Origin of the sequence: Niallia oryzisoli, from assembly GCF_036670025.1 — a bacterium.
Lineage (GTDB): Bacteria > Bacillota > Bacilli > Bacillales > Cytobacillaceae > Bacillus_BD > Bacillus_BD oryzisoli.
In genome coordinates, this window is sequence record NZ_CP137640.1 from 5241371 (window position 1) to 5299041 (window position 57671).

General features: G+C 36.0%; 52 protein-coding genes and 2 pseudogenes (2 of these 54 running past the window's edge). 12 read left to right on the forward strand and 42 right to left on the reverse strand.

Translation table 11 applies throughout. The features are described 5' to 3' along the window. Both R4Z09_RS26105 and R4Z09_RS26110 read right to left on the reverse strand, forming a co-directional pair. On the reverse strand, positions 1–444 hold the beginning of the coding sequence (locus tag R4Z09_RS26105; protein ID WP_338449607.1) for an S-layer homology domain-containing protein. Its footprint begins 909 nt before the window's first position; 444 of the gene's 1353 nt are visible here — the first part of the coding sequence; it begins with the start codon at positions 442–444; its stop codon lies beyond the left edge, outside the window. A 57-nt stretch (positions 445–501) separates the two neighbouring features. After that, entirely contained in the window at positions 502–687 is a 186-nt protein-coding gene (locus R4Z09_RS26110; protein ID WP_338449608.1) for a hypothetical protein, read from the reverse strand. 111 nt (positions 688–798) lie between these two features. On the opposite strand from R4Z09_RS26110, the gene R4Z09_RS26115 reads away from it, so the two are divergent. Then, positions 799–1020: a hypothetical protein gene (locus R4Z09_RS26115; protein WP_338449609.1), complete on the forward strand. Its 222-nt coding sequence runs from the start codon at positions 799–801 to the stop codon at positions 1018–1020. A 314-nt stretch (positions 1021–1334) separates the two neighbouring features. Here R4Z09_RS26115 and R4Z09_RS26120 read toward each other — a convergent pair whose 3' ends face one another. Further along, entirely contained in the window at positions 1335–2357 is a 1023-nt protein-coding gene (locus tag R4Z09_RS26120) for a helix-turn-helix domain-containing protein (RefSeq protein WP_338449610.1), read from the reverse strand. Between the two features lie 576 nt (positions 2358–2933). Between R4Z09_RS26120 and R4Z09_RS26125 the strand changes: the two genes are divergently transcribed. From R4Z09_RS26125 to R4Z09_RS26145, 5 genes are all read left to right on the forward strand, one after another. Continuing rightward, the gene (locus tag R4Z09_RS26125) at positions 2934–3203 is read left to right on the forward strand and encodes a helix-turn-helix transcriptional regulator (protein WP_338449611.1); all 270 of its coding nucleotides are present in this window, start codon (positions 2934–2936) and stop codon (positions 3201–3203) included. 198 nt (positions 3204–3401) lie between these two features. Further along, positions 3402–3977, forward strand: coding sequence for a competence protein ComK (locus R4Z09_RS26130; RefSeq protein WP_338449612.1), 576 nt, complete (start codon positions 3402–3404; stop codon positions 3975–3977). Positions 3978–4308: 331 nt separating this feature from the next. Continuing rightward, positions 4309–4494 (forward strand): hypothetical protein, encoded by a 186-nt coding sequence (locus R4Z09_RS26135; protein ID WP_338449613.1) that lies wholly within the window; start codon positions 4309–4311, stop codon positions 4492–4494. A gap of 154 nt (positions 4495–4648) precedes the next feature. Next, complete coding sequence (locus R4Z09_RS26140; RefSeq protein ID WP_338449614.1) at positions 4649–5308, forward strand: DUF4352 domain-containing protein; 660 nt, start codon at positions 4649–4651, stop codon at positions 5306–5308. 133 nt (positions 5309–5441) lie between these two features. Then, positions 5442–5633 carry a hypothetical protein gene (locus tag R4Z09_RS26145; protein WP_338449615.1) on the forward strand — a complete coding sequence of 64 codons (192 nt, stop codon included), beginning with the start codon at positions 5442–5444 and terminating at the stop codon, positions 5631–5633. A 177-nt stretch (positions 5634–5810) separates the two neighbouring features. Here R4Z09_RS26145 and R4Z09_RS26150 read toward each other — a convergent pair whose 3' ends face one another. Further along, on the reverse strand, positions 5811–6059 hold the full coding sequence (locus tag R4Z09_RS26150) for a hypothetical protein (protein ID WP_338449616.1): 249 nt from the start codon (positions 6057–6059) through the stop codon (positions 5811–5813). 149 nt (positions 6060–6208) lie between these two features. Continuing rightward, positions 6209–6754, reverse strand: a complete 546-nt coding sequence (locus R4Z09_RS26155; protein WP_338449617.1) for a transposase — start codon at positions 6752–6754, stop codon at positions 6209–6211. A 296-nt stretch (positions 6755–7050) separates the two neighbouring features. On the opposite strand from R4Z09_RS26155, the gene R4Z09_RS26160 reads away from it, so the two are divergent. Then, positions 7051–8052 carry an LLM class flavin-dependent oxidoreductase gene (locus R4Z09_RS26160; RefSeq protein ID WP_338449618.1) on the forward strand — a complete coding sequence of 334 codons (1002 nt, stop codon included), beginning with the start codon at positions 7051–7053 and terminating at the stop codon, positions 8050–8052. A 313-nt stretch (positions 8053–8365) separates the two neighbouring features. Here R4Z09_RS26160 and tnpB read toward each other — a convergent pair whose 3' ends face one another. From tnpB to R4Z09_RS26210, 11 genes and pseudogenes are all read right to left on the reverse strand, one after another. Then, the gene (gene tnpB / locus R4Z09_RS26165; RefSeq protein WP_338449619.1) at positions 8366–9541 is read right to left on the reverse strand and encodes an IS200/IS605 family element RNA-guided endonuclease TnpB; all 1176 of its coding nucleotides are present in this window, start codon (positions 9539–9541) and stop codon (positions 8366–8368) included. A gap of 196 nt (positions 9542–9737) precedes the next feature. Next, on the reverse strand, positions 9738–10292 hold the full coding sequence (locus R4Z09_RS26170; RefSeq protein ID WP_338449620.1) for a transposase: 555 nt from the start codon (positions 10290–10292) through the stop codon (positions 9738–9740). Further along, a complete protein-coding gene (locus tag R4Z09_RS26175; RefSeq protein ID WP_338449621.1) occupies positions 10285–10557 on the reverse strand; it encodes a hypothetical protein in 273 nt (90 codons plus the stop codon). Before R4Z09_RS26175 ends, R4Z09_RS26170 begins: the two co-directional genes overlap by 8 nt. Before the next feature lie 108 nt (positions 10558–10665). Next, positions 10666–11278 (reverse strand): annotated as a pseudogene (locus R4Z09_RS26180) (ATP-binding protein). Then, on the reverse strand, positions 11173–11760 hold the full coding sequence (locus R4Z09_RS26185; RefSeq protein WP_338449623.1) for a magnesium chelatase domain-containing protein: 588 nt from the start codon (positions 11758–11760) through the stop codon (positions 11173–11175). Before R4Z09_RS26185 ends, R4Z09_RS26180 begins: the two are co-directional and overlap by 106 nt. Positions 11761–12470: 710 nt before the next feature. Continuing rightward, positions 12471–13541 carry a hypothetical protein gene (locus tag R4Z09_RS26190; RefSeq protein ID WP_338449624.1) on the reverse strand — a complete coding sequence of 357 codons (1071 nt, stop codon included), beginning with the start codon at positions 13539–13541 and terminating at the stop codon, positions 12471–12473. Then, on the reverse strand, positions 13538–13849 hold the full coding sequence (locus R4Z09_RS26195; protein ID WP_338449625.1) for a hypothetical protein: 312 nt from the start codon (positions 13847–13849) through the stop codon (positions 13538–13540). Before R4Z09_RS26195 ends, R4Z09_RS26190 begins: the two co-directional genes overlap by 4 nt. A 564-nt stretch (positions 13850–14413) precedes the next feature. Then, positions 14414–14614, reverse strand: a complete 201-nt coding sequence (locus R4Z09_RS31200; protein WP_422392220.1) for a hypothetical protein — start codon at positions 14612–14614, stop codon at positions 14414–14416. A 25-nt stretch (positions 14615–14639) separates the two neighbouring features. Then, positions 14640–14795, reverse strand: coding sequence for a hypothetical protein (locus tag R4Z09_RS26200; RefSeq protein WP_338449626.1), 156 nt, complete (start codon positions 14793–14795; stop codon positions 14640–14642). A gap of 62 nt (positions 14796–14857) precedes the next feature. Further along, positions 14858–15226 carry a transposase gene (locus R4Z09_RS26205; RefSeq protein WP_338449627.1) on the reverse strand — a complete coding sequence of 123 codons (369 nt, stop codon included), beginning with the start codon at positions 15224–15226 and terminating at the stop codon, positions 14858–14860. Between the two features lie 116 nt (positions 15227–15342). Further along, complete coding sequence (locus R4Z09_RS26210; protein WP_338449628.1) at positions 15343–15519, reverse strand: hypothetical protein; 177 nt, start codon at positions 15517–15519, stop codon at positions 15343–15345. 517 nt (positions 15520–16036) lie between these two features. Between R4Z09_RS26210 and R4Z09_RS26215 the strand changes: the two genes are divergently transcribed. After that, the gene (locus R4Z09_RS26215; protein WP_338449629.1) at positions 16037–16795 is read left to right on the forward strand and encodes a hypothetical protein; all 759 of its coding nucleotides are present in this window, start codon (positions 16037–16039) and stop codon (positions 16793–16795) included. A gap of 84 nt (positions 16796–16879) precedes the next feature. Here the strand turns inward: R4Z09_RS26215 and R4Z09_RS26220 are convergent, their stop codons facing one another. From R4Z09_RS26220 to R4Z09_RS26310, 19 genes are all read right to left on the reverse strand, one after another. Further along, positions 16880–17890, reverse strand: a complete 1011-nt coding sequence (locus R4Z09_RS26220; protein WP_338449630.1) for a Gfo/Idh/MocA family oxidoreductase — start codon at positions 17888–17890, stop codon at positions 16880–16882. 38 nt (positions 17891–17928) lie between these two features. After that, positions 17929–19056, reverse strand: a complete 1128-nt coding sequence (locus tag R4Z09_RS26225; RefSeq protein ID WP_338449631.1) for a DegT/DnrJ/EryC1/StrS family aminotransferase — start codon at positions 19054–19056, stop codon at positions 17929–17931. Between the two features lie 25 nt (positions 19057–19081). Then, complete coding sequence (locus R4Z09_RS26230; RefSeq protein ID WP_338449632.1) at positions 19082–19642, reverse strand: acyltransferase; 561 nt, start codon at positions 19640–19642, stop codon at positions 19082–19084. 46 nt (positions 19643–19688) lie between these two features. Then, on the reverse strand, positions 19689–21017 hold the full coding sequence (locus R4Z09_RS26235; RefSeq protein ID WP_338449633.1) for a nucleotide sugar dehydrogenase: 1329 nt from the start codon (positions 21015–21017) through the stop codon (positions 19689–19691). 403 nt (positions 21018–21420) lie between these two features. Continuing rightward, positions 21421–22479, reverse strand: a complete 1059-nt coding sequence (locus R4Z09_RS26240; RefSeq protein ID WP_338449634.1) for a hypothetical protein — start codon at positions 22477–22479, stop codon at positions 21421–21423. Positions 22480–22592: 113 nt separating this feature from the next. Continuing rightward, positions 22593–23948 (reverse strand): polysaccharide deacetylase family protein, encoded by a 1356-nt coding sequence (locus tag R4Z09_RS26245; protein WP_338449635.1) that lies wholly within the window; start codon positions 23946–23948, stop codon positions 22593–22595. Next, positions 23945–24898, reverse strand: a complete 954-nt coding sequence (locus R4Z09_RS26250) for a GNAT family N-acetyltransferase (protein ID WP_338449636.1) — start codon at positions 24896–24898, stop codon at positions 23945–23947. Before R4Z09_RS26250 ends, R4Z09_RS26245 begins: the two co-directional genes overlap by 4 nt. Further along, positions 24895–25467: a hypothetical protein gene (locus R4Z09_RS26255; protein WP_338449637.1), complete on the reverse strand. Its 573-nt coding sequence runs from the start codon at positions 25465–25467 to the stop codon at positions 24895–24897. Before R4Z09_RS26255 ends, R4Z09_RS26250 begins: the two co-directional genes overlap by 4 nt. Before the next feature lie 23 nt (positions 25468–25490). Further along, positions 25491–26765 carry an oligosaccharide flippase family protein gene (locus tag R4Z09_RS26260; RefSeq protein WP_338449638.1) on the reverse strand — a complete coding sequence of 425 codons (1275 nt, stop codon included), beginning with the start codon at positions 26763–26765 and terminating at the stop codon, positions 25491–25493. Positions 26766–27764: 999 nt separating this feature from the next. Next, a complete protein-coding gene (locus R4Z09_RS26265; RefSeq protein WP_338449639.1) occupies positions 27765–29156 on the reverse strand; it encodes an O-antigen polymerase in 1392 nt (463 codons plus the stop codon). A gap of 72 nt (positions 29157–29228) precedes the next feature. Continuing rightward, complete coding sequence (locus R4Z09_RS26270) at positions 29229–30335, reverse strand: glycosyltransferase family 4 protein (protein ID WP_338449640.1); 1107 nt, start codon at positions 30333–30335, stop codon at positions 29229–29231. A 42-nt stretch (positions 30336–30377) separates the two neighbouring features. Next, on the reverse strand, positions 30378–31103 hold the full coding sequence (locus tag R4Z09_RS26275; RefSeq protein ID WP_338449641.1) for a GNAT family N-acetyltransferase: 726 nt from the start codon (positions 31101–31103) through the stop codon (positions 30378–30380). A 14-nt stretch (positions 31104–31117) separates the two neighbouring features. Next, entirely contained in the window at positions 31118–31747 is a 630-nt protein-coding gene (locus tag R4Z09_RS26280) for a sugar transferase (protein ID WP_338449642.1), read from the reverse strand. 13 nt (positions 31748–31760) lie between these two features. Next, complete coding sequence (locus R4Z09_RS26285; RefSeq protein ID WP_338449643.1) at positions 31761–32993, reverse strand: DegT/DnrJ/EryC1/StrS family aminotransferase; 1233 nt, start codon at positions 32991–32993, stop codon at positions 31761–31763. A 261-nt stretch (positions 32994–33254) separates the two neighbouring features. Further along, a complete protein-coding gene (locus tag R4Z09_RS26290; RefSeq protein WP_338449644.1) occupies positions 33255–35078 on the reverse strand; it encodes a nucleoside-diphosphate sugar epimerase/dehydratase in 1824 nt (607 codons plus the stop codon). Positions 35079–35123: 45 nt separating this feature from the next. Continuing rightward, positions 35124–36017: a UTP--glucose-1-phosphate uridylyltransferase GalU gene (gene galU / locus R4Z09_RS26295; protein WP_338449645.1), complete on the reverse strand. Its 894-nt coding sequence runs from the start codon at positions 36015–36017 to the stop codon at positions 35124–35126. A gap of 459 nt (positions 36018–36476) precedes the next feature. After that, on the reverse strand, positions 36477–37244 hold the full coding sequence (locus tag R4Z09_RS26300) for a tyrosine-protein phosphatase (RefSeq protein ID WP_338449646.1): 768 nt from the start codon (positions 37242–37244) through the stop codon (positions 36477–36479). Between the two features lie 30 nt (positions 37245–37274). Then, positions 37275–37982, reverse strand: a complete 708-nt coding sequence (locus R4Z09_RS26305; protein WP_338449647.1) for a CpsD/CapB family tyrosine-protein kinase — start codon at positions 37980–37982, stop codon at positions 37275–37277. Beyond that, a complete protein-coding gene (locus R4Z09_RS26310) occupies positions 37972–38724 on the reverse strand; it encodes a YveK family protein (protein WP_338449648.1) in 753 nt (250 codons plus the stop codon). Before R4Z09_RS26310 ends, R4Z09_RS26305 begins: the two co-directional genes overlap by 11 nt. Positions 38725–39025: 301 nt before the next feature. Between R4Z09_RS26310 and R4Z09_RS26315 the strand changes: the two genes are divergently transcribed. Further along, positions 39026–39808, forward strand: coding sequence for an SGNH/GDSL hydrolase family protein (locus R4Z09_RS26315; protein WP_338449649.1), 783 nt, complete (start codon positions 39026–39028; stop codon positions 39806–39808). A 191-nt stretch (positions 39809–39999) separates the two neighbouring features. Here the strand turns inward: R4Z09_RS26315 and R4Z09_RS26320 are convergent. From R4Z09_RS26320 to R4Z09_RS26335, 4 genes and pseudogenes are all read right to left on the reverse strand, one after another. Further along, positions 40000–40535, reverse strand: a pseudogene (locus R4Z09_RS26320) (IS3 family transposase); the annotation flags it as partial. A 287-nt stretch (positions 40536–40822) separates the two neighbouring features. Further along, positions 40823–43315 carry an S-layer homology domain-containing protein gene (locus R4Z09_RS26325; RefSeq protein WP_338449651.1) on the reverse strand — a complete coding sequence of 831 codons (2493 nt, stop codon included), beginning with the start codon at positions 43313–43315 and terminating at the stop codon, positions 40823–40825. Between the two features lie 806 nt (positions 43316–44121). Then, positions 44122–46623 carry an S-layer homology domain-containing protein gene (locus R4Z09_RS26330; RefSeq protein ID WP_338449652.1) on the reverse strand — a complete coding sequence of 834 codons (2502 nt, stop codon included), beginning with the start codon at positions 46621–46623 and terminating at the stop codon, positions 44122–44124. Between the two features lie 347 nt (positions 46624–46970). After that, positions 46971–49562 carry an S-layer homology domain-containing protein gene (locus R4Z09_RS26335; RefSeq protein ID WP_338449653.1) on the reverse strand — a complete coding sequence of 864 codons (2592 nt, stop codon included), beginning with the start codon at positions 49560–49562 and terminating at the stop codon, positions 46971–46973. Between the two features lie 782 nt (positions 49563–50344). Here R4Z09_RS26335 and secA2 point away from each other — a divergent pair. Further along, positions 50345–52711 carry an accessory Sec system translocase SecA2 gene (gene secA2 / locus R4Z09_RS26340; protein ID WP_338449654.1) on the forward strand — a complete coding sequence of 789 codons (2367 nt, stop codon included), beginning with the start codon at positions 50345–50347 and terminating at the stop codon, positions 52709–52711. 2 nt (positions 52712–52713) lie between these two features. Then, positions 52714–53616, forward strand: coding sequence for an accessory Sec system S-layer assembly protein (locus tag R4Z09_RS26345; protein ID WP_338449655.1), 903 nt, complete (start codon positions 52714–52716; stop codon positions 53614–53616). 205 nt (positions 53617–53821) lie between these two features. On the opposite strand, the gene R4Z09_RS26350 is transcribed toward R4Z09_RS26345, so the two are convergent. Both R4Z09_RS26350 and R4Z09_RS26355 read right to left on the reverse strand, forming a co-directional pair. Continuing rightward, positions 53822–54253: a YkvA family protein gene (locus R4Z09_RS26350; protein ID WP_338449656.1), complete on the reverse strand. Its 432-nt coding sequence runs from the start codon at positions 54251–54253 to the stop codon at positions 53822–53824. A gap of 319 nt (positions 54254–54572) precedes the next feature. Continuing rightward, complete coding sequence (locus R4Z09_RS26355) at positions 54573–55877, reverse strand: UDP-glucose/GDP-mannose dehydrogenase family protein (RefSeq protein ID WP_338449657.1); 1305 nt, start codon at positions 55875–55877, stop codon at positions 54573–54575. Positions 55878–56332: 455 nt separating this feature from the next. Here R4Z09_RS26355 and R4Z09_RS26360 point away from each other — a divergent pair, with 455 nt between their 5' ends. Further along, positions 56333–57313: a LytR family transcriptional regulator gene (locus tag R4Z09_RS26360; RefSeq protein WP_338449658.1), complete on the forward strand. Its 981-nt coding sequence runs from the start codon at positions 56333–56335 to the stop codon at positions 57311–57313. Positions 57314–57407: 94 nt separating this feature from the next. On the opposite strand, the gene R4Z09_RS26365 is transcribed toward R4Z09_RS26360, so the two are convergent. Further along, on the reverse strand, positions 57408–57671 hold the end of the coding sequence (locus R4Z09_RS26365) for an SEC-C metal-binding domain-containing protein (RefSeq protein ID WP_338449659.1). Its footprint extends 1926 nt past the window's final position; the window shows 264 of its 2190 coding nt (coding positions 1927–2190); the start codon falls outside the window, past its right edge — the gene reads right to left on this strand; it ends in the stop codon at positions 57408–57410.

A 57671-nucleotide genomic window follows, 5' to 3' on the forward strand; every position in this document is an offset into this window, starting at 1 on the left:
TGTAAAAATGTTATCAGGATTGGCGTTCTTTAAGGTAAACGCTTTGTCCAAAAAAATGGCCATCTGTGCACGGGTAACAGGTTGATAAGGGCGATAGGTGTTATCCGGGAAACCAGAAATAATGCCCCTTTCAACTGCTTTTGCAATATAGCCAGAGCCAGTGACATTGGCGGTCACATCGCTGAAGCGAGTATCCTGCGGGTCGCCGTTTAACCCAAGAGCGCGTCCAATCATAATCGCTGCCTCTGCCCGTGTAACTGAGGCCTCTGGTTTGAAGCTTCCATCAGAATATCCTGTAATGATCTGTTTTGAGGTAAGAAACTCAATCTCGTCATAGAATGTGTATGCCTTTGAAACATCATAAAACCCTGCCGCAAGTCCTGCCGATGGTGCTAATAGAAACATTACTACTACAAACGCTGCCAAACGAATCAATTTCAGCAAAATATCCTCCTCCTGGAATTCAATTAGTGCACCCTTTTATACTATGCTCAAAACCAATTATACAATTAATTGTCTTAAACTATCATTCAATCCTTTGGAAATATCAACCAAATCCTCGTCTTTCCCTTTCAAATACTGACCGTATACTAATGTTGAACGATATTTATAGGAATTTTCGGCGGTGACTGTGACGTAATCCAGCATCCAACGTGATACAATTCTGCTGCCTTTTCCATTCTTCAAAGAGGCAACGTTCCTTGGTTGGTAGTATATTAGTAACAATGGCAAATGTTAAGAATATACTGTATCCATATGCAAGAAATTGGTTTATAAAACGAAAGGAAGGTCTTAACTATGCCATTAAAAAATAAAGGAGTTGTCTGTATTAATCATCCTAATTCTCTTATGCTAAGAAATGATGGATTTAATGCTATTACAAAATTGGAAAAGGAAGATACTGGCGGGATCCAATTTCTTCCCGAATCTGGAATCCCAGCTGTGGTTTATTTTTGTGAAAAATGTGGTTATCTTGAAATTTATGCTGCAGCTAAAACACCGTTTTGGGATGCAAAATAAGGAGTATAGTAATCATGGGGACAATTCCACTATGAAACATCTGAACCGTCCCGTCCGAGACTGCTGAAAAAGTCATCATTTTTAGTTTAAAAATTTAATTAATAAAAAGAGATTTTTTTTGAAATCCAATGTTTCTATCGAAGAACTTCAATAAAATGGCAGTAAACTGATTGCTGGTACCCTTTTTAGAGGTCTAGTACAGAAATAAAGAAGGTCCCGGCCATATAGCAGCCGGGATTTTTAAGTTTCCTGTTACTGCTTTTTTCATCATATTGCCCATCTCAAAAATAACTAAAACAACCACCCCCACCCAACTACAAAATCACCCGCTCATACCATTGCTGCTCACACTCCCTAACCTTCACCCCCCACAAACTCCGATAAAGCACACTATAAAAATACCCCTCAAACGAAGTACGCACTTTCCCTGCCCTATACAAAAAAACAACCTGCTTAAAGTCCTCAAGGACTACATCCATCACATCATCCAAATGTGCCTCCAACTTCACCTTCCTATAGGCCAACTCAATCCTACCCCAAAGCTTATAAATATCCCCTGCATTAAAAAATGGCCAAGCCGCTTTAACAAATTCCCTATTTACATACTCTGGCAAAAAGCTTGGATCGAACTGATGCCATTCATCGGATTTCAACTGAACACCTGATTGACACACTATACTTGGATTAGCCCCTAATGTCTGATCTTCTCTAAGCTTTTCCCTTGCACTATGCTGCTGCTCTTCCCCCTGCTTTAAATCAAACGTTTGTTTAGATCCCCTACAAAGCTCCCGTTCCACCGTTTCTCCACAACCTGCAGCTGAACCACAAACCTCCTCAACATCCATATTACCAACTAACTCTTCAACCTCCGTCTCCCTTACGACAATACGGTTTTGTTTTTTAATCACACGGAGTGAACACTGTTTATTCTCAGCTTTATTAGGAGTGACAGGACGAGTGACAACTTGGAGTGACACCTGGTCCAATAATGAATCAATTGTCTCAAAAGACTGAATCACAAACAGATTCACACCCTGCTTCCCATTCATCCTTGCTGTCGGGATTTTCTTAATAAAACCAAGCTCCTCTAACGTATTCACCGCACGAATAACAGTCCTCCGGCTCAACCCAACAGCTTCTGCCATCGTGTCATACTTAGCAAACGACACCCCAACCACCTTCACCGAATAGGTCCAAAGAAAATGCAAGACCTTTACCGCTCCATCCGATAGAGAGGACTTGAATTTATATAAAAACCCGCGAACTGCCTTGTCCATTTCTTCGACCGTAACAAAAGATTGATAGTGTTTGATTGTTTCATAATTCAGCTTCTCCATGTGTCCATTCCTCCTGGAATTCATGCTGCTCTCTTTTGAAAAAGGAAGCCCCCCTGGGAGTACACTTTCCCCTTTCAAACTCCAATGTATAAAATTCGAGTCGGCTTGTACACTTTACAAAAAACGCAAATTCACCTTCAAAATGATCAAATTCAGGGTGAATTCATATAAATTTCAGGGTGAATTCATATCAATTCACCCCGAATCTGCACTTTTTATTAGAAATCACAAAAGACGTTCAAAATTAATGACACTGCTGTCCGTGGGGATTTAGGGCTCGATTGTCCCGACTCTGTCTAACCCAAGAGCCACGTCCTTACCATTTGCCCTTTCCCTCCAGTCGTGCTCTATCAAAAAAGCCGCAGAGGTACTTCCATCTCCACTGAGCTTTTTTATAGATTGAAAGTCCACAAAGACTCAGTGACCAGACCTACGCCTCGCCATCAAACACACCCAAAAAAGGAAGCATGAGAACCCGCATCTCGTTTTTTGCCTTAGACCAACATTTGACGTTCAAGAACGGTGGTGAGTTTCTGGGTCTTAGTATGTAATTATCTTTAAAAGGAGATATTTCTTTTGGAGATTGATTATCCGTCGATTAGAATGGGACTTGTTTTTGAGGATGTAAGAAGAAGGAATCACATGAATCAGGAAGAGCTGGCTCATAGAAGTGGCCTTAATCGTACAACCATTAGTGATATAGAAAGAGACGTAAACCGGCCTACCCTCGATTCTTTTATCAAATTAGCTTTTGCTTATCAAATGAAACCATCTGAGCTGTTCCAGGAAATAGAGAAAAAAACAAATTTACTAGATTATCAGAACAAAATAGAAGAAGAATACTAGATGCTACATACGGTGATCAAAAGAATAACTCATTTCTATTTCATTTGGTCACCCTTTTCTTTTTATAATTGTGAAAACGTTAACATTAAGTGACCCATCACCAATCAATAGGAGGTGAACAACAACATATATCTCATGTCTCCCCCGTTCGATAGATCTATTACAATCCTTACATAAAATAAAAACTGGAGGAACATCATGATCGAGAGCTACCTCATTAATCTTCACACATCTGCACTTATTTCTCACTTTTCTAATGGATACGAATATACATTAGTCATTGAGGGGATGGAGTCTTTTATTGTCCGCCAATCCCCTGATGACATTGTGAAGGCCACTTTCCTTCATCTTGGATCTAATCTGGAGGGAGCGATCGAATCCGCTCGATTAATTTTGAAAGGGAAATATAAAGTTCCAATTGGATTATCAACTCAACATAATATATTCCTCATCCGCTGCCGTTCCAGTAGTTACTCCGGAATTGTTTGGATGATCAGTTCTCATATTCACGACATAGAACCAGATCCTTATAACCTATCCAAAACTATCATTCATACGTTTGACCATTATTCTCTAACCGTTGACATGAAAGTAGATGTTCTTCAAACCAGACGAAACCAAGCTCTTTTCTTACATTCAGTCCTGTTAGAACGTTCGAAAATGACCAAAACTATGACCTTCTTATATGATAGAACCAAAGGAATCCAATTAGTAAAAGAACCCGGCCAAGTGAACTATACGACAAAATCAAAAGAAGAAAAAGTGAAGGAATAAGGGGGAATTTTTAGTGGTATTATCACGAATCCATCACACAGTCATCGTTTTCGTTATGGTAACAGCTTGCATCTTATAATGGCACTATCTACTATTGATACAAATTAGTGAAGTTTCATATATGGAAAATAGATTTTAAAGTTCCAGATAGTTAGCAGGTAGTCGAAAATTAATGCTATTCTCTGAAAATACTACCAGGAACATTTGTGAAACAGGATTTTTCAGGGAGTGCTTGCGTACCTTTCTCGGGGGCACGAACCGTCCCGGCGTTTACTTGTGAAACAAGATTTCTCGGGGAGTGACACTATTCCCAAGAGAAGGTGGGCCTGCGGTGGTAGGAGGTTTAGCTGCGATACTAGCCGTTTCTAGAGGAGCATTCGCTCCAATTGTATTAGCTTTTATCGCTTTTGCCCTTTGGTTGGGACCAACTACACTAAAGGATAAAGTTCAAAAAGCAAATTCTAAAAAAAGAGGCATCATTATTGACGTGAAAAATCGCACTGTGACTTCTCAATAAGAAAACAAAAAAGATATTCCTCTTATTTTGGGGAGTATCTTTTTTATTTTATAGGCAAAAAGAATTAGATGGTAAATAAAAACAACGCATTTTTAGTAATTTTATAGTGAGATAGTAATAGAAAAAATATTTTTGTAATAGGGAGGAAATAATCATGGCAGGTCAATTAGTATCGTGTAAAGCATGTGGAAAAGAAATCGCAAAAGGCGTTAAGAAATGTCCACATTGTGGAAAGGATCAACGAAATTGGTTTATGCGTCATAAAATCTTATCATTTATTGGATTTTTTATATTGATTGGCATTATTAGCAGTATTGGCGGAGGCGGAGAGGATACCGCAACAGACACGAATGATAAAAATACAACAGAACAAGCGAAAAAGAAAGAAGCGCCAGCTGAAAAAGTTTACGCTTTAAATGAAGTTGTACCAACTGATAAAGCGGAAGTAACTGTTACGAAAGTAGAAGAACGAAGTGTCATTGGTGATCCGGATTTTCTTGGTAAAGAAGCATCACAGGGAGCTGTACTAGTTGCGGTTCAATATACGCTTAAAAATGTATCAGATGAGCCAATGGGAATGTTTAGTCAACCATCTATAAATCTGCTTGATGAAAAAGGAACAGAATATGATTCAGATGTGGACGCTAGTGGAGCTTATGCAGCTGAAACAGGAATTGATAATTCTAAAATTTTGTCTGATTTAAACCCTGGAATCACCGTAACAGGAACGGATGTATATGAAATTTCACAAGAATCCTTTGCTTCAGGTAAATGGTTTATTCAAATCAATGATCAAAAAGTTCAAATTAAATAAGGATAAATGAAAGGAGCGGAGGAATTCCGCTCCTTTTGTTTTTTTATAAAAACAAAGGAAGGATATACCATAGAAAATTTTATTTATGAAGGGGTGTTTTTTAAACCGATACGTGCTTTACGAAAAGAAGAGGTTGGTTAGTCATTTTTATCTTAAACCTAGAATAAAAGATATTGGCTTAACGCCTTTAAATTGGAATCATGCTCGTTTTTATGCTGTTGCAAAAATACATGGAGCTGGTGACATGGATATATATGAATATAACGAAACGAACGTGATTCCATCAGAAGAATGTTTATATGCTTTTATCGAAAATATCAAATAAACAAGTGGGGATTTACCCCACTTGTCCGGTTCTCAACCACTCTTTTAATGTTTCCAGTATACTTTTCTTCTCTTCTTGGTAATAAGGATTTTGTTTGTTAAGAAAGTTAAATAATCGCCAAACAAAATTTTTTGATGTTCATTCATTTCTCTTGGAATTGTTTTGTTGCTTAGATCATTAGTTAAATTCGCCTGCATTATATCTTTTCAATAAATTTTCTCGAACAAATTGTCTACTATCAGGAGATAAGGAAGACCTTTGATGATGAATTAAATCTCCAAATGGCATACCACTTACAAATTTTACTTCACCCTCAAACTCTTTCCCTAAAATAGCATCATATCCTGCCACTTTCACAAAAATAGTATTGTGTTGAGTTGTTTTGAAATCAATTACATTTAAAACGTGATTTTGTTTTTCATACATCCCTTATCCCTTCCTTATTTTGGTGTATAGTTACATCAAAAGCTGTTATGAATGAAATGTCAAGCAACTCAATGGCCCTAGTGCCAGGCACTCCCCGAATAATCTCGTTTCACAATTATGTTTTACAGTTTGTTATTCTCTTTCGTTGATTATGCCCTCTGACAATACTTCCTCCTCTTCTCAACCTCCGTCCCTTCATAATAATCAAGAATACTATTCAGATTGACAAACACTGGCGGAACAGAATCCGGATTTTTGTACAAATGATAGCTGCTCCATGGGTAATGTTCGGGCTGCTTGACCATTATTGCTTCGACTGGGTTCAGGTGAATATAGCGGCTGACTTCGAGCATTCCTTCTTTGTCCTCGATGATTTTGTCGTAGTACCGTTTCTCAAAGACATGGCCGGTTAAACAGAAACAGTATTTTGTATTATAGTAGTCGGAATAACGTTTATTGATTAAGCCCATCACTTTTGAAATTGGGACTTCCTTTGAACGTAATAGAAGATGGTAGTGGTTGGTCATGAAGCAATAGGAGGCTAATTCGAAGGGGATCTTTTCATGTATCAGCTGTAAAATGTAGAGGAATGCTTTAAAGTCCTCTGAAGTAAGAAAAAGTGGGTCCCTTCTATTTCCGCGGCAAACGATATGGTAATATCGATTGAATACCCAGGTTCTTTTCTTACGTGCCATTTACCATTCCCTCGCGATCACTTGTTGTTTTTGTTGGCTTATCCTTCTTAATGTCACGGCCTCCCAAATGGAAGTGTCCGTTATCATCTTTTCTCCGGCCAAATCTGAAATGGTTCGTGCTAACAATTTTTGGATGGTGCCTGGCCCCCTATGTTTTGTGATACGTTATTGTGAAACAAGAATTTTCGAGGGTCCCCTGTGACCATACCTTGTTATTTTAAACTATCTTAATTACTGATAAACTATTCATATGCTGTTATATTAATTTACTATCATAGAAAGAAGTTGAAAAAGTAATGAACAAAACTCTACAAGATATTGCGTATTCAATCCTAGACTTGGTCCCAATTACTGAAGGAAGTGATGCAAACGCTTCTTTTAAACATTCGGCAGATTTAGCTCAACATGCAGAGAATTGGGGCTATAAAAGATATTGGTTAGCTGAGCATCACAATAAGCCAGGAATTGCAAGCTCTGCGACTTCCATTTTAATTGGCCATATCGCTGCGAATACATCAAAAATCCGAGTGGGTTCAGGGGGAATTATGCTGCCTAATCATGCACCACTCGTAGTGGCCGAGCAATTTGGAACATTAGAAACGCTATTTCCTGGTCGAATCGACTTAGGTCTTGGCCGTGCTCCTGGAACGGATCAGCTTACGGCATATGCTCTACGTCGCAACGTTACAAGTGATGGACATGATTTTCCAGATCAAGTAGCAGAACTTAGAGCTTATTTTAGCCCTGAGAATATGAAAGTAAATGCCATCCCTGGCAGAGGTCTTCAAATACCAATTTGGCTTCTTGGCTCAAGTGGTTATAGCGCTCAATTGGCTGCACAACTGGGTCTTCCCTTTGCCTTTGCGAATCATTTTTCACCAGAAAATACATTGCCCGCTCTTGCCTTATATCGCAATAACTTTAAACCATCGTCAATCTTGCAAGAGCCGTATATCATGATTGGTACCAATATTATTGCTGCAGATACGGATGAAGAAGCAGAAAAACGATCAACTTCCTTGCTGCAACATCATCTTGGACTTATTCGTAATCAGCAAGTCCCTCTTCAACCTCCAGTTGATGATATGGATGCCCTATGTAGCAGTTATGAAAAATCGATTTTACAGCAAAAATTAGCAGGCTCAATCATAGGCAGCCGAGAGACAGTCAAAACAAAACTCGAAAAATTTGTGGAAGAAACACAAACAGATGAAATTATTATAAACAGCCAAATTTTTGAACATCAAACTCGCTTACAATCCTACGAAATCGTAGCGGATATCATTCGAAACGCTTAAATGAACAAAAAAATGGGAGTGTAAACTAAACTGTGTAAGTAGGAAAGCGTACCGTTCCTACTTCCCAGTTTAGTTTTTTTATTGAAAATATAAATATATGGATTGGGGAAGTTTATTATGGCAAAGAATTAGCTCCTAGAATTATAGAACAATCCCAACCAGAGTCTGTACAAGATATACAAAATGTACTTAAGGATATTTTTGCTCCTATTTAGCATTTACATCTATGATTGAACTACTCACCGCTTAACGACCTACGGTCTGTTTGAAGCGGGAGATTCCTAAGAACACCAACCTATCGGTTAGTTATTGATTAGGCTATCCCCGTCGCACCGACGGTTAGAAGTCTTATAGCTTCATTTATAAGATTTAAGCTTGCGTTAATATCTCGATCGTGTTGGTTATGGCATTTGGGACATTTCCATTCACGCAAACCAAGATTTTTAACGTCTTTGTTTTGATAGCCACAGCATGAACATAATTGACTGGAAGGAAAGTTCTTCGCAACAGTTACGATTTGTTTTCCATACCATTTGGCTTTGTACTCAATCATCGTTTTGAACTGTGACAAAGACACTTCACTAATGGCTTTAGCAAGATGATGATTTTTTAGCATATTACTTATAGACAAATCTTCCATACCGATAATGTCGTGGTTATTGACTATTTCGGTAGATATTTTGTGTAAGTAATCATTTCTTGTATCCTTAATTTTCTCATGGATACGGGCGACCTTCTTTTTGGCTTTATACCAATTTGCACCCCCAATCGTTCGTCTACTCATGATTCGTTGCGCTTTAGCTAACTTATCTTCTAATATACGAAAGAATTTAGGATTGGAGTATGTCGTTCCATCTGACAGAATGGCAAGATCCTTTAATCCTACATCTATTCCGATTGCTAATTCAGTTTTTGGCAACTCAGATACTTCAGTTTCTGTACCTAAAGAAACAAAGTATTTACCCGATGGATTACGTCGAATTGTGGCATTTAAAATGCGTCCTTTGATTTCACGGCTTTTTGCAAAACGAACTAATCCAAGTTTAGGTAACTTGATATAGTTGCCTTCAATGGATATATTTCCATTAGTATGCTTTGTCGTATAAGACTGAACAGGATTCTTTTTCGATTTAAATCGTGGATATTTATTTTGTTTTTTGTAGTAACGATCATATGAGTCAGCTAAATTTTCAACGGATTTTTGCAAAGCAATACTGTCCACTTCTTTTAAAAAGGAATATTGCTTTTTAAGTTCTGGAATTGCTTTTACTGTTTCGTATTTATTTAGACATTTGCCCTTCCAGTTATTTGTTGGGAGTTGACCATTTTGTACCATTTCTTCACAGATATACCAGTAGGTATCTTTGACTTTTTGTTTGCCTAAAAAGAAGTTAAACACAAATCGTGAGCACCCTGTTGTTTTGTTAATCAGTTCAATCTGTTTTTTATTTGGAAAGATACGGAACTTATATGCTTTATTTACTAGCATTGTATTTCACCCCCCTCAAATAGAATGTATGTTCCCATTATATCACAAGTGGTAGATTTTGGCTATCGCCAACCGACATTCATCTCCCACCTACTCACTGGGCTACGCCCTTCTCGTTCCTTGAGGTGGGAGTCTTCTGTCGGGAGATTGATAAAACGCCTTAATAAAAGGAAATAGTGCACCATCCAAAAATTCACTAATCCGTTTCTACATATTCACAATAATGATCGTTTGTTTTTTCAGTTGGCAGCATGAAGCTATTTGGGAGGTCCGTGAGATTTATGTAGGAGTATGGGGTTGTTAGTGTACTTTTATAGAATTGATAGCTGCTGAAATGATAATCTTCCATTTTGGTGACCATTGGCTTTTTTGTACTTATTGGATTTCGGTGGATATATTTACTGACTTGAAGCAGATCCTGAGGAGTAAGGATAGGGGAACTATTAAAGCGTTGTTGGAAAACATGTCCGACATGATTATATTTGCGATTATAGTAATCCGTATAACGTTTATTAAAAATACTCATGATCTTTGAAATAGAAATCATTTCTGATCTTAAAAGTAAATGATAATGATTGGTCATGATGCAGTAAGCACAAACAGAAATAGGATATTCACAGTGAATCATAGCTAATAGGCGAAATACTTCTATCATATCGATTTCATCATGAAAAATATTCTGCCTGTTGTTTCCTCTAGCAAAAATATGGTGATAGGCGTGAGAAATCCAAATCCTTCTTTTTCTACCCATCTCTTTCTCCCTTCATAAAATAGTTGGAACATAGTTTCCAATGGATGGCTTCTTTTAATGCTTGGTCTGTTATTTTTTCTTCCAATGCAAGATCACTTATTGTACGTGCGACTCGAATGATTTTGATCTGTGTGCGACTGCTCCATTTGTTATCCCAGCAGATTTGATGTAAATATTCCATTTGCTGGGTAGACATCGGACATTTATCTTGAATCTTTTGAAAAGAAACACGGTTATTCAATAGGCGATTTCCATATCGATTCATTTGTAGCTCCCTGGCTTTTGAAACACGGGTCTTTATCCTGTTTGAACTTTCCCCTCTCTCTTTTCCCCCGTTTATCGAAACATTCTTTAAAGTCAAGGCAAAGTCCATTCAATCTAAGATGGGCCCTGAAATTTTTTGTTTGTACGCTGCTTTTTGTTTTGGGGTACAAACGAAATATCGTCGTGATGACCCATCGTACCCGCAAGGACATGGATTCATTGCAGCAATCAAGGTGAATTCAGCTGGATAGGTTACGGTCTGCTTCGCACGGCTGATCGTAATCCGGCCATTTTCTAATGGCTGTCTCAGCATATCCAATGTCTTTTTCGAGAACTCTGCCATTTCATCCAAAAAGAGAATGCCATGGTGGGCCAATGATATTTCACCTGGTTTCGGATACGTTCCCCCACCTAACAGCGAAACCCCTGAAGCAGAATGATGGGGATGCCGCATAGGGCGGTTGTGGAAAGAGAGTACATCCTCTCTGCCTAATTGGTAAATTCCGTATAATTCTAGTGCCTCTTGGGACCCGAGATTCGGAAATAGATGGATAGGCCTCTGCCAGCATACTTTTCCCACATCCTTGAAGACCGCTTAATAAAACATGATGTCCCCCTACCGCAGCAATTTCAGAGCTCTTTTTGCTTCCGCATGTCCAATAATATCTTGAAAATCTATCTGGGATAGCTCTTCCTTTTTCAGTTGTTGGTCTTCTCTTAATTCAATCACTGGTGTGAGTGGGATTTCCAAGGTCATTTGCCCTTGCAGATGAGAGATTAGTGCAGATATTGAGGAGGTAGGGATAAGTTCTGTTTCTAATGTGGTTGGAAAAAGGTTTGTGTCAATAGGAGGGATATAAATCTGTTTAAATCTGAGTTTCATGGCATTCGTAATAACAGGGATCATTCCTTCAAAGGGTTGTAATTCTCCATTTAGTGAAATCGCCCCTATGATGCATTGATCTTCTTGAATTTCTACCGATAGTTCCCCGATAGATTTTAAAATCGCAATCACCATAGCTGCGTCATAACCGGGACCTGTCTTTTTGAACTCTGGGGGAGACAAATTCACAGTGATCTTCTTATCATGTATATCAGCATTCCTCTCAAACAATGCACTCCAAACCCGCTCTATCAATTCTTTAACAGAAGCGTCCGGCAATCCAACGATGACAAATAATTCCTTATCTGTCCTCGCATTCACCTCTTTACACGGTAGCCATCCATTCCATTCAAACCGACCGTCATTACCGTTGCTGACAACACCACAGCCCCTTTCTATTTAGTTAATTGTAAACCTTTTCAATAATATTAGTATATAACACACTGGGCTATTATAATAGATATTTATACCTATTTTCAGCCTACTATTTTTCTATTACATTAAGTGAATTGAATAGAATTGTAAGAAGTGAATAAAAGGAAAAAAGGCCCTGTAGAGTTTATTAACACCGCAGAGCATCCTTTTAGATTTTCTAGCGATAATTCCCAAATTTCTGGATGGAGCCTGGCACCCAATGTTCATAAACGTATTCAAGGCCTCTTAGATTATAAGACTCCAGCTATTTATTGGAAAGCGAGTTAAAACAGGGCAAATGCCACTTTTTCTCCTTCTCATCCTAGTAGCCAATTCTCAGAAGCCAGGAAGGTTGTCAATTGCCCTCCTTGACAGCCTTCCTGGTTCTGAAATACTCGAGGATGATGAGAAGGAGAAAGAACTCAGGCCTTGTCAGCACTGAGTTCTTTAAGTGAATCCTGAATTATATTGTCTACTTTATAGATCGCAACGCACAGGCACCATTCCCTAATTTGCATTCTCTCTAATGAAACATTTCGTGGAACATCTTGTGAAACAAGATTTCGGGGTGTCACAGTGACCGGGACTTATTGAAAAAGTTTGTGCAGACACTTAGGCTATACCGTAATAATACGTGGAGTTTTATCTTTTTTATCCTCTTCGTAACAAATTCTTGAAAATAAAGTTGCCGTTTGAAGTATGGGCTCTACAAAGTCATCTAGTAGATTATATATAAATTGTGGGTCACTATCTACTCTGAATAAATTTCTAATTTCTCCCCTAATCATAGTATCTCTAGCAAACCAAAGCCTATGTTCATAGTCTTCTTTATTTTCCATATAGATTGACCTAGCACAAACATTATATCTAGCAAGTAAAAATATAGACATGCTTACTAATTCCATCGATAATTCAACTGCCTCCAACCTTAGGTAAACTCTTTTTGTTAAATCAAAAGCTATACTATCAGCTAATACCTCTTCAAGTATTTTATTATCTTCTAAATTAACCAATGTGTTACTATTTGGTATAGTCATATTATCTAGCATTTCCTTATATTCCTGAATGTTATCTATTAGATAATGTGCGATTTCATGTGCTATAATAAAAGTTAACTGTATTTCGTCAAAAATTTGTAGGAGTTTGGCAAAATGCAGATTCGGATGCCTTAGCGCCTTTGGTTTTTGATAAATAAAACTATTTTCCTCAGACTTGATAAAACCTATAAAATGTAAAAAAATACTACTAGCCATATGTATTTTTTCTTTATTAGTTAGTTCCTCCCCATAAAGAAAAAGTTTATTCATGCGATAGTTAAAAGCCTTTGTATTTGTATCAACTAGTATAATAACTTTATCTTCTACTTTATATCCCTTTGTGTTGTCCTTCCAATTAAGAACTGGTCGAATTCTAAAACTCTGTCTATGTGGACCAATAACAGCTGGTCCATAAAGAAATATTCTATCTAATATAGATTCATACATCTTTATTTTTATTTCCTGGATTTTATTATACGGTACACTAATCCCTTTGGTACCGTCTTCTGTCTCACCTAGAAATCCCTTTTCTTTAAAACTTTCTCCAAAGATTCTCTCGTACTCTTCAAGTCTCTCACTATCATATGTATATGTTTCTAAGTTATGAGAGTGAAGTTTTATAAACGGTTCAAAACGACTTTCAAGTCTCATTTCTTTCTACTCTCCAAAATCCTAATAACATCCTCTGCATTATAATTATCAATAATTATATTGCCATCAATATCTATCTCGACCCTTCGATTTTGATTTTGATTACGGTTCATCCAGTTAATGATTATATTCCCCGTAACTTCGATAAGACTAGGTGCAATTACTGGTAATAACAGGGTTAATTCTTCTAATCCATTAAAACCCTTACCTTGGAACAGCATAACATCTTCTCCCGCAACTTTTCTAAGTTCTTCTTTGAGTTGTACCGCTGCATTCTCGTCAACATTTTTTAAATTTAAAGTATACATATGTAATTAATAATCCCCTTTTTAAAATTTTTATAGGGTACATTAAGTTTAGTCGCTGGTGCAGTGGATCGCTCCCTACTTCCAGACTGACTCCCTATAACGGATAACCGTTGTTTTAATGTTTCCAAAATAATCCCGTATTCCCTAGAATCCTTATATACTTACATAAAAAATTGATGAATATACAAAAATTACTGCAAATACTCATCAATCCCTACATCAACTTCCTTCACTTTTGATAGGAAAAGTAATATATTGAAAATTTTCTTTTTTAACATTAATGATTACTTAATTACCATTTTACTATATTTATTTATGCCATAAAACAGCAGTATTCAAAAAAGTCATATTATATCCAATAAGCTCAGCTTATAAATAAGGGATAGGCTCCCTTAAATAAAAAAGCTAAGCAAAAGCAATAATAAGTCCTGTACTTAACCGTATCCCCAAACCAATTATAGCTCCGTCACTGTGACCACCCGAACAACACTAAAGTCCCATATGACATCTATCCTAACAAAGGGGGATATTCAAATATCTCAGGTTCAGGAACCCAAATCGCCTTCACCTATCTTTCTCAAACCACTTCCTCAAAGGTGTAATCTTCCCATCACAGTACAAAAAATAACCGCCAATTAACTTTCGATACTCTCGCTCAAACAATGGTTTATTCTCATACCAACTGTCCCTTGTGATTGAGTCTGTTCTCCTCATATGATAATTACTTGTTACCACAAGAGCTGTTTCAAATCTATGTTCTAACACGATGTCTTTTGAATATAAGGCATTTTCATATGTACTGGTGGCTTTTGCTTTCTGTTAAAAGGTCTTCACGTGGAATGCCTAAGGATTCAGCATCTTCAATCGTACTGCCCGGTGCATTCGCATTGGTTAGAAGCACCTTTCCAGCATATCCAGCATGATACAATTCCGCTGCCTTTTCCATTCTTCCACCACTTACATCACCGCTAAGCAGAATAATCCTGCATTGACCGAATTTTGATGAATCTATCTGACTACCGTTAGTAAATAGCTTATTGTTTCAACATTTTCACTTTTGAACCGATCCTGAAAAAGATGGCCTGTTGTGATGTACCTCCAGTTGTAATACTTGGCATAGCTTATTCCAATTCGTTTCATGGTAATGGAAATATCCTCATTTCCCTCTTTTATCAGCAGATGAACATGATTTTCCATCAAGCACCAAGCATAGATAACCAGTTGATATCTTATTTTGTACTTTTTGAGAATATCAAGAAATTGGATCCAATCCTGATAATCATGAAAGATTTCTTGTCTATTCGCACCTCTCCAAATAATTTGGTAAACGCTTGTTTTACTTTTTGTTCTCGCTTTACGCGGCACCTTAATCACCATCTTTCAGGCAGCTAGCTAAGTTTTCTGCTATTAATTTCGCTTTGAGATGCTCTTCCCGTCTTAAATTGATTGCTTGCCAAATCGATTCATCTGTAATTTCACGACTTCCCTCTAGATCAGATAGGTTTGTTTCTTGCTAAGCGAATGATTTTTATTTGTACACGGTTGCTCCATTGTCGTTTGGTAGACATTTGTCTAATCATTTTCAATTGATGTTCCTGCAATGGACTTGTTGCCGTTAATTTTTCAAAAGGAATCTTTGCAAATTTTGCTGCCATCAGTGCAGGCAGCATCCCTTCCACCTTTTCTACTGTTCCGTATTTTGGCAGTTATTAATATTACCTCCTGCTAATCTTATACAATTATGATCATAATAAAAGTGGAAAAAATAGATGATAAAAATGGAAAAACACGTTTTGGTTTAATATAGAGGAGAAATGAGAGATACAATCGTTTATATGGTATTTACAAATCTATATTAATATTCAACATCTAATTCTAAATACCTGAAAGGTTTTATTAATTATTTGATAGATTGTTTGAACATCAGAAATTGGTGGAAAGAGGTCGGTTCTTTTTAAGAACAGCGGGGACGATTTTTATTTTTTATAGAAGCCCTACATGATTATTCTTCATAGAGCTTCTCCTGTCAATGAAACGTGAGAACCGTCCCCATCAAGTATTTACTTTTTCTTTCGTTTATCTGAGCAGGATTTGACGCTAATCCTTACTTTTTATATAAACAAAAGACTCTCTTAAAAAGGAAACTTTTAAACCTTTGTCGAATATTAATTAAATGGAGGTTTTTGAATGAAATTAGACAAAGAAAGCAAATGGAAGATTATTGTTTGGATTTTAATTGCACCAATTGTTGTTAACATTCTTATGTTTTTACCTTCATTTGGTACTTCATTTGGTGAACCTTTAGATTGGCTTGGTTTTTTTGGAAATTACTCAGGAGGAATTATTGGGGGTATAGTTGCATATATAATTGCATCAGGGCAAATCAAAGTTCAGAATAAAGAGAATGAAAAAAATAATATTGAAAGTAGTAGATCTTATATTATTTTGGAAGAATTTATTGGACCAGTTAACTTAAACGGAGTTGTTACCCATTATAACAGTAAGATATTATCAAATAAGTATTATGATGAAATCCAAAAAGACCCGAATAGTAAAGGTATGAATATTCCCTTTTATAAAATTCATCATAGTGGACTACCTGAGATTATTTTAGACTGTGAAATAACAGCCTATCTTTTTGGTGAGAAAGATGATATAGAGAACACTTTATCCCCATACATAATCAAATCTCATATCAGTGTTTTAGAAAAAAACACAGAACTATTTATACCGATTGCAAAAGTGGGCTCTAACTATGTTTACCCAAAAAAAGTAACAGTTATATATAGTACAATCCACAAAGAAAGAATACAATATACATACGATGTTGATAACCAACTACAGACACACAATTTAATGAATAAACTAGGTCAAAAGGAAAAAGAGCTTTATAAAGTGGATATTCAAGGAGAAAATTGGATATATCCAGCTAAGATAAAACAGTAACAAAGACCACAAAGACCTTATTAATCTTCTTAAAATAAATGAAAAGGAGAGCAATTTAAATGCTCCCCTTTTCATTTATGCCAATCAAAATTGAACTGGCAAATTTAGTTTTGCTGATTCGTAGAAAGATAACACAAGTTTTAAAGCGCTTCTACCATCTTCCCCAGTTACTTGAGGCTCCCGATTTTCATTAATAGCATTAACCATGTCCTTAATAATCCATTGATGACCCGGAGTTCCCCATGGATCAGCTTTAATACTTATTTTTAAATCATTAATTTGATTTTCTGCCATTCCTTCAATAACTAAATGTTCGAAGAATAATGCATTAGTTCCGCCAATCTTTACTGTTCCCTTTTCACCGAATAATGTTATTGATTCTTCGAAGTTTTTAGGATAGACCGTAGTAGAGGCTTCTACCGTTCCTAATGCACCTGACTCAAATTGAATTACGCCAACAGAGACGTCTTCAGCTTCAATTTTACGTAATCTAGTTGCTTCCATGCTAAATACTTGCTTAGGTTTTCCCATAAACCATAGTAATAAATCAAGATTATGGATTGCTTGATTCATTAGAACGCCACCATCATGTTGTTTAGTCCCACGCCATGGAGCTTGATCATAATATTCCTGATTACGATTCCAGTTAACGATACAACTTGCATGACTTATTTTTCCAAGTAGATTCTCTTCTAGAATTTTTCTTAATTCTTGAACAACAGGTCTATAACGATTAGGGTGTACAACAGATAATTTTACATTGTTGATTTTACAAGTCTCTATAATCTTATCTGTATCTTCTAATGTCATGGCAATAGGTTTTTCAACAATAATATGTTTTTTAGCATTAGCTACTTGTACAGCAATAGATGCATGGAATCCGCTTGGTGTACAAATGCAAACTACATCAATATTTTCCTTTTCTAACATATCGTCTACTTCGGTATACGGAGTAGCTCCATATTCATTTGCATAAGGTTCCATTGCTGCTGGAACCTTATCACAAACTGCCACAAGTTTGGCATTTTCTATTTCACTAATAGCTTTTGCATGCTTATTGGCAATAAAACCGCACCCTACAATTGCAAAATTCATAATCAATTCTCTTCTTTCTAGTAAAATTTAAGCACTTATTATTTTAAGAAATCCTGAATTACATTACATACTGCCTCAATATTCTCCTCTTTTATGTAAGGATGCATTGGCAATGATAGGACCGTATTGCATAATTTATTAGTTACTTCATATTCATTATCATCAAACACTAAATTCGAAAATGCTTCTTGTTTATGCATTGGTTTAATGTAATAAATCATACTTGGAATTCCGTTTTCTTTAAGTTTTGCCTGTAAACCATCCCGTTGTTCTTTAGATTGAAGTTTTATTGTATATTGAGCAAAGCTTGAGTAATATCCATCTGGGATAATTGGAGTTTCTACAATGCCATTTAACTTTTGATTATAACGTTGATATGCCTTATTAACATCTTTCAATTCATGCTCGATAAAAGCTCTTAATTTAATTTGTAATATAGCAGCCTGCATCGTATCTAATCTTGAGTTAACGCCAATTCTAACGTTATCATATTTATTATTTCCTTTTCCATGAACCTTTATAGACTTTAATAATTGAGCCAATTCATCATCATTTGTAAAAATAGCGCCGCCATCACCATAACAGCCTAATGGTTTTGCAGGGAAAAAGGAAGTTGTAGCAGCATTTCCAAAACTACATGCCATCTTTCCATCAATATTACCACCAAAACCTTGTGCTCCATCTTCTAACACTAAAAGGTTATACTGTTTAGCAATTCTTTCAACTTTCTTATAATTAGCCGGAAGTCCAAATAAATCAACAGGAATTACAATCCTTGGAGTTAATTTACCTTCAGCAAGTGTTTTTTGTATAGCTTTTTCTAATTTCTCTGTATCAATATTAAAAGTAGTTTCGTCCACATCTACGAATACTGGAGTAGCCCCATTAAATGACACAACTTCACCAGTTGAAAAGAATGTAAAGTCTGGTACAAAAACTGCATCCCCTTCTTTAACTCCCCAAGCCATTAATACTAGGGAAAGTGCATCTGTTCCATTTGCGCAAGTAATGCAATGTTTTACTCCAACATATTCTGCTAATTGTTGTTCTAGTTCATTTACATGCTTCCCACCAATAAAACTTGCACTTTGCATAACTTCTTGTACTGCTAAATCAATCTCGTTCTTATACTTTTGATATTGAGTTTTTAAATCCCTAAATTCCACTATAATCTCTCCATGTCTATATTAATTATTGTTTAATTAGTACACTATCTACGACTTTGTATTCTCGATCACAATCATTACATTTATGCGTCTCTTTGAGAGGCATTCCACATTCACACACCCAGCCTATTTGTTTTGCTGGCACACCTGCCATTAAAGCATAATCCGGTACATCTTTTGTTACTACAGCTCCCGAAGCTATCATTGCCCATTTTCCGATAGTATTCCCACATACGATAGTTGCATTAGCACCTATTGAGGCTCCATACTTTACTAGTGTCTTTTTGTAACCTTCACTACCTTTAGGATATTTACTTCTTGGAGTTAAGTCATTTGTAAATACCATTGAAGGACCACAAAATACATAATCCTCTAATTTAACACCTTCATAGACTGCTACGTTATTTTGAATTTTTACTCCATTTCCAATCTTAACATTATTCGAGATGTTAACATTCTGGCCAAGCGAACAATTTTTGCCAATCTGGGCTCCTTTTTGTACATGGCTAAAATGCCATATTTTTGTTCCTTCACCGATTGTTACATTCTCATCTATATAGCTACTTTCATGAACATAGTAATTCATATCAAAGACAACCTCCAATAAAAAGAGGAAGTAAAATTTTTACTTCCTATAGTAATTCAATATTATCCCTATTTTTTACATTCCTCATTGCATTTTTAGTGTCAAATATTTCCTGTGCATGTTGCTGAACAAGATCGTAATCTACAATAGTGTGTGCAGCAGTAACGATAACCAAGTCAACACTTTCTATTAGCTCGACGGTTAATTCTGATTCTCCCTTTTTCACCTTACCATGTTCATGATACTCAGGAACATAAGGATCAAAATAGATAACCTCTGCACCTTCTTTTTCAAGCTCCTCAATCACTCTTAAAGCTGGACTTTCTCTATAATCATCAATATCTTGTTTATATGCTACACCTAACACTAAAACTTTTGATCCATTCATAGCCTTTTTATGTCTATTTAAAATCTTACTAGCTCTTTCAACACAATATTCCGGCATACGGTCATTTACCATCATTGAAGATTCAATCATTGAAGTATGGAAGCCATATTCACGTGCCTTCCAAGATAGATAATACGGGTCTAGAGGAATGCAGTGTCCCCCTAACCCAGGACCAGGATAAAAAGCTTGGAACCCATAAGGCTTTGATTTTGCAGCATCTACTACTTCCCAAAAGTTAATGCCCATCTTATTACATAAAATAGCAAGTTCGTTAACGAGACCGATGTTTACATTTCTATAAGTGTTTTCAAGAATTTTCTCCATCTCAGCAATTGCCGGAGAAGAAACACGATGGATTGGTGCTTCTAATATACTTTCATATAGAGCAGCTGCAACATCGGTACATTCTGGAGTAATTCCTCCAACCACCTTTGGTGTATTTTTCGTCTTATAAACCAAATTACCAGGATCTACACGTTCGGGAGAAAAAGCAAGATAGAAGTCTTCCCCACATTTTAACCCTGATGTTTCGAGAATTGGCTTTAAAAGTTCTTCCGTTGTTCCAGGATAAGTAGTTGATTCTAAAACAATTAGCATATCTTTATGCATATATGGGACAATGTTTTCTGCAGAGGTTTTTACATAACTAATATCTGGCTGTTGGTGCTCATCGAGTGGTGTTGGAACACAAATACATACACAATCTGCATTGGCAACCTGAGCAAAGTCAGTTGTAGCAGAAAGAAGTCCTGATTCGACTATTTCTTGAAGATCTTCATTAACTACATCACCGATATAATTCTTTCCTGAGTTAACCATTTCAACTTTAGATTCTTGTACGTCAAAACCAATGGTTTTAAATCCAGCTTTAGCTTTTTCTACCGCTAAAGGTAAGCCTACATATCCTAAACCAACAACTCCAAGTATTGCAGTTTTATTTAATAATATTTCTTTTAGTTTATTTGTTAAAGTATAAGTGGTAGCCATTATTTAATTTTCTCCTTTTTCATTACTTGACAGATTTGTTTTAATTTGCATCTTCAAATAACAGTGGTGTGGATACTGCAGACATTATCATTATCTAGAGACTGTTCTTAGGATTGTATTAATTTGAATACTTCATTCATTCTGTGTAATATCGTACATGTAGTCTTTATGAAAATGGATATAAATTGTATTGTTATAATCCACCAGTAATTGCTGTAAAGTAAGGAATAAATAGAACCCAAACGATTTAATGAGTGTTTTCCCCTTAAAATTTTCATATGCGAACTTACCAAATCATATAAAAATTCTCTTTATTAGTATCTATAAAGGTAAATATAATAACGCAAAATCAATTAGTTATGAGGAATTTCGTAATTTACTTGGCAGTTAGAACTAATAACAACTACATTTTATTTAATGACTTCATCATAAATTCCAAGCGTTCTTTTTCTTTATACTCATTAAAAATATGTCTCACATCATTTTCCTTTATTATTGTATTTCGCGAGCTTTCTATGAATTCTTTTATTTCCTTTATATTATTTTTAACATTGTTTTCTTCATTTGGGAGATGCATTAAAAATTCGGTATTTTTATTTAAAAAATCACTATCTTGATAACCAACAATCGTCGGTAGCCCGTACTTAAGATATTCTCTCGTTTTGAGAGGACAAGCTTCCATCATTTTTTTTCTATGAAGTGCCAGAGTTCCAATTGAAACGTCACATTGATTTAAAATTCCCAAATATTCTACCTCATTGAGGTATCCATATTGTTTTAAATTAACAGGCGAATTTTTTAATTCCTGAGTACCAATAATGTGAAAATCAATATCTGGTAGGTTTTCAGCTAAAAACTTTATTTTATCTAACCCATGCCATGATTGGTTGGGGGAGCCTAAAAAAAGGACTTGAAATCTTTTATTAGATTGTCTCGTTACTTGCTTACCAATATAAGAACCATTTATACCATTTGATATAGTAATTACATTGGAACTGTATTGCATCCATTTTTTTCTCAGTTCATGAGTAACACATACAAAACCGGTTGCTTTTTTAAATAATAATTCACGAGTAAATTTGTGAAACATTCTTATAACCAAAGGAAATGTAAGTTTAGTTTCTTCGATATCATCAGTATTGATTTCTATTATTCCAGGAAAAACTTTTAACATTTTTGAAAAGGTCCGACTATATAAGTACCTTCGAAAATAGATGATTTCTGGAGACCATTCTTGAATTACAGAAAAATATTTTAAATTTAGTACAAAATCAACTCTATTTTGATATCGGACTATTTGATAATCTAATTTAGTAAACAAAGGATTCAAAGATTTGTTTGAAAAGTAAAATAATCTAACTTGATGTCCTTCTGATATCCAAAACTTTATTTGATTATAAATCTTTTTTGAAACGCCATGCTCCTTTTCAAGACTTTCAGCAACTACATATGCAATTCTCATTAATACTCCTCTTCCATCTTTATTTATAGATTCCTTGAAGCACAAATTCTAATAAAAACTCTACTTACATTAATTGATAACTATCGAGTAATCATGACTTGAAGAAGCCATTTTTATTTTCTCACCTTGATTTGAGATCTCAATATATTTTCATATACTGGTTGGAATGACTTCCATGCGGGGATATTAAAACTAGAATTATGCCATAAATACACGAAATTCCCATTGTATTTTTTTGTTTTTTCAATCAAGGCCTTTGTTTTCTCCTCCATATATTGAGGTGCGACTGTCTGATAAGCAGTAAAACTAGCTTCCATAACAATAAGCGGATACTCTTTCAATGAAAGCTGTTTTCTACTCAAAAAATCAAATACTGGAAACTCATAACACGTGCCACAGCGAAAACCTTCTTTATCCGCATAACATAAGGTGCAGTCCATTTCCATTTCTTCTTCGTTCCAAATATTCCAGGTTATCGGGGCTTCAAAACGTAAAAAGTGTTGCCTTCCCTCTTTTACTGTGACATTAGCTGTTTCTTCTAATAGTACTTTTTCTTTCTTCCACTGAATTGGATCATTATAGGCATTAAAGCTCGGATGAAATCCTATAATATGACCTCTTTCCTTCACCTTATTAAGTATATTCAAAGCAGCTGACTCATTTATTTTGAAATAATTATCGAATTTTGTCACACCGCCACTCATAAAATAAAATCGTGACTTAATATTTGCAGCTTCCGACAAATCCATAATGTAATCAAACGAATCAAACGGATCTTTTCTCTTTCCTATTTTCACCTGCAAGAGTTCAAGTAAATGCTCAAAAAATACATAAATACTTTTTCTCTTTATGAGATCTCCTCCAAGTATTCGTACATTAGTTTTAAGGTTTTTCCAATAAGTAATAATGTCAACATCATGTGTAACAATAAACTCAAATTTACGCAGTTTTCGTTTTTGCTCTACGCCTAAATAAGTAAGCATATTCCAAAGCATTTCAACATATTCGTTAACAATAGGACGTTCCAGAAAGCCATTTTTAAATGCCACACTTGCAACAGCTGGAAAACGATTATATATATCTCGCTCTTTATTTACATATTCCTCCCAACGAGTCAGCATAAAAAATGAAGAGGCAAAAATATCAATTCCACAGATAATTTGATTTTTAGTTACTTCTAGTTGATCGGTTCCGTATAGAATTGGAATATCCTTCTCAATTATAAATGGATTAGTAATAAAATTTACATACGAAGGTATATTTTTAATATCTAAATACATGTTGCTATCTTGATTATTAAAAAATGAATCTACTATTATTAAAGTTGTATTATTTTCTAAAATAATTTTATAATTTTCGCCCTCATACTCAAATAACTTATACTCTATTCCTAAAAATTCACTAAATAAAACTTCAATGATATAAGTCCGCTCGTCTATAAAATTTCTTGGATGATAGATTGTAATCATTTCAAAACCTCATTTATTACACCACGTATTTTTAATAATTTGGAATATGTTTTTGTAATTTTAAAATAAGGTTTTTGAACTGCACCAAACTTTCTAAACGATCTTTCGACGGTTTCAATCATACTACCTTCAAAATCAAATTTTCTAGTTTTATCAGCTATATATTTTATTATTTCTAATATCAACAATGTTGCTGAGCCACTATTTCTATAATCCGGATCAATAGTACTTATCAAATCATAAGCACTTTGTCCATCCCAAATAACAAACAAGGCACTATGAAGATGTCCATGATTATCTTTTGCCCAAATAATCCTTCCAGCTTTTCTCGAGTAAACACTATTATAAATTCTCTCAAAAACATCAAAAGGATATGAAATCTTTTGTCCTTGTTTAGATAATGTTAATTTATGATTTTCATAAAACTCCCTCGCTGATAAATCAAAACCGACTTTTACCTGTTTTAAAGCTTTTTTAATGTCTTTTTTCTTTGATCTATCAAATTCCCTATATACCTTGTCCAAATCTGTCAAGTCCTCAATAACATAAGTATATCTTGTTGTTTGACTAAAACCTCTCCAGTAAAACGGTAACCAATTTGTGAAAGAGTAATGAAAGTTTTGTGAAAAATAGTCTACCTTAGGTAAATTATCAATAATCTTATTAAATATTTCTTTTTCAAATGATAGCCTATCCATATATTTTTGGCCCAAAGGATATCTTATCCAAATACCTGCTGTTTGAGTTAACATTGGCATAGAAATATATTTAATAAATGGCTTTTTCTTTATCATATATGGAAGACTAGCGATAATTTCATTGTTTTCCTCAACCAAAGCAACATCCCAATGTTCTTCTCCTACAACTGCATCTAGCCACCAATCTTGCGAAAAAATAGGGATTGTTGATTCAACTCGGCAAAATTCTCTATATTTATCTTTGTTTTTCAAAAAAGATCAACACCTTTTATATCTTTTTTAATATTAACTACACATCCCAATAATGCAATAACAGTAATAGATTCAATCGGCTTATACCCTGCCTTTATTACGCCTCTTATAGATGGAATGTTTTTCCTATTTACACAAATTAACACTTTTTTATTCGAATATTCTTTTGCAATTTCACTAATAACATGAGAATACACATTATTACCTCTTGCAGAAGGCGAAGTTTCACAATAATGTATATATACTTCATTTTTATTCAGTTTTCTCTTTAACAATGGATGCATGTATATAATCGTTCCTTCCTGGGTTACTACCCAAGTACGATGTATACATTGTGAATTGAGGTAACCTAAATAACCTATATCACCTTTCTCTAAAAAACCTTTAAACGTTGATAAATACTTATCTTCTTGAAAGTTCAAAATATCATTTATATTTTCGTAGGTTGCTTTTTTTATTACTGCAGGAGAAACAATTTCTTTGACTTGATCCATCATAAAAAGGATAACTGTTTCTCTGACAAAAAGTCTTGTAAGTATTAGTTTAATTATTTTTTTTAGAAGACTCATTTAATCACCTTTAAACTTGGATACTATTTTTCTATAGAAACCCCGTGAATAGCAAACGTAAAAGTCATAATTCCATTTATAATATACATAATGCTATAAGCAATAGAGAACAACAATATACTAATTTCAATTGAATTAAAAATTATATAACCTATAACTAAACCAGTTGTTGTAAATACAAAAAGTCCAATTTGCCATATTAAGTCTAGTTTTTGTTTTTCCATTATCATAAACAGACTACTTAACGGACTTGTTATAAATTGAAAAAATAACATCGGCATCATTAAACGTGCATAATCGCCTGCAACTCTCCACTCTTCTCCAAATATAAAAGAAAATAACCAAGGACTAATAATATATAGAAGTACAAAAGGAACAGATGCCAAGAAAAATAGGCTACAGAATGTTTTAATATATATATTTTTGCAATTACCCTTTGCAATTATTTCCTCAACTGCCTTTTGTCTAAATACATCTGAAATAGAACTTCCAATTAGTGTTAATGGCATTCTGAGTATTCTTTGAGTTAAGGAAAAATACCCTACACTAACCGAACTAAAAAAGTTTGTAAAAAGTATAGTTGATAAATTACTAGAGCTTATATTTAGAGTATGAGCAAAGGTTAGATATCTCGGAAAATTACTATACCTTTTCGCTTGTATAATCATCTCTTCCTTAGATACTTGTTTTACAATATCCTTTTCTAGTTTCGCAATTTTTTTAATTATTATACCCAATGAAATCAATTGACCCACAATTGTTCCAAATATCAACCCTACGCCATTCGTTGTATATCCAAGAGAAAGATTCGAACCTCCAATCCATACTTGTTGTGTTACTTTATTTGTTGACATATATTTATACATTTTTCGTCGATTTAACCAATAGTATATAATCTGATATGCACCAAGTAACATTATTGAAAATGGCAAGAAATAAATCCAAACTCCTAATTCATCCAACCCAAAAATACTTTTAAACTGTTCTTCACCAATTAGGAAAACTACTAATAAACATAAAGATATGCTTATATTGAGAAAAAATGCTAGACCCGAGATATTAATTGCCTCACTGTCCTTCTGAGGTAAAATTATTGCTAATTCATATCTCCCTGTTGAAATTACTGATAAGATTGAAACTATAGCTGTATAAAGTGCAAAAACTCCAAATTCCTCTGGTCCATATAATCTAGTTAATATGGGAGATATTGCAATCGGTATCAGCTGTGCCATTGAAGTACCAGTAAATAACGTTAAAACATTTCTACTAAACTCACCCTTAAAATATTTTTTTATCATAGATATTCTTCTCTCAAAAGTTGTTATTTAATTCGAAATTTCTTTTTTAGTATTGCTAGCATCTAATATTATCTCAACACTCAACCCATTTATTTATCATCTTAAAATCTAACACTATGATTCTTGTAATGACTGGATTTTGCTCTCTCAATTATACTCCTTAATAAAAATAATGTTTTTCTCTCGTTTTCTTTGTTTCTCTCAGTTTTTTTAAGATTATAACAAACAGTACAATCGTTGTTTTGCAGAGTTTAATTGGTATCCATGAGTAGGAGAACATAGTTAAATAAGCCCTCTGTTTATATTTACAGAAAAGGAGAAGCTCGAATCACTATTGGATCTTACATTGATCATTGCAGCACATCCTCCCATTTCTCCGACGTATTGATAATTCTATGTGCATTAAGCGGGGACGACGATGCTTTCTCACGTTTTTTTGCCTATTACATAAATACTTGCATACTGATCCAAGCTTCTGATTTAATTGCTTAACCTTTATTCATAGATCTACTGTGATTACTCTTTACAAGAATGCTCATTACCTATGAGAATATATAGGTTATAAAGGTCTTAAAAATTATTCTTCTTAGTTGCAAATTTAAAAACAAAATGCGAAATATCCCTTTATCAATTTTCAGGACAAAACTCAAGTTTATTTTCTTGTTACTTTAAATTAGGATAGGAATTAATTAACAACACAAATCAATTATAGACTACCTCCTATTCAAAGGGGTTTGATCCTACGGAGATCAGCTAGAGTTTCTAACGTTAATTTTGTTCATCAGGAAATAAAGCCCTCTTGAGAATCTGTAAGGAATCTACTACTTCCCAAGTTCCGAAATCACTTAAATATTGTGGAAAGGAACGATCAATCCAATGATGAACTCGATTCTGAATAGCTTTTATAGAATTCATCCATCTCAAACTGTGTACGTTAATTCATAATTAAAAGAACTTGTAATACTCGAAAATCAATCATATTATTTTATTAAGCAAAATCTAATACAAGTTTATTTTCTTTACATTATTATTTCTTGTAGTAATGTTATTCGCTCCTAATAACGAAACAAATATCTTAATACACAATAAAAATAATAATGAAGAAATGACCCTAGTATTTACTACGTATGCTGAAAAAAAACTTCCTGTTAAACTCTCGGTTAAATTATTTAAAATAAACACATAACAACCTATTGATAATGGACTTTTACGGTGCGTTACAAGTAACCGATAAAAAATAGAATAAACAAATGCAACCCAAATTGGACTAAATAATACACCTATTAAACCGAAATTTGCATAAGCATCGCCTATAAAAAAAGTATTTGCTACATTAACCCAACCCTCTTGAACTCCCACAGGTTCAATATAAGTTGCTGCAATACGAGCAGTTTCTATAAAAGGAAGCCCAATATACGAAAATAATGATATACTTTTTCCTAATAAAAATTCATACAGATCAGGGAATATCTCAAAGTATGCTGGTAACGATTGTATTTGCCCAATAAAAATTCTACCTAACGGCCCACCATAAAAATTCAAAATTATATCAGTTATTCCAAAGCCTGCTCTAGCATATTGAACTGTGTACATGTATAGAGGAATTGGTGCTATTATTAAAATAATCTTAAACAGTTTTTTATAAGGAATTTTTCCATTCATTGAAGTAATGATAAATACATAAGGTAAAAAATACCATGCTAGTCCAGACTTTGACATATTTGCTCCACTTATGAATAATGCACACATACAAAGAATGGTAAAAATAATCTTCCAATGCTTTTGTTTAGTAAATTTATAATAAGCAAAAGCAATATAAGAAGCTAATGGTATAATGGATTCTCCAATTACGTTTTTAATTAATTTAGAACCTTCGAATGCACGATCATATGCAACTCTTGCATTTAAAACCCTATCTATCCTCCCTGTTAAATACATAAATAATGGAGCATTATAGTAACATAAATATACAACTACAAATATTGATATAATTGACATACAATAGAAAAATATTTTTATTCGACTATCTGAGTCTTTATAAGAATATTCCACCTTTTTATTAAGAAACAACTTAAAATATTTATTAATTTTTAGACCGATAATATTATTAAAAAATATTATTGCAACTGGGAACATAAGCATTGTATAGTACACAGACCATAATGAAAATAGATATGATTGTTCATTCTGAACAAAATTAGTTATGATATCTGCTCTTACTCCTACAACCATTAAATTAGCTCCAACTAATGATAAAACGATTAATTGCCATAACCATAGGTGTGTATGAGGCATATACTTATTTATTCTCATTTCCCCAAAGGCAATTATAAATAATTTCTTTGAAATAAATATTACAATTAAAGAGGTAAAAATGTGAATTAATGCCATAGGTTTACCTTTCTTATTTATTCATACTTTAATTTACCAATAAATAAAAACTTAAATAAAACTATATTGTGATCATATGTTCTCACAATAAATTTTTCTCATTTTCTCTTTTATTACTTTTTTATCATATTTTAGAACTTCTTCACTGTTTCTTCTTCCCATTGATTTTCGTAACTCATTATTTTCTAGTAATCTTTTTATATAAAATTGAAATCCATCAATATCTATTGGATTAAGTAAATATCCACCCTCTCCATTATCTAAAAGATCTATATTTCCTCTAATTTCCGAACATATTATAGGTAACCCAACTGACATAGCTTCCATTACAGATACAGGTAAGCCTTCTTGAAATGAAGGAAATAAAAATACATCAGATGCAATACATATTTCAGGTATATCATTTCTATATCCTAGAAACCTTACCCTATTTTCAATACCTAGGGTTTTAGTAAGGTTCATTAAATAATCCTCTAATTGACCTCTACCACATATTAAATAAATAAAATTTTGATTTTCTAAATTTGCAAGGGCTTTTAAGGCAGTCTCATGATTTTTTCTCTTTATCATTTCACCTATAGAAAGTAATACTACTGTGTTTTTTGGTATACCTAATTGTTCCCGTTTTGCTTCCCTATCGATAGAAACATTTCTAAATTTATTTGTATCAACACCAATTCCTGGTACATATACGACTCTTTTTGCTTTAAATTTCTTAGCTCTTTCATAGTCCTCTTTATTAATAGTAATAAGAACATCAGTATAACTAGATAACAACTTTTCAACTGGATAGTAAATCAACCAATTAATTTTTGATGCCCCTTTATAAAAATGAAATCCATGCGCAGTATATATTACAGATGATATTCCGGTAGCTTTAGCAGCCAGCCTTGCCAGCACTCCTCCCATTGGTGAATGACAATGAATTGCATCAAAATTCTCCGATTTCATTATTTCTTTAAGTTGCTTATATGCACGTATATTCTTTAATGAAAATGGCGAACGCTCTATATCAAAATGGTGTCTTATTATATCTAAAGTATCTAACCTTTCATTTGCATCACTATAATTCGCAGCAGCATGGACTTCGTAACCTAAGGATTTCATAACTTCTATATTCCCCTGTTCAAACAAATAAAACTGCCTACTTACAGTTGAAACAATTAGAATTTTCTTCATTAAAATCTCCTTACCTTACTTTGAGTAATAATTATATTAATTTTAATTCCATAAATGATAAATTTGATGACAACCTACCTGTTTACAGCCAACTTTATGATAAAAGTTGATCGCCCCTAAATTTCTGACCTGTGTACCTACTTTAATTTCTTTAAAACCATTATGATATGCTATATATTCAACTGTTTTAAATAAGCTACTACCAATGCCACCTTGAATCTCTTTTTGAGACACAGCTATCAGTTCAATTACGCATGCATTATCTTGATAAGAATATAATAAGAAACCACTTATATCTTCATTTACATTCTTGGATAGAGCAAAAAACTTATCTGGCTTATCAAATGCATTAATAAGCCATTGCCGATAAACTTCTCCTCCACCACGCTTAGCTAAATCAGGATCCTCTGTAAACTTTGAAAACTGAAAATCTTCAATATCAATGATTTCTTCATTTCTCTCTAGTGCTTTGTGGATTGTTACATTATTTTCTGGTTTTTCCCCTAAACCTACTAGTTTTTTCTCAAATTGTATATTCACATCTGCTAAAAATGCTGATGTATCTTTTCCAACTAACTGTGCATTAATAGGCTCAGAGTTTTCATTCATGATTGATATAAATTGATAATCATTGAATCTAGTCTTTAGTTTATCCCATTCATTTAATGTAAGAGGTCTATGCAGTATAACTTTAGCACTTGTAACACCAAAAAAGTCTGTATCCCAAGTTAAATCATTGAAGGTCACAGCATTATCTAGACTTTTCATAATAATTTCACCCCTTACATTTCTACACCTGAATTTTTGTTTGACCTAGTACTCTTTTCTGTTGCATATACATCTTCACGCTTCAACACGGATATTGCTGTTTTGAAGAATATCTTAATGTCCAGCCACCATGAAAGGTACTCGATATAGTAAATATCATTTTGAATTCTTTCTTTCCAAGGTATAGTATTTCTGAAATATGCTTGGTTATATCCAGTAACACCCGGCCTAATTTCAAGTTTCCGTTTTTCATTTCCTTCATACATTTCAAGATGTTCTGGTAAATCTGGTCTAGGTCCAATAATACTCATATCACCTTTAATAATGTTTAAAAGCTGAGGTGTTTCATCAAGGCTAGTTTTACGAATAAATTTTCCGATATTTGTTAGCCTTGGATCATCTTCTGCATTAAAGGTTGATCCATCTTCATTTCTTAAGTCGGGAGCATTCATCTTCATCGAACGGAATTTATACATCTTGAATACTTTTCCATTCTTACCTAAACGTGGGGCATTATAAAAAATTGAACCTTTATCTTGAACATAAATAATTGGACCGATAATGATCAATATTAGTAGCCAAAAAGGTAGGGCAATTATTGCTAGTATTAAATCAAATACTCTTTTAAAAAAATTCTTATACATTCCTTCATCCCACCTAAAACTTATCACTTAAAACTTCATTTAATACCTTTTTATAACTCTCAATCACGTACTGCACATCATCATCACTCAACAAAGTATGAAGCGGAAGTGTAATCTCATTCTTATAAACATCAAAAGCATTAGGATAATCCTTAATGTCAAACCCCAAATTCTTATAAGCTGTAAACATAGGTAGTGGCTTATAATGAACATTACATGCAATTCCAGCTTCAGCCATTTTAACAATTATTTCATTTCTCTCTACTTCACTAACCCCAGGTATCCTAGTTATATAAAGATGACCTGAAGAAGCAAAGTCGTCACCATAATGCTGCAAGCTTTGAATACCCAATGGTAAAAGGGCTTTATCATACAGATCAATAATATCTTTACGTCTTACTAATAGACCTTCATATCTATTTAATTGCATTAAGCCAAATCCAGCCATAATATCGGTCATATTACACTTATAAGCAGGATAGACAATGTCATACTCCCATGCACCCTTTTGCGTTTTCGCAAGTGCATCTTTAGATTGACCATGAAGGCTGTATAGCATGAATTGCTTGTATAACCATTCATCATCTAATCCTAGATTATCATTCCAAACAACTGCACCGCCTTCAGCCGTTGTCAGATTCTTTACTGCATGGAAAGAGTAGCAAGTAAAGTCCGCAACCTGTCCACATTTCATACCTTTTCTTTCAGCTCCAAAAGCATGAGCGGCGTCAGTCATTACAATCACTCTATTAAATGACTTCTGTACTTCATTGTTAGCTTTAAAAAGTTCTTTCCTCATTTCTATAGCTTCAAATATCGCTTCATAATTACACATCTTCCCTGCAATATCAACAGGAATAATTACTTTTGTCTTCTCTGTAATTGCATTGGCAAGTTTTGAGTAGTCCATCTCAAAAGAATCTGTGGCCGTATCAATTAATACAATTTTTGCACCTACATGATCAATAATAGAAGCAGTTGCCGTATAAGTATACGCTGATGTAATTACCTCATCACCAGGTCCTACTCCTAAAATACGAAGAGTAAGTTCCATAGCCGCTGTTGCGGAGTTTAAACAAACTGCTTTGTTTGTACCGACATACTCTGCTATTCTTTTTTCAAACTCCTTTGTTCTAGGTCCAGTAGTTATCCAACCTGACTTCATAGCTTTTATAACTTCTTCAATCTCCGCATCTGTAATATCTGGTGGAGAGAATGGTATATTTCTTACTTTCAAATCAATCATTTAAATTTCCCTCACTTTATACTAGTTTAGGTTTATTCAATAAATATATATAATTTAGTAACTTTAGCACTTAATTGTATTTTAGATAGTAACCAATTCAACCAACTACTAACCATTAAATGCATCTAACATAAATACAACGTCATATTCCTCTATTACCTTTGACCAATCAATACGAAATGAGTTCCGTAAATCTACTTAAAACTACAAAATAGAAGGATGTAAACGAATACGGTAAGTATCCACCCACACCCTAAAAAGTCACATACTACCAACCAACATCTTCTCACTAAACTTAGTATTAGCAATCCCAACTAAAGTTTCTTTCAACTCATCAGCATTCATTTCAGGAAGAGTTTCAATAACCTCATAAAGCTCCCTCTTCCCCATCGGCACTGCCTTCCCAATAAAAATCTTCGGAAACACTTGCTCCTTCTGAACCTCATTATCATTTAACAGCTCTTCATACATTTTTTCACCTGGGCGTAACCCAGAGAATTTAATCCCAATTTCTTCTACTGAATATCCAGAAAGTGTAATAAGATTCTTTGCAAGATCCACAATCTTAACTGGTTCCCCCATATCTAACACAAATACCTCTCCGCCACGAGCCAATGCACCTGCTTGGATTACAAGTCTTGATGCCTCAGGAATCGTCATAAAGTATCTAGTAATATCAGGGTGTGTGACCGTTATAGGGCCTCCTGCTTGAATTTGCTTTTTAAATAATGGGATGACACTGCCACGACTTCCTAGTACATTTCCGAATCGGACTGCGACAAACTTTGTTTTACTTTCTTTCGCTAAGTTTTGAATAATCATCTCAGCAAATCTCTTCGTTGAACCCATGATGTTTGGAGGATTCACGGCCTTATCTGTTGAAATTAAGACAAAATTCTTCACACCAAGTGAATCAGCTGCTTCAGCTACATTTCGGGTGCCAAAAATATTATTCTTAACTGCTTCAGTTGGATTGTACTCCATTAATGGCACATGCTTATGTGCTGCTGCATGGTAAACAACATCCGGTTTGAATTGTGCCATCACATCAAAAATTCTTGTTCTATCTTGAATGTCAGCAATTATAGGGATAATTTCAAATTCAGAATGATACTTCCTACGCAATTCCATATCAATTGTATAAATACTGTTTTCACCATGTCCTAAAAGAAGCAGCTTTGATGGTGAAAATCGAGAAATCTGTCGGCATATTTCGGAACCAATCGAACCACCAGCACCAGTTACTAACACGGTCTTTCCTGTCAGCTTATCAGAAATCGATTCCATATCGAGCTCAATTGGCTCACGGCCTAATAAGTCCTCAACCTGAACATCACGAATATTATTGACAGACACCTTCCCTGTCACAAGGTCCTCAATCAACGGCAAAATCTTTGTCTTTGCCGTCGTCTTTGCACACTCATCATATATCTTCTTCATTTCCTGCTTAGTTATTGACGGAATCGCAATAACAATATTATCAATCCTATTTTCAACCACAATCTTTGGAATATCCTCACTGCGCCCTTTGACTTCAATCCCAAAAATCTGCAGTTTATGCTTAAACGGATCATCATCCACGAACGCAACTGGATAAAGATCTGCATGCTCGTTCTTCAACAGTTGCCTCGCAACCATCGTACCAGCAGAACCTGCTCCCACAATTAAAGTGCGCTTCTTATTCGGATTTGGCGAAATGTAATGATCCCGGAACACCCGCCAAGAAAAACGCGAACCTCCGATTAACAGCACATGTAACATCCAAGTAATCCCAAGCACCCGCACATAAACATTTTGATAACCGACTAATTGAACAACTGCTGTCAAAGCAATCGAAAAGGTTACGGCTTTAACAATCGCGGTTAACTCTCCCACACTGGCATATTCCCATGCCTTCTGGTACAAGCGATAAATAGATGCAAATAAATGATGGCTGAATAATAATGTAATCGCACTGATCCACAACATTGGCATTGTATACACATTCATGTAAGGATGTAAAATATAATAGCCGATAAAAATAGCCGTTAACACAATCGCAGAATCCAAAATTACTAACAATGGCAACCGCTTTTTATAGCTCACTGGCATTCCCTTCTTTATCTCGTTTTTTTCAGCGAAGGTAGATGCTTAAGCATCCACCTTTTCCGTAGATCTACTTTTCACGATTTGCTCTAAATACTCCAACAACTCATCCTTGATCTCTTCATTCTGCAAAGCAAACTCCACCGTCGTCTTCACAAACCCAAACTTCTCCCCAACATCATACCGCTTGCCTTCAAAGTCATACGCAAACACACGCTGAATTCGGTTCAATTCCTGAATCGCATCTGTCAATTGAATCTCACCGCCAGCGCCCTTTTCCTGCTTGTCCAAAAACATAAAAATCTCTGGTGTAAGAACATAACGGCCCATAATCGCCAAATTAGAGGGCGCTGTTCCTTGCACAGGCTTCTCAACAAAATTCCGCACCTGAAAACGTCTGCCGTCTGCAGCTAACGGATCAATAATTCCGTAGCGATGTGTCTCATGGTCCGCTACAGTCTGTACACCAATAATTGATGAACGAGTTTCATCATATTGATCCATCAACTGTCTCAGGCAAGGTGTATCACTTTGAACTATATCATCACCAAGTAGAACAGCAAACGGCTCGTCCCCAATAAAGTTACGGGCGCACCAAACCGCATGTCCAAGTCCTTTTGGTTCCTTTTGGCGAATATAATGGATGTTTGCTAGATTAGAAGAATACTGGACCTTCTCTAACAAATCCAATTTTCCTTTTTCCAGTAGATTGTGTTCCAGCTCAGGAGCATTATCAAAATGATCTTCAATCGAACGCTTTCCTTTTCCTGTCACAATAATAATATCCTCAATCCCAGAAGCAACCGCCTCTTCAATGATATATTGAATCGTCGGCTTATCAACAATCGGCAGCATTTCCTTCGGCATTGCCTTCGTAGCCGGTAAAAAACGGGTTCCCAACCCTGCTGCCGGGATAATCGCTTTACGAACCTTTTTCACATAATCCCCTACTTTCTTTTATATAATAAAAAATTAGTTTTTAATGATAAAACACACAACCTATGTTCTCTCATTAAACACTAATTTACTTAGAAAAAGACTCCTCTATCAAATAATTATAATAACGGGCATCCAACCCACCCTCACATCGCACTCCCGACAACAGGTGTCTAAGGACTCTCGATGAAAGCCCCACAGCGCAACCGAGTACCTCCATTGATAACGGACAGGAGACATCGCCAAATGCTATTCATATGTCTGTTCTAGTTGTTTAGAATCCTACAGAATAACATTGACAAAAAATTATAAGATCTTAATAACATAGGAATATCGAACGTTTCATTCAATAAACCTAAGAGTTCATTATCTTCTATTCATACAAATGCAATCAAAATAGTTCAATCCTTTAACTAATCAAAGCTTAAGAGGGACCTAACCGTGCACTGCTCAAGTGCTCCTTTAAAAAAGCCCCAGAAACTTTTTCCGTACCACACGCTCAGGAATCTCCCGATAAACATTCTTCCCTTGCACCAATAACTCAGCATTCTCTCTAAACAAATAAACCATATCAACCCCGTAGCTCTTCTCCACCATATCCATCGTCTCTGCCATTTTAAACGTGCGATTATGAACATTGTGAGCATCTGAAGCAATAAAATGGGTCAAGTTGGCCTCAATCAACTGATGGGAAAATTTCTTAATTTTTTTACCAAAATATCCGCAAAGACTGCCTGCAGTCACCTGGGTGAGTGTTCCACTTTTCACAAACTTATATAACAAATCCGGATTCTCAATAATTTCCTGATTTCTTTCTGGGTGAACGATAATGGGAATGAGCCCTTCTGTTTGGATCTCATATAGTAACGTTTCTGCATAACGAGGGACATGTCCTGAGGGAAATTCAATAAAAAGATACGACGTCTCTCCCAAAGGAAGTATTTTCCCACCTGACAAGTAATCCTCTAGGATTTCACCATAAATACGGGTCTCTTGTCCAGGTAATATCGTAAGCGGGATTCCTTCATTGGAAAGGTGCTGATTTAGTTCAGCTACCCTTTTCAATATAAAAGTTTTTTCGTTATCCCATTGACGATTTTTATGATGGGGAGTAGCAATGATCGTATGGATCCCTTCACGTACTGCTTCCTTTGCCATATCCATCGATTCATCCATATCCTTTGCACCGTCATCAACACCGGGCAATATATGACAATGAATATCAATCATTTCCCTCTCCCCATTTCTATTTCAAAAAATTTAATGATTATTGCCGTAGTAGTAATAATAATTGTTGCTTTGCAATTTTTTATTATTTAACACAACACCGATAATATGGCTATTAGCCGCTGCTAGTAATTCTTTAGCTTTTACAGCCTGTTCTGTTTCTGTCTTTCCACTGCTTACAACCAAAATGGTTCCATCACATTTACTCGCCATAATTTGCGCATCCGTGACAGCTAATAATGGAGGGGTATCATAAAGAACCACATCAAAATCATCTTGAACCTGCTCCATAAAAAGCTCCATTGCCTTAGACCCTAGCAATTCGGCTGGATTCGGCGGAATGGGCCCGCTCGTTAATACATACAAATTTTCCTCAAGGGATTCCTTGATGACATCTTCTAATTTTGACTGCTTTGTAAGAGCGCTGCTCAATCCAAATGTATTGGTAATATTGAATGAATAATGCACAGTGGGCTTTCTTAAATCAGCATCGACTAGCAGAACCTTCTTCCCTTGCTGAGCAAAGGCAACGGCCAGATTCGCAACAGTTGTTGACTTTCCTTCAGAAGGACCTGCAGATGTCACAACGATTGTTTTCATTTCCTTATCAACAGAGGAAAATTGAATATTCGTTCTAATCGTCCGATATTGTTCCGAAATTGGTGACTTTGGATCCTTACTTGTAATTAAACTTCTTTTTAGTTCAGTTGCTTTCTTTTTTATCTTTTTATTAAGAGCCAAGAGACTCACCCCTAACTTTAGCATGGTGTTTCCCTCTACCAGCCTTCTCATTTTTCTTGCCCGTAGAATCCATTGTAGCAATCACACCAAGAACAGGCAGGCCTAACAGGTTTTCAATATCTTGTTCATTTTTAATCGTGTTATCTAAGTACTCTAGTAAAAAGGCTAATCCAACACCAGCCATTAAACCAACCACTAAAGCGATGGCTATATTTAATAATGGCTGCGGCTTAATTGGTGCTTGGTTTTCAGCAACAGTAGCCTTTGCTAAAATACTCACATTGTCCACATTCATTATACTGACGATTTCTTTTTGAAATACGTCTGCTGTCGTATTCGCGATTTCTGCCGCCAATTGTGGGTCAGGATCTTGAACAGATACATTTACGACCTGTGAATCCTTTTCACTTTGAACAGTGATTTTTCCATTTAATTCACTAACCGACATTTCCTTGCTCAGCCGCTCTGCCACTTTATCTAATATCGCAGGGCTCTTGATAATCACATTATAGGTATTAATTAATTGTAGATTGGTTTGAACTTCATTTGAATTATATAAGGCTGCTTGATCACTTTTTTCTTGGTTTACAAGCAACTGGGTTGAGGCCTGATAAATTGGGGTAATAATAAAGTAACTCACTATCCCGCTAATCATCACAGCAATGACGGTGATCACCACGATTAAACTAAGCCGTTTTCTTAACGTCTGAAAAAGTTCCCTTAGACTGATTGTTTCTTCCATTTTGTCCTCCTAGTTTATTCACTGTAAGAAATCTTACAAGAGTATACATATATAAAGTTAATCTATTAGCACAATATACCGTTCACCTTCCAAAATATTGCAGGATAATTATACCATAATATATTGCCTTTTTTACTTTATACTGACATACTTTTAAATAAGTAAATCTTTTTTTCATGCTAACTCTTATTTTTTTACTAATGTTATTCTAACATAAAAAGCACTTATATTTTAATAACAATATTTTCATAGGATTTACTTGGTAAGATTACAACAATATTCATATTGGAGGAAAGTTGATATGAAGAGGATTATACCAATCTTGTTAATCATCGTTTGTGTGGCAACCCTATATTTCGGTCAGGCTAATTGGAATAAGAAGACCGCTATTTCAACCACAACTGCGGCTGTTAAAGAAGGTCAACCAAATGTGCACGATGCTCATCCATCTGTATGGGAAACTCTTCTCCCCAATACAAAAAACTGGCCAGTTGAAAGCACGAATACCTTTCAAGCCAGTATACAAAAAGAAAAACCCTTCAAAATCGTATTCTTAGGTTCCGATTCACTTGGAAATGGAAAAGATTCATGGCCAGAAATCGTTACAACAGCGTTAAAAGAAACGTTCCATGATTATATTAATGTCAATACTCTTCAGTATGATCTCACTTCTTCTGAATATGTTAAGCAAAACCTGCAATCTGAACTCATAAAAGAACAACCCGATCTTATCATTTTTGAACCATTCACATTAAATGATAATGGAGTGGTCAAGATTGAAGATTCGTTAGACAATCTTTCCACCATCATCCAAGATGTTCAGGCAGATAATCCAAAAGCTGTCTTTATTTTACAGCCCCCGCATCCATTATACAATGCGACTTTTTATCCGAAACAGGTAGAGTTGCTTAAGGACTATGCTAAGGACCACGGGATTGTTTATTTAGATCATTGGGAGGTTTGGCCGGATTCTGAGTCGATAGAGATTAAGGAGTATTTGGTGGAGGATCAAACGCAGCCAAGTGTGAAGGGTCATGAGTTGTGGGCTGGGTATTTGGTGGATTATTTGGTAGGTGGGGATTGATTTGGATATGTAAAGGCCGAAGGGGGTCAATGGGTGGCTTCTTTCAACTTTTTTTATGGACAAAGTGTTGATTTGCTAGAAGAATAGATGAATAAAGCTCTAAGAGAAAAGTAAAGTGTACCCTTTGTAAAGGACATTTTTAAAAAAGCCTAGGCTGTTTTAAGAAGATGATCTCTGTATTGAACAGGGGTCTTTAAATTCTCAGTTGCTATATCTATTATGATTCTATCGGAAACTTTGTATGCTAAAATTTCATTGGTGGATCATCTTTAATTGTTGATAAGTACGCCTTTTTACCTTTCCCATAAAATAAATATGTAATATCCGCAATTAATACCTTACTGGGTATACCTTGTTTGAAATTTCTATTCAACAAATCGGGTAAAATTCTATGTTCATGGGTAGCTTTCATCATTCTTTTGTATGGATTCGCTCTCCTAATTGGGCAAATAATCCCGAACTTTTTCATGATTCTTCGAATGCGCTTAAGGTTATATATAATATTGAATTGACCTACTAAAGTCATTTTGATTTGTCGAGCACCTTTTTTACGACCTTTAAAGTAAAATGCTTTTAATACGACTTTTTTCAATGCCATATCTTGTTTCTCACGTTGTTCCCGTCGTTTCTGAGAGCGTATGGAGAAATAATTATAGTACCAGGAGCGTGATATTCCAGCGATATCGCATAAATGCCTGATTCTATTTTTAAGTTTGTATTTTTCAATTCACAAGATCATAAATGAAAGAGAAATCAATAGCTGTCTCCATTTTCCGGACCAAATGGTCCGCAGGTACTAATTGGCCTAAAGCAACCATTTCGATTTGATTTCGTTGAATAGAATTGTGTTTTGAAAGTATAAATGTCACCTCAAATTTTCCATATTTCCATTTTAAAACAAAAAAGACTGTAGGAAAACACGATTTTCATCGAGTTTGTCTACAGTCTGAGAGGATTACTGATAATCAGTAATCCTCTTATCTTTAAATCTTAATATTTAAGTTTAAAGTATTATTATCTTACAGCTACACCATTAGCATCTTTTAATACTGTTTGTGTACCAAGAACAGTTACAACAGGAGTTGCAGCCGGAGTAGTAGTTAAAGTGAACTTAACTTGCTTAGCGTTTCCACTTACAGAAGTAAGGTCAGAAACATCAGTAGCAGTTAATGCAGTACCATTTACAGTAACATTGAATGCAACTAATGCATCAGTTGTAGCAGGTACTACTACATCTTCATTGAATGTTACATATACATCAGTTCCAAGAACTTGTACTGATTGGATAGTTGCAGCAGTGTTATCTTTTACAACTACAGTATGGTTAGAAGTAACGTTTGTATTACCAGCTTTATCTTGTACGTTAGATACAGTTAGAACTGCATTAGCACCAGCAGTTTGGTTACCAATGTTTACAGATCCTTCAGGAAGAACGATTTCTACAGTGTTCTTAGCTGTGCTAGTGAAGTAGATTTCTGTTCCAGCTGGTAGAGCTTTACCGTCTAAATTGTAGTTAGCAGCATTTAGTGCAGAAGTAGAAACTTCTTCAAGAGCTCCAGTTCCATTGTAGTATGCAACTGAGAATGTATTTGCAGCAGAAGCATTGCTTACTTGAGCTACTGGCTTAACAGTGTCAGTAGAAGAAGCTGTTCCAACTGTAAATGTTTGAGTTACAGCAGCAGATTTGTTTCCATAAGTATCTTGGAAGAATCCAGCTGGGATCGTAACTGTGTAAGTACCAGCTGCAATTGCAGTAGCACCAGTTACGAAGTCAACTTCGTAAACTTTGCTGTCTGAACCGTTAAGAGCAGTTTCACCGTCAACAACGTTGATTTTTACTCCATCAGAATTCTTAACAACGATGTTTGCATCTGAACCGTTAACTGTTAGAGCTTCGTCGAATGAGAATGCAACTTTAGTCTTGTCAGTTAGAACTTCAGATTTAACCAAAGCAGGAGCTTTAGTATCCTTAACAAATGTTACAGTTGTGATAAATTCAGCACTCTTATTACCAGTTGAGTCAACTAATGCTTCAGCAGCAAATAATAAGCTGAATGTTTCACTTGTAGAAGTACCAGCGAAGATTCCATCACCAGCAGTTGCTCCGTTTAGGTCAACTGAAAGTAGGTAAGTCTTACCAGTAGTATCAGTAAGGTCTTTAGTTAAAGTTACATCAGAGATTTCAGCACCCTTTTGAAGTTTAGCTGCAATTGTTGTACTAGTAATTGCTTCACTTAAAGTAACTTTTGCTGTGTTTTGACCAGTTACAGTTACACCAGCGATTTGTGGTTTACCACTATCAGAAGTTGGAACGATTACAGTACCGTTGAAAAGTGCAACTTCGTTAGCAACGTTAGCTGTATCTTTTGCACCAGCAATGTATAGGCTGTTAGTTGAACCAGCAGCTAAACCAGCAGCATTAATTGTAACCTTAGTTGCATCTGAAGCAATAGCAATGTCACCAGCAGCGACAGGTACGCCATTTACACGTACTACAGATGGTGCAGTACCGATTTCTTCAGAGTATTGAACAGTAATTACACCACTTGCATATGAAGTAGAAACTACTGTTGGAGCATCTGTATCAGTGTAAGTTAAGATTTCGCTGTACTTAACTGTGTTTACAACTGCACCATTTTTGTCTTTTGTAGTAGTAGCAACAGGGTTAACCACTAGTACTTGGTCTTCACCTTCCACGTCAGCAGCAAAAGTTACAGTTACAGATTTCTTATCTTCAGATAGAACAGCTGATGTAGCATCTACTCCATCTAATGTATAGTTTGCAACATCAGTTGCATCGTTAGTTAATGTAGCACTATTACCTTCTAATGCAGTGTTGAATTTAACAACAACTTGCTTAGCGTTAATCGCACTTACACTCTCAACCGCTGGAGCTTCAGGAGTTGGTTCGTACTTATCAGCTCTTAATAAGAACTGTGCGAAATCTCCACGTTTTGCATTGTCATAAGTTCCAAAAGTAGTAGCAGTAGTTCCGCTAGTTACTTTTGCATTTACTAAAGCTGAAACTGCAGTAGCATATTGTGAAGGCACGTCGTTAAATGCTAATGTATCGTTACTAGCTTTTAGATCATATGCTCTTTGGATCCAGATCGCAAGCTCACCACGAGTGATTAAAGCTTGAGAATCAAATGTAGTTGCAGTTTTTCCGCTAGTGATACCAGCTTCTTTAAGAGCATTTACTTCTTTTTCAGCACGAGCTGGAACGTCAGTAAAACCAGATGCAGGAGCATTATCAATATCAAGTTCTAATGCACGAGCAACCATAACAGCTGCGTCAACACGCTTAATGTTTTCGTATGTTCCGAAAGTAGTGTCAGATGTTCCTTTAATTCCTTTTGAAGTAAGGAATGATACTGCTTCTTCATATTGTGCAGGTACATCAGTAAAAGATGCTGCAAATACAGCTGGTGCTGCTACAGGAGCAACTACTGCTGCCGCTGCTGCGCCAGCAATAAATTTACGGTAAGATTTTGGTTGGTAAGCCATTGAGATATTTCCTCCCTTTTATGTTTGAAAAAGTATAAATAAGTTTATATATAGCTAATCAAAGAGTCTAGTATTTTACAAGATAAACAAATGTTTCCTCTAAAACCAGCCCCTCAACAAATATTAGTATAGAATTTTAATAGTATAATGTCAATGCTTTGCCCAAATCCTATTATTAACAGTTTTTCCCTTTGTTATTTAGTAAACTTTTCTAAAAATTCAACAAAATATTACAAAAATATAATAAATTTTTATCGACAGCTCTATTTATCTTTTAAAGTTTTCGTTATATTTCAGCATTTAAAATTTATATTATAATGAAGAAATTAGGTTTTGTTACTGATTTTATTATATAAATATATTAAATTACGCATTAATTCTTCTACTAATGAAGATTAAGCCTAATATTTTCTTATTTAAACTACCGAAGATGTCATAAGCAATTTTTAATGAAATCTCACTTATGCAAAACGACCTATTTCTTCAATTTTATCTATCGTTCTATTTACCTAATTCACACACACTATTATTTGTAATATTTTTCGCATTCTGTAATATAAAATTAATACATTTGTCATAAGGCTGCTTTTTATAATTAGATAAACGAATACACAATATAAACTCATTTTTTATATCATTCATTTTATAAATATAAAAAAAGGTTGGAAAGACCTCTGGTATATTATTTTCTAAGATTATTACAATAAACAACACAGTCGTATAAAAGAATCATACACCTGCGTTGTTTCTGGATGTCCCTACCGTATGACGAAAAAATTCTATATGTAAGTATAAAATCAACATCTTTATCCCATCGAGCTTGGAACACCTTCTCCATTTGGTGTTTCTTCCTCTTTAACTCCACTCTCTTCTGGAATTGAATCTGGATTTTCTCCATTACTCGCCTCTAAGTTCTCTTCAACTTTTGAGCCTAGTGTCTCGTCAAGAATTGGATCAGGATTAGTATCTACTTTTTGACTATTCTCTTCTTTTTTAACATCAGCGTTTTCTTCATTATCTTCTTTTACCATAGCAGTAAATCCAATTTGGAATGCGACCACCTTGTTACCAAACCCGTCAGTAAGAACTTCAGTACCCGAATAATGTGGATCATAGAAAAGAGTAGTCGTACTATTGTTAAATGCCACTTCTGGGAATGTTAGTATTAATTTTTTTCCATCCTTTGTTACTGAATTCGCCGAATAAGCGTCACCCTCATGTCTAATACGGAAATCTCCAGCTTCGAAATGATGTACTTCCTTACCAAACGTAATTTCAACCTGATCACTGGTTCCATTGTTGTTTGTATCTTGTGCGATGATTGATTCAATATCGGCTGTATAGCTGAAAGGAAGCTCCACTTCTACATAGTCAGTGTATACATATACCGAGTTGCTCTCATATCCGACATCAGGGTACAAGACTGCGGATCCCTTTACTTTTACGGTAGAAATCCCTTCTACTGCTTGTGCCAAAAGAGTCACCGTACTGACCGGTGTGTCTCCTGAAATTGTTACACGGCCGCCTACTTCAATTGTAACTATATCATCATTATTAACTGCACCCATTGCATGGGTTAATTCTAAATTACTTAAAAATGATGTATTTATTTCTACAGGATGTGTACCTGTATTGATAACTTCAAACGTTACATGTGCTTTTACTTCTTTCCCTAGATTGAATACTTTGCCGCTTTGATTAAGTATGGTCAGTTGGAAAATTTTCTCTCCCATATAATTATCCTGAATGACCGATAATTCTGCTCCAAGAATCCCGTTGTCCACTCGAGCAGGCTGAAAATTGGTTGGTTCTACCAAGCTTTGGTCTGATATTGGCTCTCCGCTTTCGAGCGTTCCAGGTTGATCATTATTGGCAAAGTTTTGGTCAATCCATACAATTGGTTTGGCGGAGACATTTATACTTTTACTTGCCAAAACAAAAGATGCTTCGCCATTATAGTCCAATCCGACTTGACCTTGCGTTAGATGTTTACCTGCTGCATTTTTGAAGTCAACAAAATAAGCACCATATGGTTCATTCCCTAACTTTCCGTCAAGCAGCTCGTCGATTCCAACGTTTACAGTGCCGCCTGCATAAGGGGTGCCATCTGGTTTTGTCACTTTGATTTTATACTTTCGACCATTATGCTCAGTTATTAGTCCATTTTCATCCATGTCCGCTATTGCCGCATAATTAGTTCTTTGACCTTCAACCGTTATTTGGTAAGGTGTGATCGTAAATGTTACGGGTGCTGCTTTGGTATGGTATTCTATTTCTTCAAAGCGGCTATTCTGAGTTTCTATCTTGATGCCGCCTTTTGTATCCCATTCTTGGTTACTTCCATCTAAAAAGACTATTGGCGTTACTGTTGCATTTATCCCCGTGATAGTAAAGGTTGCTTTCCCCATTTTATCTGTCTTGATTTCAATTTCTGCTTCATAGCCATCCTTTGACTGATAAGGAATAGTGAATTGGCCATGACCATTGGTTACCACGACATTTCTTTGTGGACCGAAGTTCGTTTCAAGATTTTCAGCGAATGTCACATTTAATACTGCGTTTTCAATTGGTTCCTCTGAAACAGGGTTTATGAGAGTGACTGTATATGTTTTTGCTTGACCGTTTACCAATGTGTTGCCTTGTTCGTCTCCCTCAATTGTTATTGGAGTGATGACTGGTTCCGGCTCTTTAAAATGGGCACGATAAAGCATGGCGGAAAAGTCACCGCGATTGAGTGGATCATGATAACCGAATGTTCCATTTTCTTTACCAATAGTTATACCAGCCTCAGCAATCGCCGCAACATAGGGCGCTAAAATGGCGTTAGGGTTTACATCTGGAAAGTCGGTTTCACTTCCTTTTATAGGGAGATCAAAAGCATTTGCGATATATTTAGCCATTTGAGCACGGGTGACAGTTTCATGAGGATGAAAGAATTCTTCTGAAAATCCGCTAAGAATATCAAGTTTCACCAATTTTGCAATGGCTTCTCTCATTTCTGTATTAGCATTTTGTAAATCAGTAAAGCTATTGTCTGGTATATTATTACCGTTTAACAAACCCAAAGTACGAGCAACCATCACAGCTGCATCCCCACGTGATATATGCTGATAGGGTCTGAATGTTCCATCTTCAAACCCTCTAATAACCTTTTGTTCAGCTAATACTAATATGGATTCTTTGTGTGTATTATCATCTATATCCGAAAAGCCTGCTGCATGTACGACAGGTATACAATAATAACCAACCAATGCAACTACTACTGCTCCGGCTACAAAAGGACGATACAACTTTGGTTGGTAAGCCATTTTAAAAATCCCCCCCTTATTCTATTAATATCCTAATTATATTGGATGATCTTTTTATACTAACTTTGAATGTTGAACTTACTATTATCATTCATTCAATAATTATTAGTATAGGATTTTCGTAGAATAACATCAACTTTATATTTTAAATAATCCGATTTTTATAATAAATTACAATTTATGAAATTTCCCCATAATTTTAGAAGGCACATTCTTCTTGGTTTGAGTGTTATACCTAATTAAGGTTTTGGCATAAAGCCAAAGATTGTCTTCTATAAATTTAGTATTTAACAAACGAAAAAAGAACCCATCGCATTTTGCGACAGGCTCTTATTATAGATTCCTAATTACTTAGGATTTACTTCGTAAGATCCGTTATTACCGTTATCAGTTACGATAAACGCACGGGTTACATTGCCAAATCCATCAGAAAGTGCTTTTGATCCAGAGAAGCTTGGATCATAATATAATCTAGTATCAACAAGTCCAATTGTTGGATTTGGATCGCCGATTCCAGGGTTCTCTTCGACTTTAAGAACAATTTTTGTTTTATCATCTTTTGTAAGATCATTAGTCTTCTTACCATAAACCGCACTAATAGCTGGCTGGTTAAGATCTGTTGATCCTAAGAATAGACGGAAGTCACCTGCTTCAACAGTATTGATATCTACTTCCTTATCAAAAGAAAGTGTGATTTCATCAATATTTCCATCTAAGTTTGTATCTCTCTCAAGAACTCCTACTACTTTTGGAGCATAATTAGAGTTACTTAACTCATATGATTTAGATTCAGAATATACATATACATTCTTACTTTCGTTTCCAGCATTATCATCGACAACTGCACTCGCTTTTACGCTAGCGCTAGATTTCCCACCAAGTGCATATATAGCAATTTGGGCACTGTTGTTTGGATCATACCATTTAGCGTAATCGATATTACCAGTGATTGTTACACGCCCGCCTACTTGAATCTCTACTACTCTGCCATCGCTTGTACCTGTAAGAGTAGCCCAATCAGCAAGTTGTGCATCTTGTAAAGCTGGGTTGATTAGGTATTCAGCTGTGTGTACACGAATTGGATTTCCGCCAGTGTTGATAATTTCATAAGTAACAGTGGCATCTTTCTCATCAAAACTACCACCAGCAGGAGGTAAGAATGGTGTTCCACTTTGGTTTAGAATTGTAAAGTTGAAGCCTTTCACATCTTCAATGTTTTTCCAGTAATCTGTTGGTGCTTTGAATTTTGTTCTCGCTGCATATGATAATTCAGTTACTTCTAATTTTGATCCAAGTGAACCATTATCAACACGAGATGGTTGGAAGTCTGTTACAGGTATATTTGTACGAACTGAAGTTGGTTCTCCTTTATCATATACTTGATCGCGATCGTTATTATCAAAGTTTTGGTCAACCCAGATAAATGGTCTAGCCGCATCTCCAGCTCTTGTACTTGCTAATACAAATGTAGCTTCACCGTTTTGATCTAGTCTAACTGTACCTTGTTTAGTTGCAGTCAAATTATAGTTTGCATCGTCAGTTCCAATTACTTTCGTGATTGCGTTGTCAAGAAGACCTCCTGACTTTGTAGCAAGGAACGCTGATCTTGGCGCTGTACCCAATTCACTATTAATATATTCATCAATACCAACGTTTACAACTCCGCCTTTATATGGTGTACCATCTGGCTTTAATACTTTAACTGTAAATTCACGGCCATTTAGAACTGAGATTTCTGCCTTTTTCAATTCTCTATTTTTATAAATTTCAGTTACTGCAGCATCATCTGTTCTCTTAGGAGTAACTTCAATCTTATATTGAGTTACACCAAATGTAACAGGTTTTGCTTGTGTATAAAGTTCAGTGTTTTGCTCGAAACGACCATTAACCGTTTCAATAATTGGACCGCCATTTGTATCCCATTTTTGATTGCTTCCGTCAAGGAATGCAACTGGAGTAACTGTTGCGTTTGTACCGCTGATAGTGAAAGTAGCTACACCATTTTTGTCTGTTTTAATTTGAGCAACTGCTTCTTGACCTTGTTTTTCTTGGTAAGGGATCACTTTTTTACCAGTTACAGGGTTCATAACTGTAACTTCACGACGTTGACTGCTATCTGTGTCAATGTTCTCTAAGAATGTAACATTAACTGTCACATTTTCAACTGGAAGCTTAGAGTTAGGGTTAACAACCTTAACTTGGTATGTTTTTTCAGATCCGTTTGTTAAAGAATTTCCTGGTGTGTTAGAAGCTTCAGTGATTGTAATAGGATTAGCATTTGGTGTTGGTTTGATAGGATCTCCAGGATTACCTGTACCTGGTTCTTTAGCTATTTCAGCTCTATAGATAATACCAGCAAAGTCACCACGTCTTAGGTTATCACCATAACCAAAGTTACCATTTGCTTTACCTGCTACGATATTGTGGTCTGCTAAAACATCAACATATGCTGCTAAAGCTGAATTCTCATTTACATCAGGGAATTTTGTAATTCCGTCAGCTGGCTCATAGCCATATGCTAAGGCAATATACTTGGCTGCTTGAGCTTTCGTTACTTTATCATAAGGACGGAAAGTGTCATCATTGAATCCACTAACGATTCCTTTGTCTGCTAATTTTACAATTGCTTCATAAGCAGCTTGGTTTTCACTTACATCACTGAATGGGTTAGATGGAATATTTTTACCATCAAGTAAACCAAGAGCGCGAGCTACGATGATTGCAGCTTCACCACGATTGATTTGAGCGTATGGACGGAATGTTCCATCTTCATATCCGCTGATGATTCCTTTGTCTACTAACGCAGAGATTGCTGCGTTATGAGTTGTGCTGCTATCTACATCAGAAAAACTTGCTGCGCCAGCAACACCTGCAAAAGAAGATGCTACAACTGCTGCAGTTGCAGCTCCAGCAATAAATTTACGGTAAGATTTAGCCATTGAGATATTTCCTCCCCTTATTTGAAAAAAGTATAAATATAATCAAAGCCATTCTAAGAGTCTATTAATTTGGTAATTTATGTAACTCCTAAAAGCAGCTTGACATCGAGTTTCAGTATAGAATTTTATCTGAATATTGTCAATATTCATTTATTTAAAAATTCTATATTTTACAAATCTTTACAATGTATTTATAATTGATTTTATAAAGATTTGTATAATAAATAAAAAGCTCCTACGTCTCGTGAAAACTCTTTACATATGTACCTGCTAGAAGGATGAAACATATGTTTTATACACAATAACTTGTCCTCATTAGTAGAATTCGGCTTCGTTTTTTGTGCCTTTTAAAGAACAATAGGAATATAATGAATATCACAACTTTTTTTATTTATCTGTCCTCATTATAAGGTAGGATTATTGATATATCAACGATAAGTTATCGACAAACATGCAGCATTTACTTCTTAAGCAATAGATATTTAGTCATTTTTCTGTCGGTAATGATAGTAATTATGTCGAAAAATTGTTCTTTTAGAAGAACCTTTGTCATTATTTGCTATCGTTTTTGGGACTGTTGTATGATTTTTACAGCATTAACATAAAATAGTAAAAATTTACTTATTTTTCTTATCTATTATAGAAAGAGTACTATCAGACCTACTTTTATTTATGGATTTAATCTACGCTTTGCATCCCGCTAGAAGTAGTGCTGAAAGTCCTTACAATAAATGCTATACTAATGCAAGATAATGGATTGAATGGCGAGGAGAGAAAAAGATATGCTTGGTTACTTGAAAAAGCTTACTGGCGATAAGCAAACGAAACAATTGAATACCTATCATAAAAAGGTTCAGCAGATAAACAAGCTTGAGCCTGAGATTGAAAAATTAACGGATGACCAGCTTAAAGCAAAGACTACTTATTTTAAAGAGCAGCTTGAAAACGGAAAATCCGTCCTTGATATACAAGTTGAAGCCTTTGCCGTTGTCCGCGAAGCTGCGAAACGAGTTGTTGGCATGCGTCATTTCGATGTCCAGCTGATTGGCGGCATGGTCCTTTCAGAGGGAAATATTGCCGAGATGCCGACAGGTGAAGGGAAAACGCTTGTTGCTTCATTATCTAGTTATTTACGCGCCCTTGAAGGAAAAGGAGTTCATGTTATTACGGTGAACGACTACCTTGCCAAACGCGACCGTGATCTAATCGGTGGGATCCATGAATTTCTCGGTTTGACGGTTGGATTGAATTTACCGATGATGGATCCTGTGGAGAAAAAGGCTGCATACCAGGCTGACATTACATATGGGGTTGGAAATGAATTTGGCTTTGACCATTTGCGTGACCATATGGCCTACGATCCTGACCAGCGAGTGCAAAGACCCTATCATTACGCGATTATTGATGAAGCGGACAGCGTACTGGTGGATGAGGCCAAAACGCCGCTTATTATTGCAGGAAAAACTGGTGTCAGTAACGAGTTAAGCTACTTGTGTGCCCGAGTGATTAAGACATTTAAAGAAGATGAAGATTTTCTTTTTGACCCAGAAACAAAATCTACCAATTTTACAGAAGAAGGAATCACTAAAATTGAACGCGGGTTTGATATTGATAACCTTTATGATCTTGAGCATCAAACTCTCTATCATTATGTCATCCAGGCCTTACGGGCGCACATTATGTTTAAGAGAGATGTTGATTATATTATAAAGGAAGGAAAAGTTTTGCTTGTTGATGCGTTCACCGGCCGGACAATGGAAGGACGCTCCCTAAGCAACGGGCTGCATCAGGCGATTGAGGCAAAAGAAGGTCTGGAGCTGACTGAAGAAAATAAGACACAGGCTTCGATTACGATTCAAAACTATTTCCGCCTCTACCCTGTTCTTGCTGGGATGACCGGGACAGCGAAAACGGAGGAAAAAGAGTTCCAGGAAATCTATTCGATGAATGTGATTCAGATCCCGACGAATCGGCCTATTATGAGGAAGGATTTGCTTGATCAGGTGTATGATACGATTGAGAATAAATATAAAGCTGTTGCTCGGAGGGTTAAGGAGCTGCATGAGAAGGGACAGCCTGTTTTGATTGGGACTACTTCTATCCTGCAGTCTGAGGAGATCGCTGATTATTTGCGTGAAGAGGGCCTTGGTTTCGAGGTCTTAAATGCCAAAACAGTTGAACAGGAAGTGCAGTTAATTTCGCTTGCCGGACAGAAGGGTCGGATAACAGTTGCAACAAATATGGCCGGACGTGGTACAGATATTATGCTTGGTGAAGGCGTTGCTGAGCTTGGCGGTCTTTATGTGATTGGAACCGAACGAAATGAATCACGCCGGATTGACAACCAGTTGAAGGGTCGTTCAGGACGTCAGGGAGATCCTGGTACCTCTGAGTTCTTTTTATCGCTTGAAGATGATTTAGTTAAGCGCTTTGCACATGAGGAAGTTGAGAAGTTAAAGAAGAAATTAAAAGTTGATGCGGAAGGCAGAGTTTTAAATGATAAAATGATTGAGTTTTTCGATCGGACGCAGCGAATTTGTGAAGGCTCTGGCTATTCGATTCGTGAATACAACATTAAGCTTGATGATGTGTTGAATATGCAGCGCAGCACTGTTTATGAATTACGGACACGGATACTCGAAGGTCGGGATTTGGTTCCGCTGATTAAATCTTCGGTTGAGTCTTATGTGAAGAGTGAGATTGAGTATATCTGTTCTGAAGAGATCATACCTGAGAATTGGGAGCTCGGTATACTGGTTAAGCATTTATCGTCAGTGCTGCCTGGAAGTGATTTATCTGCTATAGTTGATATAATGGATAAAAATAGGATTATGGATATCGTGACGGCGGAGCTTGAGAAGTATTTTGCGCGACTGGATGAGATTACGGAAAATCCAGGGGTTCTTTCAGCATTCCCAAGATATATCCTTGCTGCCGTTGACCATCATTGGCTGGCACATCTCGAGGCAATGGAGCGGCTGAAAGAAGGAATCGGCTTACGAAGCTACAGCCAGGAGGATCCAATGCGCCAATACGGACGCGAGGGATACGCGTTATTTACGGACATGTATCATTTAATAGAAAAAGAAATCGGAGTTCAATCGGCTGCGATTGTACGAGCTGTTGAAAATCAGATCGGGAGGGAATAAAGATGTTAGGTTTTTTCAAGCGTGATAAAAATAAGATCGCGAAAGACGGCGAAGACCATACAGTTGATTCGATGGATTTGCTTGGGGAAAAAGCAGAAACGACCGGGAAGGAAGTTAAGACAAAACTTCACTTCCCTCCTAATGTTGAAATCGGTCAGGAAGAAAGATATTATTATCAGTTTTTGAATAATGAGCTGCCATTGTTGAAGGAGAATCAGATTTCGCTTTCTGGGATTGAGGTTCATTCTGCAGAAGATGGTACGGTTTCAGTTAAGGCGTTTTTGCGTAACAGTCTGCCGAAAGGGGTTCGTATTGCTGAGCCAATAACGCTCCTTTTACTGGGACCAGACGAAGATGTATTAGCAAGACAGGAATTTAACTTAACTGGTCTTGGTGAGCTGCCAGCTGAAAGCAGTACACCTTGGGTATATGTATTTAATGCAAAAAATGTTCGCGTGAAGGAAATTCCGCAAACAGACTGGAAGCTTGCATTTGAACTGAAAAAAGCAAAAGGCCCTCATACCTTAGATTTAGAGGAAAGCTGGGAAAAGAGCCTAGCTGACACTGATAAAGAAAAGCTTGAGCAGCTTGTGAAGACAATCAAGCCGCCTAAGCCAGGTGAAGTGAACTTCATGGGGATTCAATCCCGGTTGGATGATGCCGGAGCATTGCATGTAACCCTGTTGATCCGAAATGGCAGTGAAAAGAATGTGAAACTTGAGCAGCTGCCGTTGAATGTTGAAGATGCATCTGGTGAGGTGGTTGCTAAGGGAGCTTTCAAAATGGAAGCACTTGAGATTAAGGCTAATACAAGTAAGCCTTGGACATTTATTTTCCCAAAGGAATTGGTGTTGAAGGAAGATGCAGACTTAAGCAAATGGAAAGCCTACGTACCGCAGGGGTAACGCGGTAAAGTGTTAGGGGTTTAAAGCGCTGGGGGTCAGACCCCCATTGCTTTAATGCATTAACCTATTGGGGGACAGACCCCCTCGTGAGTTAATGCGGTAAAGTATGTTAGTTTTTAAACCCGAACACAAAAACGCGCTTGGATATGGGATATTATCTAAGCGCGTTTTTGTTTATTTATTTTGTTTTTAATTGTTTGACGACTTATATCCATTTTTGTAAGACCTTAAAGACAAGCCATAAGATGATGGCGCTCCATATGATTATGATGATTGAGGCTGCAATCCAATTCTTTGGCTTTCCACTTTTCATTCGTTCATTTGCTTTGACTTCACAGTCTGATAAGACATCCTTAGGAATCATTTTTAATGCCAGCATTATCCCTATTGGTAGAATAATGACATCGTCTAAGAAGCCAAGAATTGGTATGAAATCAGGTATTAAGTCAATTGGGCTGAACGCGTATGCTACTACGCAAGCTGTAAAGAGTTTAACAAACCATGGCACTCGTTTATCCTTATAAGCAAAGTACAAAATGAATATTTGTCGTTTTAAATTCCTCGCCCATACTTTTAATTTTTCCATATATTCACCATAACCATTTATTTTGATCCTTTTATAAATAATAACCTGCATACTATTATAACCTATTTTACGAATACCTGTAGGAAAGATGGGCGGCGCTTTAATGTATTACCTTGTTGGGGGACTGTCCCCCATCGCTTTAAAAGATTAAAGCCTCTTTTACTGGTACAAAAGAACAAGTTTACCAGCAAATCCCCAAAAAAAGGGAGAAAAAACACTTATCATTTTGATAGGTGTTTTTTCTCCCGGCTACCAACCTTGGTTATTGTATTAATATAAAGGAGTCTATCTCACTTACATTTATATATTACCATCGTTACCTAATTATCTCAATTACATTTTTCCTATTTAAACGTTTTTGAGGAAAATATTACACAATAGGCCTACGACCTATAGAGTAATATTGAAGCCCGTGGTTTTCAGCATCTTCGAGTTTAAAACAGTTTCTGCCATCGAACAAAATTGGTTTCTTCATATAGTTTTTGAATGTTTCTAGCGACAGGTTTTTGATCTCATCCCACTCGGTTAAAATAAACGCTACTTCTGAATTTTCGAGTGCTTTTTCTGCAGATGATCCGTATTGGATTTTATCACCGTAAAGCTTTTCCACCTTCGGCATTCCAACTGGATCATATACCGTTACCACTGCATCCTCCAGCAACAGGTCTTGAATCATTTTTAAGGATGCAGCATCACGAATATCATCTGTGTTCGGTTTAAAGGTTAATCCTAATATAGTCACCTTTTTACCCGAAAGTGATCCGAGCGTTTCCTTCGCCTTATGGAACAAACGTTCTTTTTGCAGACGATTGACATCAATAACTGATTTCAAAATTTTGAAATCGTAGTCGTATTCATTCGCCAAATGATTGAGGGCATTAATATCCTTTGGAAAGCACGAGCCGCCGAAACCAATCCCCGCCTGCAAGAATTTATTGCCGATTCGTTTATCAAGCCCAACACCTGTTGCGACTTGCTCGATATTGCCGCCGACTTTTTCACAAAGATTGGCGATTTCGTTAATAAAGCTTATTTTTAATGCGAGAAAAGAATTAGAGGCGTATTTAATCATTTCCGCACTGCGAAGGTCCGTACGGACAACTGGTAGCTTGAATGGCGCGTATATTTCCTCGATGGTCTTCCCTGCTTCTTGATCATCAGAACCGATGACAATTCGGTCACCGTTGAAGGTATCATGGATGGCAGAGCCCTCTCTTAAAAATTCTGGGTTGGAGACGATTTTCACCTTAAGATCTGCTGGTAATTGTTCTTGAATGATGCGGCCGATATGTTCATTTGTCCCAACAGGCACCGTACTTTTCGTGACGACGATGCAGTCCTTTGTTATATATTTTGCAATATCTATTGCCGCGCTTTCTATGTAGGATAGATTCGCTGAACCGTCATCGTTCGGCGGTGTTCCAACGGCAATAAAAATACTATCTGCATCGCTGTATGCTTCTTTGACATCAGCTGTAAATAACAAGCGACCAATGGCGATATTTTTTTGAATAAGTTCATCTAAGCCTGGTTCATATATGGGAGATTTTCCGCTGTTCAACAGGTCGATTTTCTCCTGATCGATATCATAACAAGTGATTTGGTGGCCCACATCCGAAAGACAGACCCCGGTAACCAAACCAACATAGCCCGTTCCAGTAATCGTAATCTTCATGTAAATCCCTTCTTTAAATCCGTTAGTTTCTAAAACACAATAACCCCATTATATCTCAAATATGTTCTTAAGCCTAATGAAAGTAGCGAAAAATGAAATTAGAACTAGGCATTGTTAAGGGTTTTGTGACAATCGGTGTGTAACCGATTATTATTTGTGGATAATTTTATTAACAGCTGTGACTTTTGTGCAAGCTGTATGATTAGTGCATTAAGTGGGGTAAATTGTTTTTACAAGATGTGGCCTTATCCACAGCATTTGGTAACATATCCACATTTTTTAACACCTTATCCACATTTATTTGTGGATACTAGTTTCTTCCATTGGATAACTCGCGTCTTAATGCTGAGGGTTGTCGGACATACTAAAACGAAAATAGAGAGAAAAGGCTATTTTTCAACTACCAATTCCACAATAATAAAATAATTGGTAAATATGGATAGGGGAAATTTACGATGAGAGCTGATAAAAAGCATAAAAAAGGGAAACGTTGGCTGAAAATTATTGTATTGCTGTTTGTACTGTTAATCGCAGGCGGCGGCGCTTATGCCTACTCCGTTTATCAATCTTTGACGACGGCGGTGGATACGATGCATCAGCCGATTGAAAGGGAAAAATCAGAAAAACGTCCGGAAACGATTACCTTGACGAAAGCAGAAGATCCTGACCCTTTTTCCATATTATTGCTAGGGGTCGATGAGCGTCAAGGGGACAGAGGGCGCTCTGACACGATGATTGTGCTGACCGTTAATCCGGAAATGAATTCAATTAAGATGCTCAGTATTCCGCGTGACACCAGAACGGAAATCGTCGGGCGCGGTGTCGAGGATAAAATAAATCACGCCTATGCTTTTGGGCGTGAGGAAATGTCGATGGCAACGGTTGAAAATCTGTTGGATATCCCAATTGATTATTTCATTAAGGTCAATATGGAAGGATTTAAGGATATTGTTGACGCTGTTGGCGGGATACAGGTTACAAACGATCTAGATTTTAGCGAGGAAGGTCATCATTTCAGCAAAGGGCAGCTTAGTTTGAACGGCGAGAAGGCGCTGGCTTTTGTTCGGATGAGAAAAGAGGATCCGAATGGTGACTTTGGCCGTCAAGAACGGCAAAGACAGGTGATTCAAGGAATTATCAGTAAAGGCGTGAGCTTGGGCTCTCTTACACGCTTTGATGATATATTTGAGGCGTTAGGGAAGAATGTCCGGACTAACCTGACATTTGATGAGATGATGGATATTCAGAGGAACTATAGAGATGCTGCAGCTAGTGTTGAGCAGCTGCAAATGATTGGTCAAAGTAAGAAAATAGGCGGCGTGTATTACATCATTGTGCCTGACGAAGAGATTCAAAAAGTACAGACGGAATTAAAAACACATTTAGAAATCAACAAAACAGGACAATCATCCTCGCCAGCTCCTGCTGGCGGGTGATTGTCCCGTTGGTTCTTTAACGCGGTATTGTGTTGGGGGTCAGGCCCCCGGTGCTTTAACGCATTACCCAAGCGGGGGACTGTCCCCCAGCGCTTTACTGCGTTACTAAGTTGCCAATATATTGAACAGATTGGGTTGGGAATGTTCGATATATTTTACATAATTGCCATTGGTTTTGTTTTTCTAGTTCTCCGAAGATGACCATGCCTTGTTCGATGTGTTCTAAGTGTTTTACGTCTACTCCTGCTGAATAGACTTGGCTGCCTGATCCGATCAGCTTGAAGCTGGCACCCTCTTCTTTTACTTCAACCACTTCGAATAAGCCTTTGACATGATCCGTTGATGTAACTGGCCCTGT

Coding starts and splice junctions, on each gene's coding strand:
- R4Z09_RS26315 (WP_338449649.1), top strand. CDS start 39,026: ATGAAGAGGATTATACCAATCTTGTTAATCATCGTTTGTGTGGCAACC.
- R4Z09_RS26285 (WP_338449643.1), bottom strand. CDS start 32,993: ATGATTGATTTGAAAGTAAGAAATATACCATTCTCTCCACCAGATATT.
- R4Z09_RS26270 (WP_338449640.1), bottom strand. CDS start 30,335: ATGAAGAAAATTCTAATTGTTTCAACTGTAAGTAGGCAGTTTTATTTG.
- R4Z09_RS26200 (WP_338449626.1), bottom strand. CDS start 14,795: ATGGAAAAGGCAGCGGAATTGTATCATGCTGGATATGCTGGAAAGGTG.
- R4Z09_RS26360 (WP_338449658.1), top strand. CDS start 56,333: ATGAGAGCTGATAAAAAGCATAAAAAAGGGAAACGTTGGCTGAAAATT.
- tnpB (WP_338449619.1), bottom strand. CDS start 9,541: ATGCTAGTAAATAAAGCATATAAGTTCCGTATCTTTCCAAATAAAAAA.
- R4Z09_RS26345 (WP_338449655.1), top strand. CDS start 52,714: ATGTTAGGTTTTTTCAAGCGTGATAAAAATAAGATCGCGAAAGACGGC.
- R4Z09_RS26170 (WP_338449620.1), bottom strand. CDS start 10,292: ATGGGTAGAAAAAGAAGGATTTGGATTTCTCACGCCTATCACCATATT.
- R4Z09_RS26230 (WP_338449632.1), bottom strand. CDS start 19,642: ATGAATTACTATGTTCATGAAAGTAGCTATATAGATGAGAATGTAACA.
- R4Z09_RS26335 (WP_338449653.1), bottom strand. CDS start 49,562: ATGGCTAAATCTTACCGTAAATTTATTGCTGGAGCTGCAACTGCAGCA.
- R4Z09_RS26275 (WP_338449641.1), bottom strand. CDS start 31,103: ATGAAAAGTCTAGATAATGCTGTGACCTTCAATGATTTAACTTGGGAT.
- R4Z09_RS26265 (WP_338449639.1), bottom strand. CDS start 29,156: ATGGCATTAATTCACATTTTTACCTCTTTAATTGTAATATTTATTTCA.
- R4Z09_RS26190 (WP_338449624.1), bottom strand. CDS start 13,541: ATGAGACTTGAAAGTCGTTTTGAACCGTTTATAAAACTTCACTCTCAT.
- R4Z09_RS26220 (WP_338449630.1), bottom strand. CDS start 17,890: ATGAATTTTGCAATTGTAGGGTGCGGTTTTATTGCCAATAAGCATGCA.
- R4Z09_RS26325 (WP_338449651.1), bottom strand. CDS start 43,315: ATGGCTTACCAACCAAAATCTTACCGTAAATTTATTGCTGGCGCAGCA.
- R4Z09_RS26155 (WP_338449617.1), bottom strand. CDS start 6,754: ATGGCACGTAAGAAAAGAACCTGGGTATTCAATCGATATTACCATATC.
- R4Z09_RS26140 (WP_338449614.1), top strand. CDS start 4,649: ATGGCAGGTCAATTAGTATCGTGTAAAGCATGTGGAAAAGAAATCGCA.
- R4Z09_RS26235 (WP_338449633.1), bottom strand. CDS start 21,017: ATGGCTACCACTTATACTTTAACAAATAAACTAAAAGAAATATTATTA.
- R4Z09_RS26120 (WP_338449610.1), bottom strand. CDS start 2,357: ATGGAGAAGCTGAATTATGAAACAATCAAACACTATCAATCTTTTGTT.
- R4Z09_RS26195 (WP_338449625.1), bottom strand. CDS start 13,849: ATGTATACTTTAAATTTAAAAAATGTTGACGAGAATGCAGCGGTACAA.
- R4Z09_RS26255 (WP_338449637.1), bottom strand. CDS start 25,467: ATGAGTCTTCTAAAAAAAATAATTAAACTAATACTTACAAGACTTTTT.
- R4Z09_RS26245 (WP_338449635.1), bottom strand. CDS start 23,948: ATGATTACAATCTATCATCCAAGAAATTTTATAGACGAGCGGACTTAT.
- R4Z09_RS26150 (WP_338449616.1), bottom strand. CDS start 6,059: ATGTATGAAAAACAAAATCACGTTTTAAATGTAATTGATTTCAAAACA.
- R4Z09_RS26215 (WP_338449629.1), top strand. CDS start 16,037: ATGAAATTAGACAAAGAAAGCAAATGGAAGATTATTGTTTGGATTTTA.
- R4Z09_RS26205 (WP_338449627.1), bottom strand. CDS start 15,226: ATGGTGATTAAGGTGCCGCGTAAAGCGAGAACAAAAAGTAAAACAAGC.
- R4Z09_RS26330 (WP_338449652.1), bottom strand. CDS start 46,623: ATGGCTTACCAACCAAAGTTGTATCGTCCTTTTGTAGCCGGAGCAGTA.
- R4Z09_RS26160 (WP_338449618.1), top strand. CDS start 7,051: ATGAACAAAACTCTACAAGATATTGCGTATTCAATCCTAGACTTGGTC.
- secA2 (WP_338449654.1), top strand. CDS start 50,345: ATGCTTGGTTACTTGAAAAAGCTTACTGGCGATAAGCAAACGAAACAA.
- R4Z09_RS26210 (WP_338449628.1), bottom strand. CDS start 15,519: ATGCTGCCTGCACTGATGGCAGCAAAATTTGCAAAGATTCCTTTTGAA.
- R4Z09_RS26300 (WP_338449646.1), bottom strand. CDS start 37,244: ATGATTGATATTCATTGTCATATATTGCCCGGTGTTGATGACGGTGCA.
- R4Z09_RS26350 (WP_338449656.1), bottom strand. CDS start 54,253: ATGCAGGTTATTATTTATAAAAGGATCAAAATAAATGGTTATGGTGAA.
- R4Z09_RS26115 (WP_338449609.1), top strand. CDS start 799: ATGCCATTAAAAAATAAAGGAGTTGTCTGTATTAATCATCCTAATTCT.
- R4Z09_RS26310 (WP_338449648.1), bottom strand. CDS start 38,724: ATGGAAGAAACAATCAGTCTAAGGGAACTTTTTCAGACGTTAAGAAAA.
- R4Z09_RS26175 (WP_338449621.1), bottom strand. CDS start 10,557: ATGAATCGATATGGAAATCGCCTATTGAATAACCGTGTTTCTTTTCAA.
- R4Z09_RS26280 (WP_338449642.1), bottom strand. CDS start 31,747: ATGTATAAGAATTTTTTTAAAAGAGTATTTGATTTAATACTAGCAATA.
- R4Z09_RS26240 (WP_338449634.1), bottom strand. CDS start 22,479: ATGAGAATTGCATATGTAGTTGCTGAAAGTCTTGAAAAGGAGCATGGC.
- R4Z09_RS26355 (WP_338449657.1), bottom strand. CDS start 55,877: ATGAAGATTACGATTACTGGAACGGGCTATGTTGGTTTGGTTACCGGG.
- R4Z09_RS26260 (WP_338449638.1), bottom strand. CDS start 26,765: ATGATAAAAAAATATTTTAAGGGTGAGTTTAGTAGAAATGTTTTAACG.
- R4Z09_RS26130 (WP_338449612.1), top strand. CDS start 3,402: ATGATCGAGAGCTACCTCATTAATCTTCACACATCTGCACTTATTTCT.